Source organism: Stenotrophomonas sp. PS02301 (assembly GCF_029959485.1).
Classification (GTDB): Bacteria; Pseudomonadota; Gammaproteobacteria; order Xanthomonadales; family Xanthomonadaceae; genus Stenotrophomonas; species Stenotrophomonas maltophilia_Z.
Genome location: NZ_JASCOO010000002.1, coordinates 1 through 57,671, shown reverse-complemented (window position 1 = coordinate 57,671; position 57,671 = coordinate 1). Strand labels below are relative to the sequence as shown.

Annotated in this window: 49 protein-coding genes (1 of these 49 running past the window's edge); 26 read left to right on the top strand and 23 right to left on the bottom strand. The window is 65.6% G+C overall.

The genetic code is table 11. The features are described 5' to 3' along the window. The 4 genes in view from QMX81_RS00950 to QMX81_RS00935 are tightly spaced (each overlapping or abutting the next) and all read right to left on the bottom strand, a layout consistent with a single transcriptional unit that may run on beyond the window. Positions 1-472: the start of a hybrid sensor histidine kinase/response regulator gene (locus QMX81_RS00950; RefSeq protein ID WP_121037374.1), read on the bottom strand. The gene continues 647 nt to the left of window position 1, outside the view; only the first 472 of its 1,119 coding nucleotides appear in the window; the start codon lies at positions 470-472; its stop codon lies off the left edge, out of view. Continuing rightward, positions 469-1,053, bottom strand: coding sequence for a chemotaxis protein CheB (locus QMX81_RS00945; protein ID WP_282257514.1), 585 nt, complete (start codon positions 1,051-1,053; stop codon positions 469-471). Before QMX81_RS00945 ends, QMX81_RS00950 begins: the two co-directional genes overlap by 4 nt. Further along, positions 1,053-1,901: a CheR family methyltransferase gene (locus tag QMX81_RS00940; RefSeq protein WP_183073658.1), complete on the bottom strand. Its 849-nt coding sequence runs from the start codon at positions 1,899-1,901 to the stop codon at positions 1,053-1,055. The genes QMX81_RS00945 and QMX81_RS00940 overlap by 1 nt, the downstream gene beginning before the upstream one ends. After that, entirely contained in the window at positions 1,874-4,984 is a 3,111-nt protein-coding gene (locus QMX81_RS00935) for a response regulator (protein WP_121037380.1), read from the bottom strand. The genes QMX81_RS00940 and QMX81_RS00935 overlap by 28 nt, the downstream gene beginning before the upstream one ends. Before the next feature lie 154 nt (positions 4,985-5,138). Here QMX81_RS00935 and QMX81_RS00930 point away from each other — a divergent pair, with 154 nt between their 5' ends. The 4 genes from QMX81_RS00930 to QMX81_RS00915 all read left to right on the top strand — a co-directional run bounded on the left by QMX81_RS00930 (position 5,139) and on the right by QMX81_RS00915 (position 8,856). Continuing rightward, entirely contained in the window at positions 5,139-6,296 is a 1,158-nt protein-coding gene (locus QMX81_RS00930; protein WP_282257507.1) for an ATP-binding protein, read from the top strand. After that, positions 6,289-6,657, top strand: a complete 369-nt coding sequence (locus tag QMX81_RS00925; protein WP_121037386.1) for a response regulator — start codon at positions 6,289-6,291, stop codon at positions 6,655-6,657. The genes QMX81_RS00930 and QMX81_RS00925 overlap by 8 nt, the downstream gene beginning before the upstream one ends. Positions 6,658-6,797: 140 nt before the next feature. Continuing rightward, the gene (locus QMX81_RS00920; RefSeq protein WP_226956575.1) at positions 6,798-8,552 is read left to right on the top strand and encodes an EAL domain-containing protein; all 1,755 of its coding nucleotides are present in this window, start codon (positions 6,798-6,800) and stop codon (positions 8,550-8,552) included. A 64-nt stretch (positions 8,553-8,616) separates the two neighbouring features. Further along, a complete protein-coding gene (locus tag QMX81_RS00915; RefSeq protein ID WP_282257494.1) occupies positions 8,617-8,856 on the top strand; it encodes a DUF1653 domain-containing protein in 240 nt (79 codons plus the stop codon). A 29-nt stretch (positions 8,857-8,885) separates the two neighbouring features. On the opposite strand, the gene QMX81_RS00910 is transcribed toward QMX81_RS00915, so the two are convergent. Next, on the bottom strand, positions 8,886-9,881 hold the full coding sequence (locus QMX81_RS00910; RefSeq protein ID WP_282257493.1) for a GAF domain-containing protein: 996 nt from the start codon (positions 9,879-9,881) through the stop codon (positions 8,886-8,888). Between the two features lie 69 nt (positions 9,882-9,950). Between QMX81_RS00910 and QMX81_RS00905 the strand changes: the two genes are divergently transcribed. From QMX81_RS00905 to QMX81_RS00895, 3 genes are all read left to right on the top strand, one after another. Further along, on the top strand, positions 9,951-10,235 hold the full coding sequence (locus QMX81_RS00905) for a hypothetical protein (RefSeq protein WP_282257492.1): 285 nt from the start codon (positions 9,951-9,953) through the stop codon (positions 10,233-10,235). A 153-nt stretch (positions 10,236-10,388) separates the two neighbouring features. Continuing rightward, the gene (locus QMX81_RS00900; RefSeq protein WP_121037395.1) at positions 10,389-11,603 is read left to right on the top strand and encodes an MFS transporter; all 1,215 of its coding nucleotides are present in this window, start codon (positions 10,389-10,391) and stop codon (positions 11,601-11,603) included. A 145-nt stretch (positions 11,604-11,748) separates the two neighbouring features. Further along, positions 11,749-14,493: a UvrD-helicase domain-containing protein gene (locus QMX81_RS00895; protein ID WP_282257491.1), complete on the top strand. Its 2,745-nt coding sequence runs from the start codon at positions 11,749-11,751 to the stop codon at positions 14,491-14,493. A gap of 8 nt (positions 14,494-14,501) precedes the next feature. Here the strand turns inward: QMX81_RS00895 and QMX81_RS00890 are convergent, their stop codons facing one another. After that, entirely contained in the window at positions 14,502-15,395 is an 894-nt protein-coding gene (locus QMX81_RS00890; protein ID WP_152151215.1) for a LysR family transcriptional regulator, read from the bottom strand. Positions 15,396-15,519: 124 nt separating this feature from the next. Between QMX81_RS00890 and QMX81_RS00885 the strand changes: the two genes are divergently transcribed. Both QMX81_RS00885 and QMX81_RS00880 read left to right on the top strand, forming a co-directional pair. Continuing rightward, positions 15,520-16,548: an alpha/beta hydrolase gene (locus tag QMX81_RS00885; protein ID WP_282257490.1), complete on the top strand. Its 1,029-nt coding sequence runs from the start codon at positions 15,520-15,522 to the stop codon at positions 16,546-16,548. A 20-nt stretch (positions 16,549-16,568) separates the two neighbouring features. Further along, positions 16,569-17,759: an MFS transporter gene (locus QMX81_RS00880; RefSeq protein ID WP_282257489.1), complete on the top strand. Its 1,191-nt coding sequence runs from the start codon at positions 16,569-16,571 to the stop codon at positions 17,757-17,759. A 28-nt stretch (positions 17,760-17,787) separates the two neighbouring features. On the opposite strand, the gene QMX81_RS00875 is transcribed toward QMX81_RS00880, so the two are convergent. From QMX81_RS00875 to QMX81_RS00835, 9 genes are all read right to left on the bottom strand, one after another. Continuing rightward, entirely contained in the window at positions 17,788-18,576 is a 789-nt protein-coding gene (locus tag QMX81_RS00875; protein WP_282257488.1) for a CHAD domain-containing protein, read from the bottom strand. 55 nt (positions 18,577-18,631) lie between these two features. Next, positions 18,632-20,575, bottom strand: coding sequence for a response regulator (locus tag QMX81_RS00870; RefSeq protein WP_282257487.1), 1,944 nt, complete (start codon positions 20,573-20,575; stop codon positions 18,632-18,634). Further along, positions 20,562-21,422, bottom strand: coding sequence for an ATP-binding protein (locus QMX81_RS00865; RefSeq protein WP_121037414.1), 861 nt, complete (start codon positions 21,420-21,422; stop codon positions 20,562-20,564). Before QMX81_RS00865 ends, QMX81_RS00870 begins: the two co-directional genes overlap by 14 nt. Continuing rightward, positions 21,419-22,435 (bottom strand): ATP-binding protein, encoded by a 1,017-nt coding sequence (locus QMX81_RS00860; protein WP_282257483.1) that lies wholly within the window; start codon positions 22,433-22,435, stop codon positions 21,419-21,421. Before QMX81_RS00860 ends, QMX81_RS00865 begins: the two co-directional genes overlap by 4 nt. Next, on the bottom strand, positions 22,426-22,827 hold the full coding sequence (locus tag QMX81_RS00855) for an anti-sigma regulatory factor (RefSeq protein WP_121037420.1): 402 nt from the start codon (positions 22,825-22,827) through the stop codon (positions 22,426-22,428). The genes QMX81_RS00860 and QMX81_RS00855 overlap by 10 nt, the downstream gene beginning before the upstream one ends. Continuing rightward, complete coding sequence (locus tag QMX81_RS00850) at positions 22,824-23,195, bottom strand: STAS domain-containing protein (RefSeq protein ID WP_019184175.1); 372 nt, start codon at positions 23,193-23,195, stop codon at positions 22,824-22,826. Before QMX81_RS00850 ends, QMX81_RS00855 begins: the two co-directional genes overlap by 4 nt. 1 nt (position 23,196) lies before the next feature. Continuing rightward, the gene (locus QMX81_RS00845) at positions 23,197-24,057 is read right to left on the bottom strand and encodes an STAS domain-containing protein (protein WP_121037423.1); all 861 of its coding nucleotides are present in this window, start codon (positions 24,055-24,057) and stop codon (positions 23,197-23,199) included. Positions 24,058-24,411: 354 nt separating this feature from the next. Further along, on the bottom strand, positions 24,412-25,452 hold the full coding sequence (locus tag QMX81_RS00840; protein WP_121037426.1) for a hypothetical protein: 1,041 nt from the start codon (positions 25,450-25,452) through the stop codon (positions 24,412-24,414). Positions 25,453-25,567: 115 nt separating this feature from the next. Beyond that, positions 25,568-26,176: a hypothetical protein gene (locus QMX81_RS00835; protein WP_121037428.1), complete on the bottom strand. Its 609-nt coding sequence runs from the start codon at positions 26,174-26,176 to the stop codon at positions 25,568-25,570. A gap of 309 nt (positions 26,177-26,485) precedes the next feature. Between QMX81_RS00835 and QMX81_RS00830 the strand changes: the two genes are divergently transcribed. From QMX81_RS00830 to QMX81_RS00785, 10 genes are all read left to right on the top strand, one after another. Further along, positions 26,486-27,829, top strand: a complete 1,344-nt coding sequence (locus QMX81_RS00830) for a TlpA disulfide reductase family protein (RefSeq protein ID WP_152151203.1) — start codon at positions 26,486-26,488, stop codon at positions 27,827-27,829. Between the two features lie 116 nt (positions 27,830-27,945). Continuing rightward, positions 27,946-28,527 carry a YceI family protein gene (locus tag QMX81_RS00825; RefSeq protein ID WP_121037434.1) on the top strand — a complete coding sequence of 194 codons (582 nt, stop codon included), beginning with the start codon at positions 27,946-27,948 and terminating at the stop codon, positions 28,525-28,527. After that, positions 28,524-28,973 (top strand): protein-disulfide reductase DsbD domain-containing protein, encoded by a 450-nt coding sequence (locus QMX81_RS00820; protein ID WP_282257471.1) that lies wholly within the window; start codon positions 28,524-28,526, stop codon positions 28,971-28,973. Before QMX81_RS00825 ends, QMX81_RS00820 begins: the two co-directional genes overlap by 4 nt. Positions 28,974-28,986: 13 nt before the next feature. After that, entirely contained in the window at positions 28,987-29,988 is a 1,002-nt protein-coding gene (locus tag QMX81_RS00815) for a cytochrome c peroxidase (RefSeq protein WP_282257469.1), read from the top strand. Next, positions 29,985-30,521 (top strand): TlpA disulfide reductase family protein, encoded by a 537-nt coding sequence (locus QMX81_RS00810; protein ID WP_282257467.1) that lies wholly within the window; start codon positions 29,985-29,987, stop codon positions 30,519-30,521. Before QMX81_RS00815 ends, QMX81_RS00810 begins: the two co-directional genes overlap by 4 nt. A 141-nt stretch (positions 30,522-30,662) precedes the next feature. After that, on the top strand, positions 30,663-33,227 hold the full coding sequence (locus QMX81_RS00805; RefSeq protein ID WP_282257465.1) for a TonB-dependent receptor: 2,565 nt from the start codon (positions 30,663-30,665) through the stop codon (positions 33,225-33,227). 177 nt (positions 33,228-33,404) lie between these two features. Next, the gene (locus QMX81_RS00800; protein ID WP_282257463.1) at positions 33,405-35,642 is read left to right on the top strand and encodes an ATP-binding protein; all 2,238 of its coding nucleotides are present in this window, start codon (positions 33,405-33,407) and stop codon (positions 35,640-35,642) included. Continuing rightward, entirely contained in the window at positions 35,639-36,112 is a 474-nt protein-coding gene (locus QMX81_RS00795) for a response regulator (protein WP_282257462.1), read from the top strand. The genes QMX81_RS00800 and QMX81_RS00795 overlap by 4 nt, the downstream gene beginning before the upstream one ends. Next, positions 36,105-38,528, top strand: coding sequence for a hybrid sensor histidine kinase/response regulator (locus QMX81_RS00790; protein ID WP_282257461.1), 2,424 nt, complete (start codon positions 36,105-36,107; stop codon positions 38,526-38,528). The genes QMX81_RS00795 and QMX81_RS00790 overlap by 8 nt, the downstream gene beginning before the upstream one ends. Positions 38,529-38,672: 144 nt before the next feature. Next, positions 38,673-39,053 (top strand): response regulator, encoded by a 381-nt coding sequence (locus QMX81_RS00785; RefSeq protein ID WP_183073659.1) that lies wholly within the window; start codon positions 38,673-38,675, stop codon positions 39,051-39,053. 15 nt (positions 39,054-39,068) lie between these two features. Here QMX81_RS00785 and QMX81_RS00780 read toward each other — a convergent pair whose 3' ends face one another. Further along, the gene (locus tag QMX81_RS00780; RefSeq protein WP_282257458.1) at positions 39,069-41,948 is read right to left on the bottom strand and encodes a PAS domain-containing protein; all 2,880 of its coding nucleotides are present in this window, start codon (positions 41,946-41,948) and stop codon (positions 39,069-39,071) included. 282 nt (positions 41,949-42,230) lie between these two features. Between QMX81_RS00780 and QMX81_RS00775 the strand changes: the two genes are divergently transcribed. The 3 genes from QMX81_RS00775 (at position 42,231) to QMX81_RS00765 (ending at position 44,328) form a co-directional block, all read left to right on the top strand. Then, positions 42,231-43,190: a cation diffusion facilitator family transporter gene (locus QMX81_RS00775; protein WP_152151190.1), complete on the top strand. Its 960-nt coding sequence runs from the start codon at positions 42,231-42,233 to the stop codon at positions 43,188-43,190. Between the two features lie 75 nt (positions 43,191-43,265). After that, positions 43,266-44,009, top strand: a complete 744-nt coding sequence (locus QMX81_RS00770) for an SOS response-associated peptidase family protein (protein ID WP_282257453.1) — start codon at positions 43,266-43,268, stop codon at positions 44,007-44,009. 148 nt (positions 44,010-44,157) lie between these two features. After that, a complete protein-coding gene (locus QMX81_RS00765) occupies positions 44,158-44,328 on the top strand; it encodes a CsbD family protein (protein WP_019184192.1) in 171 nt (56 codons plus the stop codon). A 51-nt stretch (positions 44,329-44,379) separates the two neighbouring features. On the opposite strand, the gene QMX81_RS00760 is transcribed toward QMX81_RS00765, so the two are convergent. Continuing rightward, positions 44,380-45,066 carry a class I SAM-dependent methyltransferase gene (locus QMX81_RS00760; protein WP_282257443.1) on the bottom strand — a complete coding sequence of 229 codons (687 nt, stop codon included), beginning with the start codon at positions 45,064-45,066 and terminating at the stop codon, positions 44,380-44,382. 61 nt (positions 45,067-45,127) lie between these two features. After that, positions 45,128-46,045, bottom strand: coding sequence for an NAD(P)/FAD-dependent oxidoreductase (locus QMX81_RS00755; protein WP_282257441.1), 918 nt, complete (start codon positions 46,043-46,045; stop codon positions 45,128-45,130). A 163-nt stretch (positions 46,046-46,208) separates the two neighbouring features. On the opposite strand from QMX81_RS00755, the gene QMX81_RS00750 reads away from it, so the two are divergent. Continuing rightward, positions 46,209-47,138, top strand: coding sequence for a DUF6624 domain-containing protein (locus QMX81_RS00750; protein WP_121037470.1), 930 nt, complete (start codon positions 46,209-46,211; stop codon positions 47,136-47,138). A gap of 106 nt (positions 47,139-47,244) precedes the next feature. After that, positions 47,245-47,607, top strand: coding sequence for a hypothetical protein (locus tag QMX81_RS00745; protein WP_282257437.1), 363 nt, complete (start codon positions 47,245-47,247; stop codon positions 47,605-47,607). 5 nt (positions 47,608-47,612) lie between these two features. On the opposite strand, the gene QMX81_RS00740 is transcribed toward QMX81_RS00745, so the two are convergent. Together QMX81_RS00740 and QMX81_RS00735 are read right to left on the bottom strand one after the other, a co-directional pair. Next, positions 47,613-48,296: a thermonuclease family protein gene (locus QMX81_RS00740; RefSeq protein ID WP_282257617.1), complete on the bottom strand. Its 684-nt coding sequence runs from the start codon at positions 48,294-48,296 to the stop codon at positions 47,613-47,615. A gap of 138 nt (positions 48,297-48,434) precedes the next feature. Beyond that, positions 48,435-49,679, bottom strand: coding sequence for an MFS transporter (locus tag QMX81_RS00735; protein ID WP_282257436.1), 1,245 nt, complete (start codon positions 49,677-49,679; stop codon positions 48,435-48,437). A 58-nt stretch (positions 49,680-49,737) separates the two neighbouring features. On the opposite strand from QMX81_RS00735, the gene QMX81_RS00730 reads away from it, so the two are divergent. Beyond that, positions 49,738-50,754 carry an AraC family transcriptional regulator gene (locus QMX81_RS00730; RefSeq protein WP_282257435.1) on the top strand — a complete coding sequence of 339 codons (1,017 nt, stop codon included), beginning with the start codon at positions 49,738-49,740 and terminating at the stop codon, positions 50,752-50,754. Between the two features lie 890 nt (positions 50,755-51,644). Next, positions 51,645-52,850 (top strand): tyrosine-type recombinase/integrase, encoded by a 1,206-nt coding sequence (locus QMX81_RS00725; RefSeq protein WP_049400622.1) that lies wholly within the window; start codon positions 51,645-51,647, stop codon positions 52,848-52,850. Between the two features lie 723 nt (positions 52,851-53,573). Here the strand turns inward: QMX81_RS00725 and QMX81_RS00720 are convergent. From QMX81_RS00720 to QMX81_RS00710, 3 genes are all read right to left on the bottom strand, one after another. After that, positions 53,574-54,383: an abortive infection family protein gene (locus QMX81_RS00720; protein WP_049400623.1), complete on the bottom strand. Its 810-nt coding sequence runs from the start codon at positions 54,381-54,383 to the stop codon at positions 53,574-53,576. A 130-nt stretch (positions 54,384-54,513) separates the two neighbouring features. Further along, positions 54,514-56,259: an ATP-binding protein gene (locus QMX81_RS00715; protein ID WP_049400624.1), complete on the bottom strand. Its 1,746-nt coding sequence runs from the start codon at positions 56,257-56,259 to the stop codon at positions 54,514-54,516. After that, positions 56,256-57,515, bottom strand: a complete 1,260-nt coding sequence (locus QMX81_RS00710) for an SIR2 family protein (RefSeq protein ID WP_049400625.1) — start codon at positions 57,513-57,515, stop codon at positions 56,256-56,258. Before QMX81_RS00710 ends, QMX81_RS00715 begins: the two co-directional genes overlap by 4 nt. Positions 57,516-57,671 lie beyond the last annotated feature (156 nt).

Here is a 57,671-nt window from a genome sequence, read left to right as displayed (position 1 = left end):
CGTTGAGCTTGAGCGCATGCTCCAGCGCCTCGTTGCGCGTCTTCAGCAGCTGCTTCTGCTGGTAGAGCTCGATGAACACATTGACCTTGCTCATGATCACCTGCGGCTCAATCGGCTTGTGCAGGAAATCCACGGCGCCGGATTCGTAGCCCTTGAAGGCACGCACGGGGTCGTTCGGTGAGGCGGTCAGGAAGATGATGGGTACATCGCGACTGCGCTGCGAGCCACGCATCAGCTCGGCCAACGAGAACCCGTCGATCTCCGGCATGTGCACATCCAGCAGCGCGAGCGCGACCTCATGCTCCAGCAGCAGCTCGAGCGCCTCGGCGCCGGACAGCGCGCACAGGATCTCCAGGCCGGGGCGGCGCAGCAGCGCCTCCATCGCGACCAGGTTCTGCGGGATGTCATCGACAATCAGCAGCTTCACGCAATCGGTGGTGGCAGTCGACCCCGCGGGTTCGATCAGGTTCATCGGGTAAGACCTTTCATACGCGTGCAGATGGAGGTAAGCGGGAGCACGGCATCGGCACCGGCGTGCGCCAGGGCGGATGCGGGCATCATCGAGGAATATGCCTCCTCAGGGCATTGGATCCAGGCTTCGCCGCCGGCCTGGCGGACAGCGGCGACGCCATCACTGCCATCCGCGCTGGCGCCGGTCAGCAGGATCGCCAGCACGCCATCGCCGAACACATCGGCGGCGCTTTCAAACAGCGGATCGATGGCCGGACGCGAGAACAGCACCGGCGGGTCCACCGACAGCGCCAGCGTGGCACGGTCCTCGACCAGCAGATGGTAGTCCGGCGGCGCGAAGGTGACCGTACCCGGCTGCAGGGGCTGCTTGTCCTCGGCCTCGCGCACCGGCAGCGGGCAGCCGGCGTCGAGCAGGCCGGCAATGCGGCTCGGCCGATCACGTGGCAGATGCAGCACCACCAGCACGGGCAGCGCCAGTGTGGTCGGCAGCGATGACAGCAGCGCCTGCAGCGCGCTGACCCCACCGGCCGACGCGCCGATGACCACCAGATCGAACCGGCTGCGTTGTGACGCGCCGCTCATCAGGCCAGCTTCCGATACAGGCGCTGGTCGCGCGCGCAGGCCTCGAACAGGTCGGCATGCGCGCCGAACTGCAGCGATTCCTTGCTGCCCAGCCCGAGGAAGCCGCGATGGACCAGCGCCTCATGGAACAGGCCGATGGCACGGTCCTGCAGGGGCCGCTGGAAATAGATCAGCACGTTGCGGCAGGACACCAGGTGGACTTCGGAGAACACGGTATCGGTGGCCAGACTATGGTCGGCGAACACGATGTTGCGCTTCAGGCGGCGATCGAACACCACGCTGCCGTAGCCGCTGCTGTAGTAATCCGAGAGCGAGCCGGTGCCGCCGGCGGCCAGATAGTTGCGGCTGAACTGCGCCAGCCGGTCCAGCGCGAACGCCCCGGATTCGGCCGCCTGCAGTGCTTCGGGGTTGATGTCGGTGGCGTAGATGATCGCGCGGTCCAGCAGGCCTTCCTCATGCAGCAGGATCGCCAGCGACCACACCTCCTCGCCGGTACTGCACCCGGCGATCCACAGCTTGATCGACGGATAGGTGCGCAGCACCGGCACGGCGTGCTCACGCAGCACCCGGAAATACGGCGGGTCGCGGAACATCTCCGAGACCTGCACGGTGAAGTACTGCATCGCCTGGGCGAAGGTCTCCGGCTCGTGCAGCAGCCGGTGCTGCAGCGCCCCCATGGTCGGGCAGTCGAAGCGCGCCATGGCATGGCGCATGCGCCGCCGCAGCGATGCCAGCGCATAGTCACGGAAGTCGTAGTGGTAGCGCTGGTAGACCGCCTCCAGCAACAGCTTCAACTCCAGGTCGAACAGCTCCGTTTCATTCATCGGCGCGAGCACCACACCCGGCACAGCGAGACCAGCTTGTCCACATCGATCGGCTTGGCGATGTAGTCATTGGCACCGGCCTGCAGGCAGTGCTCGCGGTCGTCCGGCATCGCCTTGGCGGTCAGCGCGATGATCGGCAGGTCGCGCCAGCGGTTGTCGGCACGGATCTCGCGCATGGCGGTCAGCCCGTCCATCTCCGGCATCATGATGTCCATCAGCACCAGGTCGATTTCCGGGCGCAGCTTCTCCAGCGCCTCGCGGCCGTTGCGGGCGATATCCAGGGTCACGCCCAGCGGCTCGAGCACGCTGGACAGCGCGAAGATGTTGCGCACGTCGTCCTCGGCCAGCAGCACGGTGCGGCCATCCAGCACCGCATCGCGGCGGCGGGCCTCGCGCAGCAGGCGCTGCTGGTCGGTCGGCAGCGAGGCCTCGACACTGTGCAGGAACAGGGTCACCTCATCGAGCAGGCGCTCGGGCGAGCGCGCGCCCTTGATGATGATGCTCTTGGAATAGCGGCGCAGGCGCTGCTCTTCATCGCGGGTCAGCGCGCGGCCGGTATAGACGATCACCGGCGGGAACGCGACGGCGTCATTGCCGGCCATGCGTTCGAGCAGGTCATAACCGGTGCCGTCAGGCAGCGCCAGGTCGGTGACCATGCAATCGAAGGTGGAGCCGGCCAGTTCGGCCATCGCCTCGGTGATGGTGCCGACCGCCGTGATTTCCAGCTGGTCACGGCCGAGCAGCAGTTGCAGGTTGGAGCGCAGCTCGCTGTCGTCCTCGACGATCAGCAGGCGGCGCATGTCGCGCTGGCTGGTGGCCTCCAGCTGCTGGATCGCGCCGAGCAGGCGCTCGCGCGTGGCCGGCTTGATCACATAGCCGATCGCACCCAGCTCCATCGCCACCTGCGAACGTTCCAGCCCGGACACCACGTGCACCGGGATGTGGCGCGTGGCCGGGTCGCGCTTGAGGCGCTCCAGCACGCTCAGCCCGGAGACATCGGGCAGGCCGATATCGAGCAGGATGCCGTTGGGGCGCAACTCGGCAGCCAGACTCAGCGCTTCCTCGGCGGTGCCGGCGACCACGCAATCAAAGTCCAGTTCATGCGCCATCGAGACCAGCGCGCTGGCGAACGCCGTATCGTCCTCGACCACCAGGATCATGCGGCCCGCGCGGCTGCGGCGGCCCCGGTCATCCATCACCTTGGCCGCGGGTGCGGGTGCGGGGGTGGATTCGGCGTGGGCACGGCCCAGCGAAGCAGCGGCAGGCACGGCCGGTGCTGCCACGGCGGCGGGACGTACGTCGTGCACGACGTTGTGGGCGCTGCCGGTACCGCCACCGGCCAGCAGCGGCAGCTCCAGCGTGAAGCAACTGCCCCGGCCCGGCTCGCTGGAGACAGCGATGCTGCCGCCCATCCGGGCAGCCAGATCGCGCGAGATCGACAGTCCCAGCCCGGTGCCCCCATAACGGCGGCGGGTGCTGCCATCAGCCTGGCGGAAGGCTTCGAAGATGACCGCGGTCTGTTCGTCGGGAATGCCGATGCCGGTATCGGACACGGCGAACTGGATCCGCCCTGCCCCGGCACTGCGCACCTTCAACGACACGCTGCCGTGTTCGGTGAACTTGACCGCATTGGCCAGCAGATTCTTCAGGATCTGCTGCAGGCGCTGGCTGTCGGCCAGCAATTGGGCCGGCGCGTCCGGCGCGGCGCTGATCTCCAGGCTCAGGCCCTTCTGCACGGCCATCGGCTCGAAGGTTTCCTTCAGGCGCTGCAATACGCTGGACACCGCGAGGTTTTCTTCGACCAGCTCGACATGGCCAGCCTCGATCCGCGACAGGTCCAGAATGTCGTTGATCAGCGCCAGCAGGTCGTTGTTGGAGGAATGGATCGCCTGGGCGTACTTGACCTGCTCGGCGGTCAGCGTGCCGTCCTTGTTGTCGGCCAGCAGCTTGGCCAGGATCAGCGAGCTGTTGAGCGGGGTGCGCAGCTCGTGGGACATGTTGGCCAGGAATTCGGATTTGTAGCGCGAACTGGCCTCCAGTTCGGCGCTGTTCTGCACCAGCTGCGCCTGGGCCAGCAGCAGGGCCTGCTGGCGCGACTCCAGCTCATGGGTGCGCTCTTCGAGCTGCACATTGGTCTGTTCCAGCTCGGCCTGCTGCTGCTCCAGGTTGGCCTGGGAATGCAGCAGGCTGCGGCTCTGCTCTTCCAGCTCCTCATTGGCCACGCGCAGCTCTTCCTGCTGGGTCTGCAGCTCTTCGCTCTGGCGCTGGGTTTCCTCCAGCAGTTCCACCAGCTGCGCATTGAGCAGCGCCGCGCGCAGCGCGATGCCGATCGGCTCGGCGCACTGCAGCAGCAGCGCCATCTCCAGGCCACGCGCAGGCGAGACACCTGCCCGGCCCAGCTCGATCACGCCGATCACCACGCCATCGGCGGTGATCGGCCCCAGCAGGCGCTGGTGCACGGTAGTGCGGCCCAGGAGGGTATCGATATCCAGCGGGCTGTCACTGTCCTCCAGCCGGCGCGCGCGGCCTTCGCGGATGATCTCGCCCCATTGCCCGGTATGCGCCGGCAGCGTCTCCGGCAGCTGCGAAGGCAGCGCGGCACCACCGACCAGCACCAGCCGCTCGCCCTGCAGGCGATACATGGCGCCGACATCGGCATTGAGCTGCGCGCACAGCGCGCGCATGGCCGCATCGGCCAGTTCACGCGGGGTAGGATCGCCCTGCAGGCTGGTGCCCACCACGTTTTCGCCGGCCTGCAGCCACAGCGCATCGGCCGCTTCACGGCGCGCACTGATGGCCTTCATCACGGTCAGCGCCATCATCAGGAAAGCAACGCCGCCGATGCTGCGGTTGACGAAGGAGAACGCCGAGTTGCTGCTGGACGGGGCCACGTTGTAGCCCACCGCAAGCAGGATGCAGGACCCGATCGCCACCAGCAGAGGCACTTCCATCCGGCGCTGGAACAGCGTGATGCCGACCGCCATGAAGTAGGTCAACCAGACCGCGTAGCCCAGCGGCACCACCATCTCCGTGCCCAGCGTGGCGGCCATCAAGGCGGCCGACGCCAGCCAGATCCAACGGTCACGGGCGGTAGGCGCAGAATTCATACCGTGTTCCAGCTCAAAAGGGGCCTGATGGTACCCGAAGCGGTAAACGGGTGTTAAGCGCCAGAAGTCAGCGTGTTTGACGCACGTTCTTGACACTTTCTTCACATGGACGCCCCTACGGTTCGGTCCCTTATCGGGGGAGTCGATAACCGTCGTGGTCCAGGCCGTATCCAGCGTTGCACCGCTCGCCGACGAAAGCCGGCAGCTGAAGCTGTTGATCGACAACGTGAGCGATCACGCGATCTATCTGCTCGATACGCAGGGCAGTATCTGCAGCTGGAACCGTGGCTGCGAACGGGTCAAGGGCTATGCCGCCGAGGCCGTCATCGGCAGGCACGTCAGCCTGTTCTATACCCCCGAAGACCAGCAGCTGGGCGTCCCTGAGCAGGCGCTGGCGTACGCGCGGGACCATGGCCGCTTCGTCGGTGAAGGCTGGCGGGTGCGCTGCAACGGCGAGCGGTTCCGCGCCGGCGAGGTGATCGAACCTGTCCGCGAAGACGGCTGCCTGCTCGGTTTCGTCAAGGTCACCCAGGATGTCACCGAACGCTACCAGGCCCAGCGCCTGCTGCAGGATGCGCAGCGCGCGCACGTGCAGCAGCGCCAACTGGACAATGTGGGCCGGCTGACCCGCGGCCTGGCCCATGAATTCAACAACCTGCTGACCACCATCGGCAACGCCCTGGATCTGATCGCCCTGCGCCCCGGCGCCGACGGGCGTACCCAGGAGCTGGTGGACCTGGCCCATGCCGCCGCCGACCGCGGCTCGCTGCTGACCCGCCAACTCTTGGCCTTCTCCGCTGATCAGACGCTGGTGCGCGAGCCGATCGTGGTGCAGGACTTCCTGCTCGATGCCCTGCCCGTACTGCGCCGCGCCTGCCCGACGGGCATCGAGGTGCAGCTGGATCTGACCTCGGATCTGCCCCCGATCGTCACCGATGGCGTACAGTTGCACAGCGCCGTGTTGAATCTGGTGCTCAATAGCGGCGAAGCGATGCCCCAGGGCGGCACGGTCACGATCACGGCCGAGGTCGAACAGCGGCTGGCGCCGGATCTGTCCCAGCCCATGCGCCGCCACTATGTCGCCATCGCGGTGACCGATCAGGGCAATGGCATGCCCCCGGACATCGCCGAGCGCGCCAGCGAGCCGTTCTTCACCACCAAGGAAATCGGCAAAGGCAGCGGACTGGGGCTGAGCCAGGTGTTCGGCTTCGTTTCCCAGTGCGACGGCTTCGTCGACGTACAAACCGCCCCCGGACGCGGGACCACCGTCCGTCTGTTGTTACCTGTCATTGAGGAAGTCGAGCATGTCTGAGCCCCTACGCGTATTGATGGTCGAAGACCAGCAGGACCTGCGTGAACTGATCGGCCAGGCGCTGCAGGACTTCGGTATCGAAATCCACACCGCCGACGACGGCCCGGCCGCGCTGCGGCTGATGCAGGACCCGGGCGGGTTCGATGTGGTGTTCAGCGATATCAGCATGCCCAACGGCATGAGTGGTGTTGAGTTGAGCGAGCATGTGGCCGATGTACTGCCCAATGCGCGCATCATCCTGGCCTCCGGTTACGCCCGCTCGCAGCTGCCGCCGCTGCCCGAGCATGTCGAATTCCTGCCCAAACCGTATCGTCTTCGCCAGCTGGTGACGTTGCTGCAGTCACCGGTCGCGCCCTGCTGAGCGAGCGCAATGCCGCCAGCGTGAACGCTTCATCCGCGCCGCTCATGCTTCACATCGGTTCTGCATTCCACTGGGGATAGTCGTGGTGTAGTCGGAACAGGGCGCGGTAGATGCTGGACAGAAGTGATGATGTAGATCGGATGGCGCTGATCGAAGCGCTCAACGTGATGGACCCTGCGTTGGGTACTGCGCTGGACCCGATCACCGAACTGGCGGCGTTTACCTTCGGCGTTCCGATCGCGCTGGTGTCCATCTTCGATGCCGAGCACCAGCACATCATCTCGCGCGTCGGCCTGACGCTCACCCGCAACGAACGGCACGCATCGATCTGCGCCTGGGCGTTGGGCGCCAGCGACGTGCTGCAGGTGACGGACCTGCGCCTGGATTCGCGTTTTGCCGACAATGCCCTGGTGACCGGCCCGCAGCAGCTGCGCTTCTACGCCGGCGCCCCGCTGGTTACCAAGGCCGGCATCGCACTTGGCACACTGTGCATCATGGGCCGTGAGCCCCGTCAGTTGTCGGCCGAAGAACAGCTGCAGCTGCAGACGCTGTCACGGGTGGTGGTCGCGCAGATGGAGCTGAAGATGTCGCTGGGCCGGCGCGAGCAGATCAGCGGCCTGCCCAATCGGCAGCAGTTCCAGGCTGACCTCAATGCCCTGTCCCGCCGTGGCCAGGCGCATGCATTCACCGCCGTGCTGCTGGATGTATTCGATCTGCAAAGTGCCAACGAGGCCGGCCAGGCGCTGGGCATGAAGCCGGTGGAAACCTTGCTGCGCCAAGCGGCGCTGCGGGTGCAGGACGTGCTGCGCGATATCGCACAGGTCTATCACGTGGGGGTGACCCGCTTCGCCTTCCTGCTGCCGGACCACTCGCATCACCAGACCGAAGCACTGCTTGACCGCCTGCGCGTCCGCATGCGCCGGCCGCTGATGGCTGGCCGCATTCCGATGTCGCCGCAGTTCCATGCCGGTGTATGCGACTTCCTCCCCGTACCGGGCCAGACCGCGGATCTGGTCCGCAAATGCCTGGTCGCCATGCACCACGCCATCCAGACCGATGCCTGCCTGTGCTGGTACTCGCAGGAACGCGACGATGCCCTGCGCCGGCGTTACCGCTTGGCCTCCGACGCCGGGCGCGGGCTGGCCCAGCACCAGTTCAGCCTGGTGTACCAGCCACGCTTCGATCTGCTCGACGGGCTGCCGGTATCGGCCGAGGCGCTGCTGCGCTGGACCCACCCGATGCTCGGCCCGATCAGCCCCGGCGAATTCATCCCGGTGCTCGAGCGCACCGCGCTGATGCCCGCGATCAGCCGCTGGGTCATCGATCACGCCCTGGCCCAGGCCGCGCAATGGCAGGAGCGCGTGCCCGGCTTCAGCCTCTCCATCAATCTTTCCCCGCGCGACTTCGATGATCAGTGTGTATGGAGCGTGCTGTCCGAGCGACTGCACGCCTACGGGCTCGCCCCCGGCCTGATCGAGATCGAGATCACCGAAGGCCAATGGCTCAATCACCACCCCGCGGCGTTGCCGCAACTGCGCGACATGGCGGCGGCCGGCGTGCCCATCGCGATTGACGACTTCGGCAGCGGCTACAGCAATTTCGGCTACCTCAGCGAGGTGCCGATCAGCCACATCAAGATCGACCAGACGCTGGTCACCGGGCTGGCGCACTCACGCACCGCGCGGCTGAAAGTGGAGGCCATCATCAAGCTCGCGCGGCAGCTCGGGTATCGCACGGTGGCCGAAGGCGTGGAGAACGAAGCCGAACTCTCGCTGCTGCGGCTGTGGGGCTGCGACGAAGCACAGGGCTATCACCTCGCGCGCCCCATGCACCCTGACGCGGTGCTGCAGCTGGTCAGTGGCTGCCGCGCGGGTCCCTTGCCGGATGCCGGCTGAGACCCCGCGACGCGATCGGCAGCCCGGGCGATAATGGCCAGCCCGCCTGCCTCGCTGCCAGACCATGACCGATCTCACCCCGCTGCCCACCCTGCCGCTCGGCCATTACCGCCATTTCAAAGGCGGCAACTACGAGGTCATCGGTATCGTCCGCCATAGCGAAACGCTGGCGCCGATGGTGCTCTACCGGCCGCTGGATTCGCAGGTCGGCCTGTGGGTGCGCCCGTACGAGATGTTCGTGGCACAGGTGGAGGTGGAGGGGCAGTGGCGGGCGCGTTTTTCGCCGGTTGAAGCAAGCGACTGAAAGGCGACCGGTTCGCCCATTCCGTGCGATCAGCTCAACGCGGCCCCACGCCCATCCACCAGTTCACGCAACCGCGCCGTCACCGCGCGGAACTGCGCCGGCAGCGTCGCGGCATCCAGTGCATCGACCTGGCGCGACAGCAGCGCCAGCGCCTCGGCCATGCTGACCACCGCCTGCCCTGCCTCACCCTGCGCCTCCTGGACATCCAGGTGCGCGCCGATCACACCGGCCAGCACCTCGAAGGCTTTCACCGTAGCGCCATCGAGCCTGGAGGGATTCGGATCCAGCGCGCACAGGGTGCCGTGAAAACCGCCGTCGCGGCGGAACATCGGCACCGAAATGTAGCTTTCGAACCCGTACAGCGCCGGCGTGGGATGGCTCGAGAAGACCGGGTGGGTGCTGGCCTGATCGAACTGCACCAGATGGCGATGTTCGCGGATCTCATCGCAGATGGTGGTTTCCAGCACGAGGTCATCGCCGGGTCGCAAGCCAAAATCAAGACGATCCTGCACGGCGCAGGCGGTCCAGCGGTCTGCAGTGACGCGCGCCACCGCGACGAAGCGCATGCCGGTCATCGCACTGGCCAGTTCCAGCATGCCCGGCACCGCCGGCATGGCCATCAAAGCGGCCACGTCATCCAGGCGCGGATCCGTGGAATGGGCAAGCGATGCCGCCGGCGCCATGCCGGGACCATCATCGTCCAACGGGTTGTCCAGCGCGGCAAGCCGACGGTTGAGCACCTTCGCGTTGACCTCGTTGAACAGGCCGCGCACGGCGGCCGACAACGCCCTGGCATCGGCAATGGCACCGACGAAATGGATACCCTCCCCGACCAGGCGGATCTGCTCCACGCCGTGATCCACCCGCAGCAATGGCCACGCCAGACGGTGCAGCATGCGCATCCAGTCATTGCGTGGGGTGTCATCCAGCAGCGCGGTCACAATCACGCGCTGCGGCGCCCTGCCCGCTTGCGGACCGGGCAGATCAAAACCGATGAGGGCGGGAAAGCCCGGACGGGTGGACATCGCAACAACCTCTCTGGCGGCACCGCGCAGCCATCGAAGGGGTGGCTTTGGAGCGAAATTGTCGCATGAATGGGCGAGACCGGCCGTGATCGGCTGCCGATCCGGCCCGGAGGCGGACCGCTGACGCTATCATCCAACGGACGCCCCCTCCAACGACAAGGACGTTTCGATAGGGGCCTGCTTGGGCTGTTGTGGATCTTCGTTCCGTTCGCCATCTTCGGGATCAAGGGCCTGCTGCGGCAGCTCGTGGCGGAGCAGCGACGGACCAATGAGATTCTCAGCCGCGTCCACGGCGACCGTATTCCGCCACCCGCGCCCGAACCGCAACCGTTCAGGGTCGCGCCGTATCCGTGAATGGGAGCGATAAGCAGCGTCCGCCTGGGTTACACGGCGGCGTCGGCGGTGTGACCAGCGGGGGTGCGAATCCAGCGTTCCATGCGCCCCACTGATTAATGTTGCGCCGCAGCAGTACAATGCCGCGCTTCCCCGATCGACGCCGCCGCCTGCATGAGCTCCTCCTCCGTCCCTCTGGCCGCCCGGCTCTCGCCGCGCGAGCGCACTCTGATCCTGCTGGCCTTGTCGCTGGGCGGCTTCGCCATCGGCACCAGCGAGTTCGCCAGCATGGGGCTGATGCTGGAAATCAGCCGCGGACTGTCCATCAGCGAGACCCAGGTCGGCCACCTGATCAGTGCCTACGCCGTCGGCGTGGTGGTCGGCGCACCGGTGCTGGCCTTCGCCGGTGCCGGCTTCGCCCGCCGCAACCTGCTGCTGGCACTGATGGGGTTCTATGCCATCGGCAACCTGGCCAGCGCGCTGGCGCCGAACTACGGCACGATGCTGCTGGCCCGCTTCGTCGCCGGTCTGCCGCATGGCGCGTATTTCGGCGTAGCAATGCTGGTGGCTGCGGCGATCAGTCCCCCGGCCCAACGCGGCGCGGCGGTATCGAAGGTGCTGCTCGGCCTGTCCGTTGCCATCCTGGTCGGCAACCCATTGACCACGTGGCTCGGCCAGCAGCTCAGCTGGCGCACTGCGTTCGCGGTGGTCAGCGTGCTGGCGATTGCCACCGTGGTGATGATCGCGCGCTTCCTGCTGCCCGATCCGGATGAAGTCCGCACCTCGCCGATGCGCGAACTGCGCGCCTTCAACCGCACCCAGGTGTGGCTGGCGCTGGCGATCGGCTCGGTCGGTTTTGCCGGCATGTTCTGCGTGTTCACTTACCTCGCCCCGACCCTGGTGCAGGTCACCGGCCTGGCCGAATCGTGGATGCCGCTGGCCGTGGGCATCTTCGGTATCGGCGCGATCATCGGCAACGTAGCCGGTGGCTGGCTGGTGGACCGCTTCCAGTTCCGCGCTGCGGCGGTGGTGCTGGTGTGGTCGATCCTGGTGCTGCTCGCCTTCCCGCTGGCCGCGCAGTCGGTGTGGAGCGTGTTCCCGATGATCATCGCCGTCGGCACCATGGGCGCCCTGGCGGCCGTACTGCAGACCCGCCTGATGGATGTGGCCGGCGAAGCGCAGACGCTGGCGGCCGCCTCCAACCACGCGGCGTTCAACACCGCCAACGCACTGGGCCCGTGGTTCGGCGGCATGGCGATCGGCGCCGGCTTCAGCCCGGCGGTGACCGGTTACGTCGGCGCCGCCACCGCGCTGGGCGGCCTGCTGCTATGGGGCGTGGCGATGCTGGTGGACCGCCGCTCGCGCAGCGTGCCGGTGCTGCAGCAGTAAGCGCACCGCCAGCCCCGTCGGCCAATTCGAATCCCTGCCCAGGCAGGGATTTTTTTTATTTCCCCTATCATGGGCATCCGATCAAACCGCGCCACCCGTGCTGTTCCGGCCACGGCCGCAACGATGGCCGCACCTGGATACACCGATGACGTACGAATGGGCCCCGAGCGACTGGGGTCAACGCCTCACGCGATCACCGCACTGGCACCTGCGCCTGGAAGACGACCAGCTGGTCCTGACCGTTGACGGTCGCCCCTGCCCCGCGCCGCTGGAGGCACTGCAGGTGCACCCGCGTCTGCCCTGGGCACGGCTTACCCTGCAACGCGACGGGCATGCCCCGCTGACGCTTGGCGGCTTGAACACGGCTGCGGCTCGACAGTTGGCCTGCACCTTGGCCGAGCTGCGCGGTGAACAGCGCCAGCGCGACCATGTCGCTCTGTTCCAGCAGGCCCACGCCGCGATCCAGCGCTGGCTTGGCCAGGTGCAGACCGCCACCGAACGGGCCGACGAGGAAGCGCTGTGGCTGACCCACGAGCAACAGCAGGCGCTGCTGCAGGCGCGCCCCACCCTGCCACTCGAGGAAGAGGCGCTGTGGGCGGTGTTCGACAATGCCGCACTGCGCAGCCAACTCGACGGTGATCCCGCTGCGATCGAAGCAACCTTGATGCGGTGGCTGGCCGACTGGCCAGCGACGTGGGCGCGCCGCAATGAGGCGCATCAGGTGCGCGAGCGGATGGCCAGCCGTGCGCTGCTGGATCACGTGGAAAGCCGCCCGCTCACCGATGAGCAGGCCCGCGCGGTGATCTGCTTCGACAACCGCGTCCAGGTGGTGGCCGCAGCGGGTTCGGGCAAGACCTCGACGATGGTGGCCAAGGCGGCGTACGCGATCGAACGCGGGCTGGTCGCGCCCGAGCGCATCGTCATGCTCGCCTTCAACAAGGAGGCCGCCACGGAACTGCAGGCACGCGCCGATCGCGCGTTCCATCGCCTCGGCCTGGGCGAGGTCCGGGTGGAGGCGCGTACGTTCCACGCGCTGGGCCGGCACATCATCGCCCAGGCCACGGGGCGGATGCCGCAGGTGCCGGAGTGGGCCGTGGATGCCACGCAGGGCTTCCACCGGCTGGCCGAGATCATCGACCAGCTCAAGGATCGCTCCCTCCATTTCCGTACCCAGTGGGACCTGTTCCGGCCGGTGTTCGGCCGTGATCTGCCCGTTGCCGGCGGGCCGCTGGAGGCAGAGGAATGGGACAAGGATGGGCAGGTCTACGTGCGTACGCTTCAGGGCGAGCGCGTGCGCAGCATCGAAGAATGCGTGATCGCGGACTGGCTGTTCTACAACGGCGTGGATTACGCCTATGCCCGGCGGCACGCCTTCGATGCCGGCACGGACGAATACCGCCAGTACCGGCCGGATTTCTGCTACCCCGGCATTGCGCTGAACCACGACCACCTCGCCCCGGAGGGACACGGCCAATCGCCGGCGCCTCCAGCTGGCCATCAGCGCTCCCACGGCACCGACCGGATCGAGACCACCTCGCACGAACTGCGCACGGGCGAACTGTTCCTGCGGCTGGGCGATGCGCTGTCGCAGCGCGGTCTCGAACTCGACCCGAATCCCGACCGCGAACTGCCCGAGGGCGGCGCGACACCAATGCCGGATACCGACCTGATCGGCCTGGTCCGGACCTTCATCAGCCACGCCAAGAGCAACGGCCTGCACGTGCAGGACATGGTCGAGCGGCTGCGTCGGCTGCCCGAGGATCACTTCAAGCACCGTTACCGCCTGTTCCTCGAGCTGGTCATTCCGATCCTGGACGGCTGGGACGATGCGCTGGTCGCCGAGGGCGGCATCGACTTCGAGGACATGCTCAACCAGGCTGCCGAGCACCTGGAACAGGGCCGCTATGTCGCCCCGTTCGATCTGGTGATGGCCGACGAATTCCAGGATGCCTCGCGCGCCCGGGCGCGTCTGTGCCGCGCGCTGGTGCAGGCGCCTGGCAAGCATCTGTTCGCGGTCGGCGACGACTGGCAGTCGATCAACCGGTTTGCCGGCGCGGACGTCTCGGTGATGACCGGCTTCCTGGACTGGTTCGGCCCGGGCCAGGTGCTCAAGCTTGAACAGACGTTCCGCTGCCCGCAGGCGCTGTGCGATGTTTCCAGTGCGTTCGTGTCACGCAATCCAGCGCAGATACCCAAGCAGGTCCACTCGCTCACCCCGGCGTATGGCGCGGTGCTGCAGGCCTTCCAGGTGGCCTCGCGCGACCGGCTGGCCGGCGCGGTCGAGCAGTATCTGGCCCAGTTGCACCAGCAGTTGCTGACAGGTCAGGTGCCACCAGGCCATGACGGCAAGGTCACGGTATTCGTCCTCGGCCGCTACAACGCAGACCGCGCGATGCTGCCGACCACATGGCGGGCACGCCATGGGCAGCACATGGAGGTGAGCTTCCTCACCGTACACCGGTCCAAGGGCATGGAGGCGGACTACGTGATCCTGCCCGGCATGCTGGATCGCCGCTTCCCCAATGCCCGCGCGGATGACCCCGTACTGGCGCTGGCGATGCCGGACGGCGATGCGTACCCGCTGGGTGAGGAACGCCGGTTGTTTTACGTCGCGCTGACGCGCGCGCGCCGTTCGGTGGCGATGTTCACCGTGCAGGGCAAACGCTCGGCGTTCCTGACCGAACTGGTCAACGACGGCGCGGTACGCGTGACATCCATGGCCGGTGAAACGATCCACGAACAGGCCTGCCCTGCCTGCAAGGTGGGCGTGATCGTGCCGCGCACCGGGCCGTATGGCGCGTTCCAGTCCTGCTCGGCGTATCCACGCTGCGAATACAAGCCGCCGAAGACAGGGGGCCATGCCGGCTTGCGTACGGTCGCGGGGGCCTGAGCGATGCGCTACCGCTGCATGCGCAGCGCCTCGACCACCAGCGCGAAGGCGGGAGAATGCTGGCGGCGGCTGGGGTAATACAGGTGGTAGCCCGGGAACGGCGGGCACCAGTCCTCCAGCACGCGCACCAGGCGCCCCTGCGCCAGGTGGGGGGCGAACTCGTCTTCCGGCAGGAAGGCGATGCCCAGGCCGTCCAGCGCGGCCAGCACCATGTGCGGCGAGGTGTTGAAGGTCAGCTGTCCATCCACACGCACGTTGACCGCACGCCCCCGGCGTTCGAATTCCCAGGCATACAGCCCGCCACGGGTCGGGAACCGCATGTTGATGCAGCGGTGCGCCGTCAGTTCGGCCGGCACCGTGGGCACGGGCCGGGAGGCGAAATAGGCTGGAGAGGCCGCCGCCGCCATCCGCAGCGGCGGGCCGATCGGTACGGCGATCATGTCTTTGTCGATGCTCTCGCCCAGGCGCACGCCGGCATCGAAACGGTCGGCAACGATATCCCGGAGCCCATAGCTGACATCGAACTCGATGCCGATGTCCGGGTAGTCCTGCAGCAGCGGCGTCAGCCTCGGCAGCAGAAGGGTCTTCAACGGAAAATCGCCACTGGTCAGCCGCACCAGGCCCGCGGGTTTGTCGCGCAGCTCGGTCAGGGCATCCAGCTCAGCCTCGATCTCATCGAACCGGTTGCCGATCGCCGCCAGCAATCGCTCCCCGGCGGCGGTGGCTGACACGCTGCGCGTGGTGCGGGTGAGCAGGCGTATCTCAAGCCGTTCTTCCAGGGCCTTGAGGGCTTGGCTCAGTGCCGAGGGAGTCACCCCGAGCACACTGGCCGCCCGCGTGAAACTGCCCTCCCGGGCGACCGTGACGAAGGCGAGCAGATCATTGAGGTTGCGGCGTGCCATGGGCGCAGTCTGCCACGGCGGATTGATTAGTAAAGCTGCATACCCCCTTCTTCATTCGTTATCTAATCAACGCCCTGCCGCCCCGGCAGACTGGTCCGGCCTCCCCACCTCTCTCTGGACGCCGATGAACAAGACCCTGGCGCTGTTGGCGCTGCTGATCCTTCCCTTGCTTGCCTCAGGAGCCGACATGTCCCACGGCGCAGACAACTTCTACACCAGTGACCAGGTGACCGTGCAGAAGGTCACGTTCAAAAACCAGTACCGCATGCAGGTCGCCGGCAATCTGTTCGTGCCCAAGGCACTGGACCGTTCCACCCGGCACGCCGCGATTGTCGTCGGTCACCCGATGGGTGCGGTAAAGGAACAGAGCGCCAACCTCTATGCCACCCGCATGGCCGAGCAGGGCTTCATTACCTTGTCGCTGGATCTGTCGTTCTGGGGCGAAAGCGAAGGTGAACCGCGCAATGCAGTGTCGCCCGACATCTATGCCGAAGACTTCAGCGCCGCCGTCGATTTCCTGCGCGCGCAATCGTTCGTGGACAAAGACCGCATCGGTGCCATCGGCATCTGTGGCAGCGGCAGCTTTGTGATCAGTGCCGCCAAGATCGACCCGCGGATCCAGGCCATCGTCACGATCAGCATGTATGACATGGGCGGCGCCAACCGCAATGGATTGGGCCATGCCGTCACCGTGGAACAGCGCAAAGCCGCCATCGCCGCTGCCGTCGCCCATCGCGATGCCGAATTCGCCGGCCAGCCGCCCCGTTACACCAGCGGCTCGGTGCATCGGATCGATGCGGATTCCTCGCCGATCGAACGCGAGTTCTACGATTTCTACCGCACGCCGCGGGGTGAGTACACGCCGGCCGGTTCGTCGCCCGAGCTGACCACGCACCCTACCCTGACCAGCAACCTGAAATTCCTGAACTTCCATCCGTTCGCAGATATCGAGACGATCTCGCCGCGCCCGATGCTGTTCGTCACCGGTGAGACCGCCCATTCGCGGGAGTTCAGTGAAGAGGCCTTCCGCCTGGCCGGGCAGCCCAAGCAGCTTGTCGTGGTGCCGGGCGCCGGCCATGTGGACCTGTACGACCGGGTGGACCTGATCCCATTCGATACGTTGACGCAGTTCTTCCGCGCCAACCTGCATTGAACCGGCATCAGGACGTGCTCGTGCCCTCACCGCCGGTGAATGCCACCGCCCGCCAATGGGGCGGCGTGCTGGCGATGTCCCTCGGTGCGTTTGCCCTCGTGGCCGCCGAGTTCATGCCGGTGAGCCTGCTCACTCCGCTGGCGCGCGATCTGCACGTCAGCGAGGGGCAGGCCGGTCAGGCCATCGCCGTCTCCGGCGCCTTCGCACTGGTCACCAGCCTGATCATCGCGCCTCTCGCCGGCGGGGTCGATCGCAAGCGGCTGCTGCTCGCGCTTACCGTGACCATGATGCTGTCGGCGACGCTCGCCGCATTGGCCCCGGACTTCACCACCTTCATGGTCGGGCGCGCGTTGATCGGCATCGCGATCGGTGGCTTCTGGTCGATGTCGGCGGCCACTGCCATGCGCCTGATACCACCACACCAGGTGCCGCGCGCGCTGGCGCTGGTCAATGGCGGCAATGCCCTGGCCATGGTGGTGGCGGCACCGCTGGGAAGCTACTTCGGTGCCGTGGTCGGCTGGCGCGGCGCGTTCTTCCTGCTGGTGCCCGTGGCCTTTGCCGCCCTGCTGTGGAAGATGGCGACGCTGCCGCGCATGCAGGCAACCGGTGCGCCCGCCTCATGGAACGTGCTCGGGCTGCTCCGGCACCGCGTTGTGGCGCTGGGCATGCTCGCCACCTGTCTGTTCTTCATGGGGCAGTTCGCACTGTTCACCTACCTGCGGCCCTATCTGGAGACAGTGGGCGGCATCACCGTCTCGACGCTGTCGCTGATCCTGCTGATGATCGGCGGTGCCGGGGTGATCGGCACCGTGTTGATCGAGCCGTTCGTGAAGAACTGGCTGTATGCCACCTTGATCGTGCTTCCGTTGCTGATGGCGGCGTTGGCCCTGGCCCTGGCATTGGCGGACCCGGCACTGCCGCTGACGGCGATACTGCTTGGCCTGTGGGGTCTGTTCGGCACCTCGGCACCGGTTGCGTGGTGGACCTGGCTGGCCAGGACGCTGCCACGCGATGGAGAAGCCGCCGGTGGGCTGATGGTGGCCGTTGTACAGATGGCGATCGCGCTGGGCGCCACCCTGGGCGGCGTGCTGTTTGACGGGCTCGGCTATCGCGCCACGTTCATCGCCAGCGCCGGGGTGTTGATGGCTTCGATGTGGGTCGCGGTGCTTGCCCGGCACGCCAGTCACCGCGGTGCCGCACTGGCGACATGATCATTGTCGTAGCGCCGGCGGCCACCGCTCAGCCGCGCGCAGCGGCCAGTGCAGCATCGATCTGCGCAAGCAACCCACGCCGTTCCGGCACGCCCGGCATCACCCGCACCAGGTTGCGGACCATCCGCAGGTCCTGTTGCCTGCCAAGCTGATCACCCAGCGCATGCAGCGCGCGCGCCTGGTGGCCCGGTCCTGTCCGTTTGACCGAGGCCGCGAGCGCACTGTCCAGTGCGGGCATCGCCTCCAACTGCATCCGCAGGCGACGCACTCTGCGCCGCCAGCGATGCAGGTCCTGCGGATCTGCGGTGCGGGCGGCGCGCTTCTCCGCCTTGGCAGTACGGCGTTCGCTGCGGGCCAGACCCTTGCGGAGATCGCGCGCACTCAGCGCGTCCCATGGCTGCGCCTGGAGTTCACCGGCGATACGCAGCAGCGCCGCGTGACGACGTGCAAACGCCGGGTCGCGCGCCAGCGCCCGGGCGAGCAGTACGTCGCGCCGCGCCATCAACCGCCTGCACACCTCCGCCCACGGCGGGGCGGGCTGCTGCGCGGCGAGGTGCTGGCAGGTCTCCACCACCACATGGGCATCGCGCAAGGCCGACAACCCGTGGCCGAGCCGGCGCAGGGCCGCGTCGGTCCGGGCGGTCTCAAGGTCGCTGCTCTCCAGCACGGCGAGCAGCGCGCGAAGGCGGCGTATCGTCTTGCGCGCCCGATGCACGGCATCGTGGACATCGGGCTGGAGCGCCAGCGCAGCGGCGATGGCCCTGCACTCACGGTCTGCCAGTGCGCGGGCGGCAGGGCCGATGGCGGGTGGCGACATGGCGGTTTCCCCCGGAGGCGTCGGGGGATTGTACCCATGCCGGCGGTCCGCCAGCTCAGCCCGGGTTGAACATCTGCCGCACGCCCCGAAGCAGCTCGTTCACACTGAACGGCTTGGGCAGCAACGACATGCCCTGCCCCAGGAACTCATTACGGACGGCCGCACTCTCTGTGTAACCGGTGACGAACAGCACCGGCAAATGCGGGCGCAATACCCGTGCTGCGTCGGCAAGCTCACGGCCGTTCATGCCCGGCAGCCCCACATCGGACAGCAGCAGGTCCAGCTCGCGGTCCGAATGCAGTTCCAACAGGGCCTGCTGTGCGTTGATGGCCTCAACGACCTGATAACCGGCCTCCACCAGCATCTCCCGGACCATCATGCGTACCGAATCGGTATCGTCCACCAGCAGAATCCGCTCGGCACTGCCACGGGTCAGCTGTGCGGGTGCCAATGTGTCGTGGGCCGCAGACTGGAGCTGCCCCTCGGGCAGCAGCAGCTCGATCTCGGTGCCCTCGCCCCGTTCGCTGGCAATGCGCGCACTGCCGCCGGATTGGCGCGCGAACCCATAGGTCATCGACAGCCCCAGCCCGGTCCCCTCGCCCTGCGGCTTGGTGGTGAAGAAGGGCTCGAATACCTTGGTCAACAGCTCCGCGGGTATGCCGACGCCATTGTCGAGCACGGTGACGGTGATGTAGTGGCCAGGCGCAAGCTCATGGTCGCGCTCGATCTGGGCACGTCCGGCGCGGATGCGGATCAGCCCCTGGCCCGCCAGTGCATCGCGGGCGTTGATGACCAGGTTGAGGATCACGTTCTCGAACTGGTTCGGGTCGGCGACCGCGATCAGCGGTTCAACGCCCAGTTCCAGCTCGAGTTCGATGTTCTCACCGATCGATCGCTGCAGCATGTCTTCCAGCGAGCGCACCCGCGCCACGACATCGAAGGTCTGCGGATCGAGCGGCTGTTTGCGGGCAAACGCCAGCATGCGCTGGGTCAGCGCGGCGGCACGGTGTGCCGAGCCCGTCGCGATCTCGACATAGCGCGAAGCCTTGTCCCATTTACCGCTGGAGGCGGCGATCTCGATCATGTCCAGCCCGGAGATGATCGTGGTCAGCAGGTTGTTGAAATCGTGCGCGATGCCGCCGGTGAGCTGGCCCAGCGCGTCCATCTTCTGCGCCTGCATCAACTCGATCTCGGTGCGCTCGCGCTCGGCGATCTGGAAGGCAAGCTCAGAGGTTGCGCTCTCCAGTTCCTGGCGCTGCTCGTTGGCGCGCGCATGGTGTTCGGTGGTGTCTTCGATCAGCACCAGGCCCTGCCCTGCGGCCTGGTACGGGGTCACCCGCCACTCGGTCATGCGCACGGCACCGCCGACCCGAAGGCTGAAGGTTCCCTGCCACCGTTCGCCTTCGGCCAGCGCGACTTTCAACGCACTGAGCGGGACGACCTGATCCTGCAGCAGCTGATCGAGTTGACCTGGCCCTGCCTGCTGGCCCAGCAGACGGGTGAACGCATCGTTGGCATCGTGTGCGTTCAGTGACGCATCCAGTACCGCGATCGGGGCATTGATATGGCGGAAAATCTCGCGGAACCGCGCCTCGGTTTCGCGCAGCGCCTCTTCGGCCCGGCGGGCGCGAAGCAGGCTGCGCAGCGTGGCCAACAACACATCCGGATCGACCGGATGGATCAGATAGGCATCGGCGCCGGCGTTCAGGCCGGTGATCATGTCACCGGTAGCGATGGATGCGGCAGAGACGTGTACCACCGGCAGCAACTGCAGCCGCGCGTCCTCACGCAGCTGGCGCACCACATCGAAGCCGCTCATGTCCGGCAGGTTCACATCCAGCACCAGCGCGCCGAAATCATGTTCGGCCAGGCGTTTGAGTCCCTCACCGCCGGTGCCCGCTTCCTCGACATGGAACCCGTGGTGCTCAAGTACGCGGCGCACCGCGTAACGGGTCGCCACATTGTCATCCACCACCAGGATGCGATCAGGACTGGGCATGCGTGGCCTCCGTGGCCAGTGTCAGCGGCAGTACGACATAGAAGTCCGAGCCTTTGCCGATGTCACTCTCAACCCCGACATGCCCACCCAGCAGCTCGGCAAATCGCTTGCACAGGGACAAACCAAGGCCGGTTCCGCGCAGGCGCTTCTGCAGCGGTGTATCCACCTGCACGAAATCCTCGAACAGGGTCGACTGGAGTTCGGCGGGGATACCGATGCCGGTATCGCGCACGCTGAAGCGCACGGCGCTCTCACCTTCCAGCCGGGTGGATACCACCACCTGGCCATTGGGCGTGAACTTCAATGCGTTGGAAATGAAGTTGCGCAGGATCTGCGCCAGCTTCTTGTCGTCGGTATAGAGCAGCGGCATGACCGGGGGGTCTTCGAATACCAGGTCCACCTGATTGCCTTCCACCAGCGGGCGGAACATGCCACGCAGCGCGGAGAACAGGTCCATCAGGTCGAACCAGGCCGGCGAAATGGTGATCCGCCCCGCCTCGATCTTGGCCAGATCCAGCAGGTCGTCCACCATCTCGCGCAGTTCACTGGTCGAGGCGCTGATGAAGCGCACCTGCCGACGCTGCTCCTCGGTCAGCGGGCCATCCATGCCGTCCTCCAACAGGCGCGTCATGCTCAGGATCGAGCCCAGTGGCGTGCGGAACTCATGGCTCATGTACGACAGGAACCGGCTCTTCAGCTCGGACACCTCGCGCAGTTGCTCGGCCTGCTCGTCCAGCTCGGCATACAAGGCGAGCACCCCCTGATTGGTTTCATCCAACTCAGCGCGCAGCGCATCGGCTTCCAGGCGCAGCCGTTGCAGCTCCTGATCATCGGGTGAAGCGCTCAATGCAGATCTCCAAGACGCAGGGCAACAATGCCGGCGTCATCCCGGCCACGATCGAAATCACGCTGCAGCACCGCCACGATCAATGCCGGGTGGCGGTGCAGCAGACCGGGGTAGTCACGCAGGCTCCAGCGCGCCTGCAGGCCATCACTATGCATGACCAGCAGCGTGCCTGCCGCCGCGTGAAAATGGAATGGTTGTGCCTTGCGGTACTGCACGCCCACGATACCCGGGTGTGAGGCCAACCCACGCGAACCGGTGGGCTCGCACAGGCTCGCGGCGATATTGCCGATACCGGCAAACTCCACCTGCAGGGTGGCCACGTCCACGCAGGCAACGGCCGCTGCACCGCCCCGGGTGCCGGACATGCCCGCGTGCAGGACGCCGATCAACGCCGCTGCGCCGCCCGCGGCCGTGTGCGCGACTGCCTCCACGCCGGCCCGCGACGCATCGGCGGCGGGCAGTCCATGGCCGAGGCCATCGATCACGGTCACCGCCACGGTTGGTCCGTCGGCGCGGATATGCCATGCATCGCCGCACGCCAGCTCGTGCCGCATCGGAATGCGCAGCGCGCCGTAGGCCACATCGATATCGCGTGGCGCACGGCTGGCGTAGATCCGCGCCACCACCACCGCGCCCTTGGCATCGGACCAGGCATCCAGCACGGTGGCCTGGCGCTGGATCGCACCGAGCCCCAGCCCTTGGGTGCCCCCGGTCGAGTAGCCGTCCGGAAGACACTCGGCCAGGGAAAAGCCCGGACCGGTGTCCACGGTGCACAGCTCCACACCGTTGCCGCCGCGGCCACAGACCACGGACAGATACATGCGTCCGCCGCGCCCATGCTTGAGCACGTTGGTCGCCATCTCCGTGGCCACCAACGCCGCGCGGCCGGCGTCCATTTCGTCCAGGCCGACATGATCGGCCAGCGCCAGCGCTTCGCGCCGGGCCTGTCCGACCTGGGAGGTTTCTTCGACCAGCACGACCCGCGTTACCTGCCCGGCGAAGTTCAGCTCCATTTGGTGATCGTGATGCGGGTGCCTTGCCCCGGCGCACTCTCCAGTTCGAATTCATCCACCAGCCGGCGCGACCCGGACAGCCCCAGGCCCATGCCCGAGCCGGATGACCAGCCATCGGTAAGGGCCTGCGCGACATCAGGGATGCCGGGGCCGTTATCGGCGAAGACCAGCCGGACGCCTTTGCGCAGGCCTTTCTCCACGACCTCCCAGTCCATGGTTCCGCCGCCGCCGTAGATCACGGCGTTGCGGGCCAGCTCGCTGGCGGCCGTGACCAGCTTGGTCTGGTCGATCAGACGCAGCTTGCAGGCCACGCAGATCTGGCGCGCGGCCTGGCGGGCCAGTACGACATCCTGCTCGATGCGGATCGGCAGCGAACCACTGGACGCACTCATGAGGCAGCTTCGTCTTCGTCGGTACGCTGCAGCAGCTTCATGCCCCGCTCCACATTGAGCGCGGTGCGCACGCCACTGAGCGTAAGGCCCAGCTCCACCAGCGTGATCGCCACGGCCGGCTGCATGCCCACCACGACCGTGGTGGCATCCATGATCCGGGCCAGCGACGAAATGGTGGCGATCATGCGGCCGATGAACGAATCGACGATATCCAGTGCGGAAATGTCGATCAGCACACCGCGCGCGGAGGTGCTGCGGATCTTCTCGGTGAGGTCGTCCTGCAGCGTCAGCGCGAGCTGGTCATGCATGTCCACCTGGATCGTCACCAGCAGCAGATCGCCCATCTGCAGGATCGGGATGCGCTCCATCTCAGCGGGCGGTCCGGGTGACGGTCTGACCGGTGCGCTTGAGCGCCAGCGCCAGTGCGTCGGCCAGATTGGCCTTGGTCACGATGCCCTGCAGGTCCAGCCCGAGGTGCACGATGGTCTGGGCGATCTGCGGTCGCACGCCGCTGATGATCGCATCGGCGCCCATCAGGCGGATGGCAGTGACGGTCTTCAGCAGATGCTGGGCCACCAGCGTATCCACGGTCGGCACGCCGGTGATATCGATGATGGCGATTTCAGAACCGGTATCCACGATGCGCTGCAGCAGCGACTCCATCACCACCTGGGTGCGCTGCGAATCCAGCGTGCCGATCATCGGCAGCGCCAGCACACCGTCCCACAGCTTCACCACGGGCGTGGACAGCTCGAGCATTTCTTCCTGCTGGCGCTGAATCACGTCTTCGCGGGTTTTCTGGAACACGCTGACCGTGTGCAGCCCCAGCTGATCGATCAGCTCGGAGATCGCCCACAGCTGGTCGCCCAGCTGCGCCGGGTCATTGGCATACCCCTGCTGGATCACGTCGAACAGCGGTCGCTTGAGCGAGAAGATGAAGCTCGCGGTCTCCGACGAGTTGAATCCCTTCAGCACGCGCTCGCGGGAAAGTTCTTCCAGGAAGCGGCGGATGTCCTGCCACTCCACGCGTGCGATCGAGCTGACGTCGGTGGCCGACACCGCATCGAGGAACAGGCGCCAGAATTCGCGGACCTGGCTGTCCAGCTCGCGGGACGACAGCCGGCCGTCCTGCGCCTGGCTGGAACCGGCCAGATTGCCGGCCCATGCGGCCAGCAGGGGCTCCTGATGGCTGCGGATGAGATCGATCGTGCGCTGCTGCAAAGCCGCCATGGAAAGGGTCCTGAAAGAAGGGATACACCGGGTGGGCTGGCGACCCATCACCGATATGAATGGGGGTCGCAATCTTCAAAGCTTAAATGAATTCAGGAAGATTGGGCATGACGGCAGATGCCGATGGCGTGAAGGTTCCGTGCACCTCCCTGACTCATTCAGATTGTTGCGATAGGCGGTGCGCGTACCGCCCCTCCATGGGCAGCCCGCCATAACGCATCAGGCCGCCCTAAGGCGGCCTGATGGTGGAGCGGTCAGCGCAGCAGCGCGAACAGGAGCAGCAGCGGAATCGGAATGCCGAGCATCCACAGCAGAATGTACTTCATGGTGTTTCCTCCCTTGGGATGATCAGGTTCACAGGTCGCGGCGACGGCCGCCCCAGGTAGCACTCAGGCTGGCAATGAAGGCACCGATGAGCAGCGTGATGAACAGCCACAGCGCAGCGTAAGCGGTGGCCTTGCGGGCATCGTCCGCCGCCTGCTTGGCCTGCTGCTTGGCGTTGTCCAAGGCCGCACGCAGGCGGGTCTGCACATCGGTCACGCGGGCCTGGGCTTCGGCCTGACTCATGCCCGTCTGTGCCGCCACCAGCTGACCCAGGTACTGCGTATCGGCAGGGTCCATGGTGTCGGACTTGAGGCTGTTGACGATGATGCGGTTGACCTCGGTGCGCACCTCACGACTGTCCGGACGGCGGTCTGCACCCGGCATCGGGCGCGGCGGCGGCGGTGCGCCATTGACTGGCGGTGCCGACAGTGCCGCTGCATCGGCCGGGCCGGCCGGCGGCGCGGGCTGCGCCGCGGTCGGGTTGGCGCGGAACAGCGAATCCACCCAGTACTGCACGTCCCCCTGGTCACTGCCCATCGCGGCCGAGCCCGCACCCGCGGCGGCGATACCACCCGCAGTGGAGGCTGCCGCACCTGCGGTAGCACCAGCCACCTTGGCACCGGCACCGAGAATGCCGCCGATCGCAGAGGTCAGCAGCGCGGCCGTCAGCAGCGTGGCCACGGCCCACGACACGAAACCATGCGCGGTATCGCGGAAGTAGGTTTCATCGCCGTGTAGGTTGCTCCACTTCGTGCGCAGGCGACCGGCCAGATAGCCACCCAGACCGGAGGCTGCGATGGCGGTGAAGGTCAACCAGGCAATGCTGGACCAGCCAAACGTCTCGGCCGTCACGCCTTCAAACGACCACGGCGAGACGGACGACAGGCCCAGGCCCACGCCGAGAATCACCAGGATCAACGAAAGCGCGGCCGCCGCAATCGCACCGGCCAGGATCGCACCCCATGACACGGCGCTGTCGCGCGGAAGATCCACCACCGGCGGTGGGGTGACCACGGCCACAGTCGCCGCAGCGACGGGCTCGGGGTGGGCGTAATCGCCTCGGGTATTCATAGCGTATGGCACTCCTTTTCATGCGCTGCGGACGCAGCTCGCATCGGCAGGCTGCGCTTCAGCTCGTGAAATATGCGAGACGCTGAAAACAAGACGGTGTGGACACCAGGCCTGATCAGACCCGCCGACCGAGCAGCATGATCACACCGACCAGCCCACCCAGCGCACCGACAGCCGCCAGTTCGATGGACGGCTCACGCAGCCGCAATGCCATCACCATGCACAGCACGCCCAATCCGATGATCACCGCGCCGATGGCGGCCGCACGCGCGGAGCCATAGAAGTGCGTGCGGCGGATCGGCTCGCTGACCGCTGGCTGCTGGCGTTGCCAGGTCGCCAGCGCCTGGTCGAATTCGCGCAGCAAGCGATCACGGCTCTGCAGATCGGCCGCACTCACCATCAGTGTCGCCCGGCCCGGCCGCACCAGTTTCAGATAGTCATCGGTGCCCCAGCTGGACAGCTCATCGAAGGGCACCGCATCGCGCCGCGAGAACATCAAACCGTCGGGCAGGACCATCACTTCGTTGCGCGTCGGGAACCCCTGGAAGGCCAGCAGCGGTGGCAGCACCAGGCATAGCATCGCCACCAGGATGGCGACGCCCACCGGGCCGCGATTGAGCACGATGAACATGAAACTGCCCGCCGCCAACGCGAATGCGAGCGGCACTGCCAGCTGGTGCCAGCGGGTGTAGACCGAGACTTGGATACCTTCCCTTGGCGTCACGATGACCTCCCTCCTTTATCGGCCCGCGGCCGAACAGCTCAGGCCACCATGGTCTTCGATGTCGTGCACAGCGGCAAATCCGCTGATATCAAAACGGTTATCAGCCTGCCATCGTCGCGCCTGTGAATATGCTGATGAACATGCGTACCAAGCGGCGATGAACTTTTACGACATTCACGTGGCAATAATCCCATTACGCCAGGGATGGCACGTGACCGGCCAGGGATGGCCTTTCAGCGGATGCAGTGGAACGGGGGCTGCATCGCCGGCGACTTGGCGCGTCCAAGGGGATTATCTGGAAGCACTCTCATGACACTGGCATTATCCGGTCGCGTTGTCGCGACCCTGTTCCTGGCCTCAAGCCTGTCCTTCGCCGCATCGGCGGCGACCAAGGCACCCTTTCCTGCCGAAGGCGTCTGGCGCGGCGAATTCACCATCGATGGCGACCCCATCCCCTTCAATTTCGAAGTGAAGGGCAAGCGCGCGCAGGACGCGACCTTCACCCTGCTCAACGGCACGCGTACGGACAAATTCAAGGTCACCCCGCGCGATGACGGGACGTTCTCGGTGAGGATGAACACCTACGACGCCGTCCTGGAAGGCAAGGTCTCCGAGGATGGCAAACACCTCGTGGGCCAGTACAAGGACCTGGTGCCCAGCCGCAACGGGGCGCGCAACCTGGCCTTCACCGCCGAACAGGGCGCGGCATGGCGCTTCGTCAAGCCCGGCCAGGACGAGGCGCCGGCGGCGGACCTCAGCGGCAAGTGGGCCGTGCAGACCATCGACAAGGCTGCCCGCCAGGACAAGCGCAACCAGGTGGCCCTGCTCAAGCAGGAAGGAAACCGCCTCTCGGGCGTGTTCATGACCGTCGTCGGCGATACCCGCGAGCTGGAAGGCACCGTACAGGGCAACCGCTTCTATCTGTCCGGCTTCAGCGGGCCGAGCCCGTTGCTGATCCGCGGCACGATCGATGAAGACGGCAACATCCAGGGCGCGTTCGGCAGCGGCATTTACAACGTGGTCAAGTTCGAGGCCGAGAAGAGCGACAAGGTGGAGCTGCCCGATCCGTACAAGCTCACCTTCCTCAAGGATGGCCAGGACCGCATAGATTTCAGCTTCCCCGATCTGCAGGGCAAGCAGGTCACGCTGCAGGACGACAAGTACCGCGGCAAGGTGGTGATTGTTGAAGTGATCGGCACCTGGTGCCCCAACTGCACCGACCAGACCTACTTCCTGGCGCCGTGGTTCAAGCAGAACCATCACCGTGGGGTGGAAGCGGTGGCCGTTGCCTTCGAGCAGGAAGACAACTTCGATTATTTCCAGAAGACCCTGACCACCTTCAAGGATTATTTCGACATCCGTTACGACATCGTGTTCGGTGGTATCGCCGACAAGAAAGTCGCCACCGAAAAACTGAAGGGGCTCAATTACATGGCCGCCTTCCCGACCACGATCATCATCGGCCGCGACGGCAAGGTCCGCGAGATCTATACCGGCTACACCGGCACGGTCACCGGTGAGTATCACCGGGATTACGTGACCCGCTTCAACAGCCTGCTTGACGGACTGATCGCCGAACCGGATCCGTACGCGGCCAGCGCCGCTGCTCCCGCCGCCCCGGCGACGACCGCATCACTGGCGGTCGCCCCGTAACCCGCTGCAGCGGCCAGCGCGTCTGGCCGTTGCTCACCCGCTCCTGCGCTGCCTGCCCGGCACGGCCTCTTCGTGATGCCGCGGGCGACTGCGCGCCACTGCCCAGAGAACTTCACATGCGTACTCCCCTGATACTCGCACTGCTTGCCCTTTCCAGCGCACCCGCCGTGGCGACCGCCGCGCCGGTGACCTATCAGCTCGACCCCACCCACACCGATGTGCTGTTCACCTGGAACCACAACGGTTTCTCCTTCCCGACCGGCCGCGCGGCGATCAGCAGCGGCACGCTCATCTACGATGCGGCCAAGCCCGCTGCGTCGCAGGTGCAGGTGGAGCTGCCACTGGCCGAGCTGGCCACCCACGTCCCGAAACTGGACGAGATCGTCAAGGGCGACAAGCTGTTCGATGTGGCCAAGCACCCGCAGGCCAGCTTCCGCAGTACCTCGGTGGTGTCGCAAGGCACCGGCCGCCTGAAAATCACCGGTGAGCTGACGCTGCATGGGGTGACCCGCCCGGTCGTGCTTGAGGCCACGCTCAACAAAGTGGGCGAACACCCGAGCCGCAAGGTGCCCACGATCGGCTTCAACGCCACGGCCGTCATCCGCCGCAGTGAGTTCGGCCTGACCGGGTTCCTGCCCAACATCGCCGACGAGGTGCAGCTGCGCATCACCACCGAGGGCCAGGGGGCGAAGGAGTGAGTCGCAGCCTTGCCCCGTGGGTTGCCGCGTTGCTGCTCATCCCGTTCGGCGCGGCCGCCGCCGATACCCCGAAGGTCGCACTCGATCCGCGCTTGGAAGCGCGCACCGACGGCACCCGTGAGCTGGTGATCGACGCCCGCATCGAACCCGGCTGGATTCTGTATGCCTCGGATTTCGAGCAACCGCAGATCGGCCCACGGGCAGCGCGGGTGACCCTGGCCGGTGGCGAACAGGCGCAGGGACCGCTGCGCTCGGTCGCGCCGCGCGAAGGGCACGGCCGCAGTTTCGCCGGCGAGTATCGCTATACCTACTTCAGCGAACGCGGTCAGCTGCGCCTGCCGGTCGCCGCCGGCACCGGACCGGTGAACGGCACCCTGCGTGCCCAGGTGTGCTTCGAGGAGAGCGGGCTGTGCGAGCTGGTCCAGCAGGAGATCGCCGCGCGTTGAGCGCGGCACCGCCATGTCCCGCCCTGTCCGCTCCCTTGCCCTGCTGGCCGCGCTGATCGGCGTTGCGGTACTGGCGCCGGTGTTCTCCGCCGATGCCCCGACCTACGACGGTGATCTCTCCGACAACCCACGCGCCCAGCTGGGCCGCCAGTTGTTCTTCGATCCCATCCTGTCGCGCGACCGCACGGTGTCGTGCGCCAGCTGCCACCAGCCTGCCCGCGCATTCGCCGATGACCGTGCGCTCAGCCTGGGCGTGGAAGGCCGTGTGGGCACCCGCAACACCCCCAGCGTGATGAACAGTGCCGGGCGCACCCGTTTCTTCTGGGATGGCCGCAGCGAAACCCTGGAAGAGCAGGCCCTGGCGCCGATCGCCAACCCGCTGGAAATGGACCTGCCGGTGGATCAGGCAGTGGCCCGGCTGCTTGCAGACCCGGCGTGGGTCGCGCGCTTCCAGGCGACCTACAACGCCGCACCCAGCCCGCGCACGCTGGGCCGGGCGCTGGGCGCCTACCAGAAGACCCTCAATACCGTGGACAGTCCCTACGACCGTTATGCACTCGGCCAGGAAGACGCGATCAGCGACGCGGCCAAGCGCGGCCGCCTGCTGTTCATCACCAAGGCACAGTGCGTGAGCTGCCACGCCGGCGAGGATTTCACCTCGGACCGCTTCAAGAACATCGGCATCTACAACGGCCGCGAGTTCAATGACGAGGGCCGCGGCGGCATCACCGGCGATCCCACGCAGAAGGGCGAGTTCAAGGTGCCCGGCCTGCGCAACGTCGCACTGACCGCGCCGTACATGCACAACGGCATGTTCAAGACCCTGCGCGAGGTGATCGTGTACTACAACGACCCCGGCAAGGTGATCGCCGATTCGATCGGCCGCGATGCACAGCTGCGCGATCCGCTGCACCTGACCGAAGCGGAGATCGACGATATCGAACAGTTCCTGCACACCTTGACCGATGACCGCTTCGCGTCGCGTGCGACGTCTTCGATGGCCTCCCCTCCATGACCTCTCCTGCTTCGCATCTGCCGGCGCTGCTGGCCAGCGTACTGATGCTCGCGCTGCCCCTGGCATCGCACGCAGCCCCGCCAACACCCCCCGCATCCGCCGGCCAGGCCGCGCCCGCCCTGCACTGGACCGATCTGGACGGCGCCCCGGCGGCGCTGGCGCAATGGCGCGGCCGCCCGGTGCTGCTCAACTACTGGGCCAGCTGGTGTGGGCCCTGCCTGAAGGAGCTGCCGGACCTGCAGCATTTCTCGCAGGCGCAGGCACCGCTGCCGAACGGCGTGCAGGTGGTCGGCATCGCACTGGACGACATCGAGGCTGCCAACGCCCTGCGCGACCAGCTTCAGCTCACCTATCGGCAACTGGTGGAGAGCGACGGCCCGCCCGGCAGCGCCGCCACGTTCGGCAACCGCATCGGGACACTGCCCTTCTCGGTGTTGATCGATGCGCAGGGCACGGTCCTGCAGGTCCACAACGGACCGCTGCATCCGGCCGATCTCGAGCGCTGGGCCGCTGCCGCGAGGGGGGCGCCGTGATCCACGCCCGGCGCATCGCCGCCGCGGCCGAACGCTGTTGTCCGGGTGCGCTGCCTCACCGCGCCTGATCCGGCGCTACCGCCGTTGCCTGCCCGCCGCATGCCCCTGCGCATCGGCCTTTCTTCTCCCTGGGGATCCTCCATGCTGTCCACGCACCATCGCCTGCCGTTGGCCCTGGCCATCGTTTCCGCGCTCTCCCTGCCCCTTGCCGCCCACGCAGCGCCGGAGACGAATGCCAGTGCCATCACCGCTACCAGCACCGCCACGCTCGATACGGTCACCGTGACCGGCACCCGCGCCCAAGGCCGCACCGTGCGCGAAAGCGCGGCACCGATCGATGTGCTGTCGGCGGAAGACATCCGCGCGGCCAACGCGACCAGCCTGCTGGATGTGCTCAACACCACCGTGCCCAGCTTCAACCTGCCGCTGGAAACCGGCGATCTGAACAGCATGGTGCGCGCCGGACAGCTGCGTGGCCTCAACGCCAGCCACGTGCTGGTGCTGGTGGATGGCAAACGCCGCCACGCCACCGCACTGCTGGGCGCCGGTGGTTTCGGCGGCGCCGCACCGGCCGATCTCGCCCTGATCCCCACCGGTGCGATCGAGCGCATCGAAGTGCTGCGCGATGGCGCCTCGGCGATCTACGGCTCGGACGCCATCGCCGGGGTGATCAATATCGTCACCAACAAGGCGGCGCGTGGCGGCAACGTCTCCTACCGCGATGGCACCTACTTCGCCGGCGATGGCCGTTCGCGCGTGGTGCAGGCCGATGTCGGCTTCGGCATCGGCGATGGCGGCTATCTGCATCTGGCCGCACAGCTGGATGATCAGCACGCCACCGACTACACCAGCCCCGCACGCGATACCTTCCTGTATTACTTCCCGCGCAACTCGGCCGGCACGGCGATCCGGCCCGGTGGCAACCAGGCCAGCAACCCGACGCTACCCGCCGGTGCCACGCCGGATCCGCGCGAAGCCACCCGCGACAACAACGCCTGGCGCAACCGCGGCATCCGCGCGTTCCGCACCAAGACCGCCACCGCCAATGCCAGCCTGCCCCTGGCGGCGACGGTAGAGGCCTACGGGCTGCTGACGCTGGCCCAGCGCGATGCATGGGCACCGCAGAACTTCCGCCAGCCGCTTCGCAACGAAGTGGTGCGGGCCATCGATCCGGATGGCTTCGCACCCACCGAGCACATCGACGAGAACGATGCCGCGCTGACGCTGGGCGTCCGCGGCCAGGCCGGCGAGTGGGATTGGGACCTCAGCAGCGGCTACGGGCGCGATGCGATGGACATCAACCTGCACAACAGCATCAACCCCACTTATGGGCTGGACAGCCAGACCGACTTCTATATCGGCGACCTGCGCTACAGCGCTTGGACCCACAATCTGGATGTGCGCCGCCGGCTGCAGACCGCGTGGCTGGCCGCGCCACTGGAGCTCAGCTCGGGTGCGGAGTACCGCGACGAGCGCTACCGGATCGGCGCCGGCGACGTGCAGTCCTATACCCATGGCGGGCAGCGGGTGCTGGATGGTCCGTATGCCGGCACCGTACTGGGCATCGGCCTGGGCGGCTCGCAGGCCCTGCCCGGCTATCGGCCGGAAGATGCGGTGGATGTCAGCCGCAACAGCGGCGCGGTGTACGTCGGCGTCGCTGCCGACCTGGGCGCACGCTGGCGGGTGGACCTGGCCGGCCGGCATGAGCGTTACTCGGATTTCGGCAGCGAGACCACCGGTCGCCTGTCCACCCGCTTCGCTGTGCACCCCCGGCTTGCCCTGCGCGGCACGATCAGCAACGGCTTCCAGGCACCTTCCCTCGCTGCGCAGGCCTACCGCAACACCTCCAATGGCAATTTCTACACCGACCACATCCTGCAGGCCGGCTCGCCGCAGGCCATCGCCCTGGGCGCGCAGCCACTGCGCCCGGAAACCTCGCGCAGCCTCAGCCTGGGGATCGTGGCCGAGCCGTGGCAGGGCGCGTCGCTGACCGTGGATGCCTACCGCATCGATGTGGACGATCGCATTGCCTTGTCCACCACGTTCCGCGAGGGCCTGTATCCCGGCTCCGGTGCGCTGGTCACCTCGGTCGGGCTCGGTGCCCAGGACGGTGTGCGCTACTTCATCAATGCCGCCAACACCCGCACCGAAGGCGTGGAGGCCACCCTGGAAGGCCGCTGGGATCTTGGCCGCGCCGGTGCCCTGCGCTGGACCCTGGCCAGCAGCCATACCCGCGCGAAGATCACCGGCCTGGCCCCCACGCCCGCGGTGCTGGCCGCCTTCAATGTGCCGGTGTTCAGCACCGGATCGCAGAACGAGTTGCTTTACAAGGCGCCGAAGTCCCGGCAGGTGCTGGGCCTTGACTGGAGCTTGGGCCGCTACCGCGTCGGCCTGCGCCAGAGCCGCTACGGGGACATCCAACGCTATGGATCGCCGACCACGGTGGCCAGCAGTGGGCCTTATGCGGGCCAGGCCGAGATCGCCTACGACATCGGCGGCCTCTGGATCACCGATCTGCAACTGGGCGCCACCCTGCCCGGCGGCTGGGACGTGGCACTGAACGCCAACAACGTGTTCGACCGCAAGGTCACGAAACTGCCCGAGCCGCTGCTGGCGGCGAACGAGTACTACCGCTACGCCAATGGGGGTCCGATCGATGGCTCCGGTGGGCTCTGGTCAGCCACCCTCAGTTACCGCTGGGACTGATCCGCGCGCAGCGCAAGGAACACCGTCGCATCCTCACAAATCAGGACGATCGCCTATGCAAAAATAAGGGAACTGTGGCACACCGCGTCGCAGGTGACGGTGTGTGCTCCTGAAAGACCAGGTGCCGCCGTGCCCTTTGGGCGGTGTCCAGCACTGGTAAAGATCAGGAGTCAATGAATGTCCTCGAGGAATTCCGGCGCAAGCGCCTTGGATCTGTCCAGCTGTGCGCGTGAGCCGATCCGTACCCCCGGCGCGATCCAGCCCTACGGATTGATCCTGGTCCTCGACCACCCGACATTGACCGTCAACGCCCGCGCCGTCGCGCGGCCGGAACTCATCGAGACGCTCGGCGATCCGCTCGGGCAATCCCTTGACACCGTGCTCGGCGGCACGCTGGCCCACTGCAGGCCGCTGCTGGTGGCGCTGGAGCAAGGTGCTTCGCACTTCCTCGGCGCGCTTCCGGTCGGCATGGCCGGCCACCACCCTACGGTGGCGCACCGCATCGGGGATGACGTCATCATCGAGCTGGAAGCCCCGGTGCCGGGCGAGCCAGGCTCGCTGGAAGACCTCTATCCCTCGATCCGCCGCTTCATGGCCGCGATCGAGCGGGCGCCCACCACGCAGGCCCTAAGTGAGATCGCCGCGGTGCATATCCGCGAGCTGACCGGCTTCGACCGCACGATGATCTACCAGTTCGACCCGGACTGGAACGGCGCGGTCGTGGCCGAGGACCGCAACAGCGTGTTGCCCTCCTACCTGGATCTGCGCTTCCCGGAATCGAACATTCCCGCGCAGGCGCGTGAGCTGTACCGGCAGAACCGGATCCGGCTGATCGCTGACAGCCACTACACCCCGGTACCGCTGGTGCGCGTGCCCGCGATCGCCGAGGCGCCGCCCACCGACCTCGGCCCGGCCATGCTGCGCAGCGTCTCCCCGGTGCACCTGCAGTACATGCGCAACATGGGCACCGGTGCATCGATGTCGGTCTCGGTGCTGTGCGAGGGCGAACTGTGGGGCCTGATCTCCTGCCATAACCGGCGCGCGCGCCGGGTGCCGTACCACGTGCGCACGGCCTGCGAGTTCATTGGCCAGATCCTGTCGCTGCAGATTTCGCTGAAGCAGCGCGCGGTGCAGGTCGAAGAACGCATTGCACGCCGCGCCATCCAGGTGCGGCTGCTCGGCCGGATGGCCGGCGATACCGACTTCATGGCCGCGCTGGGCCGCGATCAACGCAGCCTGCTCGCGCTGACCCAATCGGCCGGTGCGGCGATCGTGCACCGTGGCGAATGCATCCTGCACGGCGACTGCCCGAGCCAGCGCCAGGTGATGCAGCTGGTCCAGTGGTTGACCGCCCAGCCTATCGAGGGCGACATCTTCTGCACCGACACGCTCCCGCAGCAATGGAAGCACGCCGAAGCCTTCGCCGGCGTCGCCAGTGGCGTGCTGGCCATCTCCATCTCGCAGATCCACGACAGCTTCGTGATCTGGTTCCGGCCGGAGGTGGTCCGCACCGTCCGCTGGGGCGGTGATCCGCGCAAGGAAGAAAGCGAGCAGCCGCTGTCGCCGCGCACCTCCTTCGAAGGCTGGAAGCAGACGGTGCGCGAGCAGTCGCTGCCCTGGAACGAGGTCGACCGTGATGCCGCGCTGGAACTGCGCACCGCGATCGTGGACATCGTGCTGCGCAAGGCCGAGGAGATGGCGGCGTTGAATGAACAGTTGCTCCGCAGCAACAAGGAGCTCGAAGCGTTCTCCTATTCGGTCAGTCATGACCTGCGCGCACCATTCCGCCACATCGTGGGCTACTCCGAACTGCTGTGGTCGTCGGCCGGCGAGCGATTGAACGATTCAGAAAAGAGATTCCTCGAGACCATCGTGGAGTCGGCAAAATCGGCAGGGACGCTGGTGGATGATCTGCTCAGCTTCTCGCAGATGGGCCGCTCCACGATGGGCCAGATCGCGATGGACATGACCGCCTTGGCCGACGACGTGCGCCACAAGCTGGACATGGAATACACCGGCCGTGCCATCGCCTGGGAGATCAGGACGCTGCCCAGGGTACTGGCCGACCCCGGCATGCTGCGGCTGGTCTGGCAGAACCTGCTGTCCAACGCGATCAAGTTCACCCGTGACACGCCCGAGCCACGCATCGAGGTGGGTCACCAACGCAATGACACGGAGGACATCTTCTTCGTGAAAGACAACGGTTGCGGTTTCGACATGCGCTATGTGGACAAGCTGTTCGGCGTGTTCCAGCGGCTGCATCACGTCGATGAGTACGAAGGCACCGGCATCGGCCTGGCCAACGTGCACCGCATCATCACCCGCCATGGCGGCCGCACCTGGGCCGAAGGCCAGGTCGGCGCCGGCGCCACCTTCTATTTCACCATTCCCTTTGCTGATGGAGACCACCTATGAGAGATCTGCGACCGATCCTGCTCGTAGAAGACAACCCGAAAGACGCCGAATTGACGATGGCGGCGCTTGCGCGCTGCCAGCTGCTCAACGACGTGACCCATGTGCGCGACGGCGTGGAAGCGCTGGAGTATCTCCGCTGCCAGGGTCCCTATGCAGGCGCCATGCACGGCGGCCCGGTGGTGGTGCTGCTGGATTTGAAACTGCCCAAGCTCAACGGCCTGGAAGTCCTCAAGGAAATCCGCAGCGACCGCGCCCTGAGCAGCACCCCGGTGGTGATGCTGACCTCCTCGCGGGAAGAACAGGATCTGATCCGCAGCTACGAACTGGGCGTCAACGCCTTCGTGGTCAAGCCGGTGGATTTCAAGGAGTTCCTCGAGGCGATCCAGGGGCTGGGCATGTTCTGGGGCATCACCAATCAGCCGCCACCGCACGGCACCCTGTTCGGTGGGAAGAGTACAAACGATGGCTGAGGCCGCCACAACAAAGACCATCAGGATCCTGATGGTCGAAGACAGTGCACTGGATGCAGAGCTGATCACCGCGCAGCTGCGCCGCGCCGGGCTCCCGTTCACGGCCGAACGCACCTGGTCGCACCAGGGCATGCTCGATGCCCTGACCACCGCCTCGTTCGATGTGATCCTGGCCGACCACGTGCTGCCAGGCTTCGATGGCGACGCTGCCCTCGCCCTGGCCAGCGAGATCGCCCCCGGGATTCCTTTCATCTTCGTTTCCGGCACGCTTACCGAAGAACTCGCCGTGCAGGCGCTCAAGCGCGGCGCGCGCGACTATGTAGTCAAATCGCGCCTGCAGCGCCTGCCCGATGCCGTGGTCCGGGGCATCCATGAAGCCCAGGAGCGCCGCCGGCTGCTGCGTATCGAGGCCGAACTGCACGACAGCCACCAGCGGCTGAAGCTGATCACCGATTCGCGGCCCGCGCTGATCGCCTACTTCGGCCATGACCACCGCTACCGTTTCGCCAACAACGCCTATATCGAGTGGCACGGCCGCACGCCCGACAGCCTGATCGGCCGGCACACCCGCGAGGTCGTCGGCGAGGACACGTTCAACAGCATCCAGCAACATCTCGACCGGGTGCTGCTCGGTGAGAAAGTCAGCTTCGACATGCTCTCCCTGCGCAGCAACGGTGCCGCCCGCCATGCCCAGGTGGACTGCGTACCCGAGCTGGCACCGGATGGGTCGGTGCTGGGCTACTACGCCCTGGCGCGCGATATCAGCGACCTCAAGCAAGCGCAGTCGTTGCTGAAGGCCAGTAACGAGTCCCTGGAGCGCCAGGTGGATGAGCGGACCTCGGCACTGCACCGGAGCGAAAGCCGGCTGCAGGCGCTGTTCGAATCCAGTTTCCAGCACCAGAACCTGCTGACCCTGGATGGCCACATCATCGACACCAATTCGGCCTCGCTGGCCGCCATCCTGGCGGACAAGCAGGACGTGCGTGGCAACCTGTACTGCGAATCGGCGTGGTTCGCCGACACGCCCGGCGTTCCCGGCGTTGTCTGCACGGCCATCCTGGAGGCTGCGGCGGGCACGGCGTCGCGCCACGAACTGGAACTGCGCCTGCCGACCGGCAAGCGCACGTTCGATTTCTCCTTCCGCCCCCTGTTCGACCATCAGGCACGGATCACCGCCGTCGTCTCCGAGGCCGTGGAAACCACCGCGCGGCGGCAGGCTGAAGAAGCGCTGCGGCACAGCCAGAAAATCGAGGCGGTGGGCCAGCTGACCGGTGGCATCGCGCATGATTTCAACAACATCCTGACCGTCATCGCCGGCAACATCGAGTACGCCAAGATGCTGACCGACCGGCTCGGCGACACGGCAGGCAATTCGTCACGCGCGCTCGACAACGCGATGAAGGGCGTCATGCGTGCGGCCAACGTCACCCAGCGCCTGCTCGCCTTCTCGCGTCGGCAGCCGCTGAAGAACCTGCCGGTGGATCTGAACGAAGAAATGCGCGGCATGCAGGACATGCTCAAACGGTCGCTGGGCGAGCTGGTGCAGATCGACATGGTGCACAGCCCGGATATCTGGTGCGTGGAGATCGATCCGAGCCAGCTGGAAGCCTCGATCCTCAACCTGGCGGTGAATGCACGCGATGCCATGCCCGAGGGCGGCCGCCTGACCATCGAGATGGACAACATCCACCTGGACAAGGATTACGCGGCGCAGCACCCGGACGTTCCGCCCGGCCAGTACGCCATGGTGCGCGTCCGCGACAGCGGCCAGGGCATGCCGCCGGAGGTCATGGCGCGGGTGTTCGAGCCCTTCTTCACCACCAAGGAGGTTGGCCGTGGCACCGGGTTGGGCCTGTCGATGGTGTATGGCTTCGCCAAGCAATCCGGCGGGCATGTTCTGCTCGATTCCACCGAGGGCAGCGGCACCACGATCACGCTGCTGTTCCCGCGCTCAGCCTCCGCCCTGCCGAGCGTGCGCCCGGCCGATGCACAGGCGCTGGACGCCTTCGAGGTCGAGGCGGAAACGACCGTGCTGGTCGCCGAGGACAACGACGATGTGCGCGCTTACACCGTCGATACCCTGCGCCAGCTGGGCTATCGCGTGCTCGAGGCGCATGACGGCCCCTCGGCGCTGCGGTTGCTGGATCGCACCGACGTCAGCGTGGACCTGCTGTTCTCCGACATCGTGATGCCGGGCATGTCCGGCTGGGCCCTGGCCAAGCAGGCACTGGTCCGCAAGCCCGGCCTGCGGGTGCTGTTCACCTCGGGTTATCCGCGCGATATCGACGCAAGCGGCACCGTTGGCCGCACCATCGCCCTGTTGGCCAAGCCCTTCACCCGCAGCGATCTGGCGCGGTCCATCCGCACTGCCCTGTTGGATGAAAGCCCCACCCAGAGCGGCAGCGCCTTGAACTGAGGCCATGCCAGGCGGTGCCGTGACGGGCACCCGCCCCCGGTCATGACATGGGGCTGGCACGCGATGCACGGCCGGCTAACACGCACCGGCGCTAAGGTGGAGATCCGCACCGGTGGCTGCACGCCACGAGGATCTCCGCCCGCAATGACTGCCGCACGAACCCACCCACGATGCCGCGTGCTTCTCGTCGAAGACGATGCGCCCATCCGGGAGATGACCAAGGACATCCTCAACGACGATGGCTTCGATGTCCTCGACGTCGGCGATGCCGAGGCCGCGCTGGGTTGCCTCAGGCACGACGGCCCGTTCGACCTGCTGGTGTCCGATGTCGGCCTGCCCGGCATGGACGGTCGCGATCTGGCCACGATCGCCACGACCCTGCACCCGGCCATGCCGATCCTGTTGGTGACCGGCTACGCGGGGCCCGCCGGGGCCCGGCCCGACTTCCGCGGCGAGGAGATCAAACTGCTGCGCAAGCCATTCACGCTCAAGCAACTGGTGACCTCGGTCAGGTCCCTGCTCTGACAGCAGCTGGCCTGGCTACGACGGGTTCCTGATCGCCAACAGCGCGCGGGCGCGTCGCTCCAGTTCGGCGGTCGTGAAGGGCTTGGTCAGCACTTCCATGCCGTCCTCCAGCTGGCCCGCGCCCACCGCTGCCGACGCCGCGTAGCCGGTGATGAACAACACCGGCAACGCGGGACGCACCTGGCGGCCGGCGTCAGCGACCTGACGGCCATTGAGCCCACCGGTCAGCCCCACATCGGTGATCAGCAGGTCGATCGTCTCGTCGGAGCGCAGCAGGTCGATGGCCTGGCCTCCTTCCGGTGCCTGCAACACCCTATAACCCGCGCCGCCAAGGACCTCGGTCAACAGCGCGCGGATCGCTTCCTCGTCTTCCACCACCAGAATGGTGCCGACGCTGGGCGCTGAACGCGCCGGCAGGTCCTGTGAGGGTTCTTGGGCGGCGTCCGCAGGGGTCTCGCCGACGAAGCGCGGCAGGTAGAGTTCCACCGTGGTGCCGTGGCCAACCTGGGAATCGATCCGCACCTGCCCGCCGGATTGGCGGGTGAAGCCATAGATCATCGACAGCCCCAGGCCGGTCCCCTGCCCGATCGGCTTGGTGGTGAAGAACGGCTCGAATACTTTTTCGATCACCGCCGCCTCCATGCCGGTCCCCGCGTCCTTGACGGCCAGCCGGACGTAATCGCCCGGCGGCGTATCCAGCGCCGCCGCGCCCTCGCCACGCAGGCTCACGTTGGCCGCGCTGATCAGCAGCGGGCCACCCTGAGGCATCGCGTCGCGGGCATTGATGCACAGATTCAGCAGCGCATTTTCCATCTGCGGCACATCCACCAGTACCGCCCAGGGATCGGACGCCAACTGCGTGGAGATCGCGATCGAAGGCCCCAGCGTGCGCGAAATGATATCCAGCATGCCGCGCACCATCGTATCAGCCACCACCGGCGTGGGCGCGAGCGTCTGCCGGCGGGAGAACGCCAGCAAGCGCTGGGTGAGCGCCGTGGCACGCGACGCGCTGGACTGCGCCATCTCCAGGTAGCGGCCGATGTCGTCATACCGCCCCTGATCGATCCGCAGCTCCAGCAGCTCCAGCCCCACCGAGATGGCGGTCAGCAGGTTGTTGAAGTCATGCGCCAGGCCACCGGTCAACTGACCCACGGCCTCCATCTTCTGACTCTGCCGCAGCCGCTCCTCGGCCACCTGCAACGCGGCGCTGCGGGTCTGCACGCGCTCTTCCAGGGTCAAGGTCAACTCGCGCAGCTGCTCTTCGGCCTGACGCCGCTCGGTCACATCCGAGGCGGTGCCGAACCACTCGGTGATCTCACCGGCGCTGTCCAGCAAGGGCACCGCACGCATCTGCACCCAACGCACACTGCCATCGGCCAGCAGGCTGCGGTGCTCCAGTTCCAGCGGCAGCCGCTGCGCCATCGCACGCGCAATGGCCTGCTCAAGCAGGGCACGATCATCGGGGTGTACGTAGCGTTCTCGCCAGTCGGTGACCGCAGGCAGGCTCTCGTCCGGTGCCACCGGCCCGGTCGCCAGGATCTGACGCATCTCGCGCCAGTCCGCGGTGACCGCATACAGCGACTGCGAGGAGGCGCTCACCAGCGCGCCGAGGCGGCGCTCGCTATGGGCCAGTGCATCGCTGGCGCGGCGCTCCTGGGTGCGGTCGCCCAGTACCTTGACGAAGCCCAGCACGGCGCCATCTTCATCGCGCAGCACGGTCATCGCCCCGCTGGCCCAGAAGCGCTCGCCGGACCTGCGCGCCAGCCAGCGCTCACCACTGACCCCACCCGAGGCCATCGAGACGCCCTGGTTGTGCCGCAACCGCTTGGCCTGGATATCGTCAGCGGTGTAGATCACCTCCACGTTCTGACCCAGCATCTCCGCCTCGGTCCAGCCGAAGATGTGCTCGGCCCCGGCATTCCACAGGGTCACCTTGCCCTGCAGGTCCGAGGCGACGATCGCGTAATCGCTGGCACTGTCGATGATCTGGCGATTGCGCGCCTCCACCTGCCGCATCGTGCGCTGCAGCTCGATGTGGGAGGTGACATCCAGGCCCTGAACGAATACGCCTGCCGTGCTGCCATCCTCACCGGCCACAGGCTGGAAGACGATATCCAGCATGCGCCGGGCCGAGGACGGATCGGACGGGAACGGCGCGTCGTACACCACCTCGCTGCCGATATACGGTGTGCCGGTGCGGTACACCTCATCCAACAGCGGCATGAAACCCTGGTCGACGATTTCCGGCAGCGCCTCCCGGATCGACTTGCCCAGCACATGGCGATTGCCGACCAGCCGTTGGTAACCCGGATTGGCCAGCTCGACCCGATGCTCAGGCCCGCTGAGGAAGGCCATGAACATCGGCGACTTGTCGAACAGCGCGATGAGCCGCTCGTTCTCCTTGGCCAGGCGCTGCTGGGCCACGATGATGCTGGTCACCTCGTTGGTCACGCAGAACGCGCCACCGACCCTGCCATCGTCGAGGAAGATCGGCGAAAACGAGAACGTCCACCAGGTCTCTTCAGGCACGCCCTGACGGCTCATCGCCACCGGCAGGTTCTCGTAGCGGGAGGATTCACCGGCAAAGGCGTTCTCGATCGGCGCGCGTACGGCATCCCAGGCATCGGCCCACAGCTCCCTCAACGGCGCGCCGAGCGCGCCCTCCAGGCGGGGCCCCAGAATCGGGCTGTAGGCATCGTTGAAGAAGAACGTCAGGTCATCGCCCCAGACCACGTACATGCTTTCGGGCGAGGCCAGGATCAGATTGACCGCATTGCGCAGCGCGCCCGGCCAGGTCTCGATCGGCCCCACCGGGGTCGCCTGCCAATCCAGTGCACGGACCTGCTCGGCCATCGGCCCGGTGCTGCCGGGAAAGCGCCCCGCCACTGCGCTCATGCGCACCGCTCCAGAACCACCGGGGCGCGCGTGCCGCGCAGCTGCGCGGCAGACCAGGGAAGGATGGACATCATCGGGGCACCGAACCTTGAACTGAAGGCATTGCAGGAGCTGGGGGAACGGCAGGCAGCGGGGGCCAGCCGGAAGGCGGAAAGCAATGTAAGCCAAGCGGGGCAAATCCATGTCAAGGCCGGCAGACGGTGCCAGCGCCTGGATCGATGTGCACGCGCCCGGGACGCACCGTTGGCGATGATGCGCGCACCTCCCCACCCCACCACTGCCATGGCCAAGCCAACGGGCTCCCGTCTCGTCATCTATGCCGCCCTCGCCGGCAACCTGGCCATTGCCATCGCCAAGTTCGTCGCCGCCGGCATCTCCGGCAGCTCGGCCATGCTCAGCGAGGGCGTCCACTCGCTGGTGGACACCATCAACGAGTTGCTGCTGTTGTACGGCCTGCGCCGTGCCGAGCAGAAGCCGGATACGCTCCATCCCTTCGGCTACGGGCGCGAGCTGTACTTCTGGAGTTTCATCGTGGCGCTGCTGGTGTTCGCCGCCGGTGCCGGTGTATCGGCCTATGAAGGCATCCAGCACATCCGCACCCCCGAGCCGGCCACCAACCACCTGATCAGTTACGTGGTGCTGGGCATCTCCTTTGTGTTCGAAGGCACCTCATGGTGGATCGCGCTGCGCGAATTCCGCGCCACCAAGGGGGCGATGGGTTACTTCGAGGCGTTCCGTCGCAGCAAGGACCCCTCCACCTTCACCGTGCTGCTGGAAGATAGCGCCGCCCTGCTCGGCTTGGGTTTTGCGCTGGTCGGCCTGCTTGCCGCGCAGTTGCTGGACATGCCGGTCCTGGATGGCGTGGCGTCGCTGTGCATCGCCGGCGTGCTGGCGGTCACCGCCTTCCTGCTCGCCCGCGAGACCAAGGGCCTGCTGGTCGGTGAGCCCGCGCACCCGGCCGTCGCCAAACGCATTCTTGCCGTCGCCACCCACGATGCGGACCTGCGCCGCGCCAATGGCGTGACCACGATGCAGATGGGCCCGGACCAGGTGGTCGCGATGCTGAGTGCGGAGTTCGAGGACGATCGCACCACCCCGCAGATCGAGGCCTGCATCACGCGCATTGAAAAGGCGGTGAAAGCCGAGTACCCCGAGCTGGTCGCGCTGTTCGTGAAACCGCAGACGCCGGAGGTGTTCCAGGCGCGGCGGGCAGCGTTGGGGGAACCCCATCCCGACACGTGACCCCCGTGCAACGCGTGCAACATCGCAGGCGCTGCGCACGATGCCGTCACGGATGACGTTGGATGCTCAGCTGCCATGCGCCGCTTCGCACAAGCCATCGCGGATAGCGAGTCACTCCCCGCCGGCCTTCCTGCTGAGTTGGCGCGGACGCTGGCGGCCGCGCCGGACCACTACAACATCGCCAAGGGTGGCGTGGCCACGGTGCTCGCGCGCGACCATGACGGCTCCATCGCCGTGGCCGACATGGTGTGGGGCCTGGTGCCGCGTTGGTCCAAGGAGCCGGCCACGCCGTATACCACGGTGACCGCACGGCTTGACCGCGCGCCACGCAGCCGCATCTACGCGCAGGCCTGGGCGCAGCGCCCGTGCGTGCTGCCCATGACCGGCTACTACAAATGGGACCGCGAGCGCCGCCCCCCCTGGCCCCTGTTCGTGCAGCGCAAGGATGGCCTTGCCCTGCTCGCAGCCGGCTTGTGGGAGCACTGGGAAAGCGACGACGGCCAGCAGCTGGACAGCTTCACCGTATTGACCGGCCCCAACAGTGCGATCCCTTCCCCACTCACACCGGACGGGCCGATCTTCATCGCGCCGGCCACCGCACTGGACTGGTTGAGGGCCACCCTCCAGACGCCTGCGGCATTGCGTGCCCGCGCCTCCACCCCGGCGCTGGAAGCCTATCCGGTCAGCCGCGCGTTTCGTGATCCATCGCGTGACGATTACACCCTGTTGGAGCCCGTCGATCCGGATACCGCCGCGGCCATCAACGAACCACAGCCATGGGATGGCGACGGATGGGATGAACGCGATGCGGATGAGTGACGTGCAGCGCACGTGAGCGTCAACCTTTCCGGCGCTTGAACGGATTCCGCGCCCGCGCGCAGATTTCACCTTCGCGCCACCGCGCTGCCGTCAGGGTGGAGATGCCCAGCAACACGGGCCCTCTCTCTAATCAATTGTGGAGTCAACCATGGACAAGAATCGCACTGAAGGCGCCAAGAACCAGGTCAAGGGCACCGTAAAGGAAGTCGTGGGCAAGGTCACCGGCGACAAGACGAAGGAAGTGGAAGGCAAGATCCAGAAGGGTGTTGGCGAAGTCCAAAGCGACGTGGGCAAGGCGCGCGACGACGCTCGCCGCTGAGTCTTGACCCCTCCGCTCTCTGACCCACATCGGGCAGAGAGCAGTGGGAGGCTAGCCGTGTGCATCGCCGGCGTACGCCACCCAACCTCTGAACGAAAGCGCGGTATAGAACAGACTCGGCCGCTCGAATCCTGCCTCCTCCAGCAGCTCGACTTCTTCCTCCGGCGACAGGGTGGGCAATCGGTTGGTGATCGTATCGGCTCGTACAGCGGCCGTCTCACCGCCCAGTCCACGCGCTGTCACGAACGCCGCCCAGCGCTGGAACCACCGGCGTTTCTCTGCCGGATCGCCCGGCACGCTATGGTGCGCGATGATCAGCGGTGCACCGGGCGCGAGCCGACGCCGTAGTGCACGCAGCGTGCGCAGGCGCTCTTCGGCCGAGAGAAAATGCAGCGTCAGCAAGCAGGTGGCGCCATCGAATGCGGTAGCTGGCGCACTGTCGATATAGCCTGCGATGAGTTCCACCCGGGCCGACAGCGTATCCCCGAGCACGCGCTTGGCGAGCCCCAGCATCTCGGCGGAAGGATCCACGCCGGTGAAGTGCCAGGCAGGACTCGCCTCGGCAAAGGCCTTCAACTCCATGCCACCGCCAGCCCCGAGCACCAATACCCGCCCGTGTGGCGGTACGTGTTCGGCCAGCAGAACGTGGGCCATCTGATGCAACGCCTGGACGCCGGGTACCTGGCGGACCAGGTTGTCGGTGTACTGGGCGACGGCATCGGGATCGGAGAAGGACATGCAGGCCACCTTGTTCACAGTGGCGCATAATGTAACATTAATAGTTACATTAAAGCTCGCATCACTTCAGCAACCCCATCAATGCGTGGTGCACCGCTACCCCCGCCAGCGCGCCCTCACCCACTGCCAGCGCGATGCTGCCCGCCATCCGGGCCGCATCGCCGCAGGCGAAGACACCCGGCACCGTGGTCTGCTTGGCCGAATCGGTGGTGATGCAGCCGCCGTCCTTCAGCTCACAGCCCAATTGCTCGGCCAGATCACTGGATAGCCGCGAGTGCGGCGAGATGAACAGCGCATCCACCGCCACGTGCCGCCCATCGGCGAGCACCACGGTGGCGGTGTCCTCCACGCGCTGCACCTGGGCCGACTCGATCACGACGCCGCACGCCTCCAGCCGTGCACGCTGCTCGGCACCGATGCTGGCAGATGCCTCGCTGCAGAACAGCGTGATCTGCCCCCAATCGCACAGCAGCAGCGCCTGGGCCGCACCGCCATCCTTCGCGCAGCCAATCACCCCGATGCGCCCCTCAAACACCTCGTAGCCGTGGCAGTACGGGCAATGAAAAACGCTTCGGCCCCAGCGCTCGCCGATGCCTTCGATGTCGGGCAGGTCGTCGGTTACCCCGTGGGCCAGGATCACTCGATCCGCCACGAATGTCTGGCCCGCTTCAACCCGGATCTTGAAGCGTCTGCCGTCATCGATCGGCTGCGCCGCCACCGCCGTACCGGTGAGCCAGGTCAGGGTGGGATAGCGCAGCAGCTCGTCGCGGGCCTGGGAGGCAATGTCCGCCGGCGGCAGGCCTTCCCTGCCGAGGAAGCCATGGGCGACGCGGGCATTGCGGCTGCGTGGCTTTCCCCCGTCGATGATCAGCACGTTGCGCCGGGCACGCACCAGCTGCAGCGCTGCGGACATGCCGGCGTAGCTGCCGCCGATGATGATCACGTCGTACTTTCCGTTCTCGGGCGCGGGAGTGGACATGGGGCTTCCAAGGCTGGGCTGAGGGCATCATGCGCCCGCCCATCGGCTACAGCCTGTGAGGCAGCAGGATTCGACGCGCATGCCCCTGGCGGCGGGATGAGGGCTTGAACTCCCTGGCAGGTAGCGGCTACGTTTCCTGTACGCCCTGCATGGAAGAACTGCGATGCGTTCAAGGTTGATACGCTCCTACCCGGCAACCCGGGCAGCAACGCTGACTGTCGCCCTGTTCGCAGCCGCCGCGGCAACCGCCGCTGAGCCGCCCAGCTTCTTCTCCGCGCTGGATCACTACGGCAACGAGGACTACGCCGCCTGCAGCACCACCCTGGGTGAGCTGTACCGCCAGGACCTCCCCTTCCCCGACGGCGGCGAACTCCTGTTGATCGAATGCACAGCCGCTGCGGGCGATCATGCTGCGGCGTTTGCATACGTTGATGCCCTGCTCGCGAGCGGTCGCCTTCCGCTGGGCGACCTGCGCACGAAACAACGGCCCGGGCTGGACGCACTGCGTGCCGATCCGGCGTGGCCGGCGGTGCTGCAGCGCGTGGTCGCCGAAGAGAAGAAGCGCGAGACGCTGCGCGATGCGCCCCTGCGACTTGAACTGTTGGCGCGTGAGGCCAAGGATCAGGCAGCACAACATGCCGCCATCGCGGCAGGCGGCGGAGATGCGTGGGGGCAGACCGCGCCGGTGAAGGAAGCCAATGCGACCTGGCTGAAGGGCATCATCGCCGAGAAGGGCTGGCCGGGTATCGCGCGCGTCGACCGCGATGGGGCCAAGGCCGCATGGGTGATCGTGCAGCATGCCGATCATGATCCCGCGTTCCAGGCGCAGGCACTGGCCTTGATGCAGAAAGCCGCTGAAGCCGGCGATGCCGATGCCGCTGACGTGGCGCTGCTTACGGATCGCGTGTTGCTGGCCCAGGGGAAGCCGCAGCGTTACGGAACGCAGTTCGGGGATGCTGCCGATGGCGCGATGGAACTGCGGCCCACCGAGGATATGGAAACGCTGGATGCACGGCGGCGTGCGGTGGGCTTGCAGCCGTTGGCGGCGTACAAGGCGATGCTGTCGGAGATGTATGGCAAGGCGGTCAGATAGGAGGCTGCCGTTTTCTGCGCTGGCGGGCGTGTGTCCCGATGCCGGTGCTGGTCATACACCGTCAACGCAACAGTGGCATCCTGCATGTTCGTGCGGGAGCCCAACAATGCGGATAACGGGAAATTCCATTGCAGCAAGTGCTGTCACGCTGAAGGTCGGCGTGGTGTTCTGGGCGCTGGTGGCCTGGCGGACGCCCGGCGGCGAGCCTTGGGACGCGCCTGCGTTCTGGACCGTCGTCTATCCCCTCGCACTGGCCATTGCCGCAGTGCTAGGCGCGTGTTTTCCCCGTAAGTCCTGGCTATGGGGACTGTTGCTCATGGTGCTGCAAGTGCCGGTGGTGGCCGTGATGTCAGGCGTTGGTCCGTTGTTGCTGGCCGGAGTGGTCTACGCACTGGTGCTGGCGTTGCCTGCGATGGCTATCGCGGCAGTGGCGGGCGCGCTGCGTCGCCGCCTGTATGGGAGGGTTTGAGACGCTCAGCGCTTCGCCGGCTGCCACCCTGCGCGCATGGCATCCGCAGGGCTGCAGAACATGCGCTCACCGTGGCTCAGGTCGATGCGCGTGCGCTCGTAGTCCCGCTGGCCGGGCACATGGTAGATCTTCCTGCCCTCGCGGGAGATGTTGCCCTTGATGCGGCACCCGCCCGACGACGACTGAGCGGCCACCGGGGCTTGTCGTGCCGTCTGGTCACGCTTGCTGCGCCGATAGTCAGCTGGCATCTGGAATGGCCCCTGCCAGAGGTTCCGCTGGTGCTGGCGCGCGTCGGCTTCGTCCGCGATGAATGCCGTGGCGTACTGGCGATACGCGACCGCCCAACCGGAGCGCACCATCCACCGATTGACCGACGCCCCCTGGACAAAGCACTCCGCCACCACCCGGCCGTAGCGGTCGGTGTCCTTGGGCTGGCAACGAACGGTCTTGTCCAGCAGATACTCATCCAGCACGGCGGCTGACCGCCGGCCACAGGGCCAGGGACGTCCGTCTTTGGCGGTGCATTGCTGGGCGCTTTCCGGCGCATCGATGCCCCAGAGGCGGATGCGCTGCTTCGCCACGGTGAGAGTGTCCCCATCCGTGACCGTCGCGCGGCCAACCAGCTCTGCTGCCATGCCAGGAACCGAAGCAAAAACCAACAACAACACCACCAGACCTTTCAACATCATCAACAACAACGTCCTCTAAGCGCATGCTCGTATGCGGGCGCCAGTTCAAACAGGGCTGAACATTTTAGCGGAGGTGGAGAAAGGACGCCGACCACATCGACGGCCCTTCAATTCGGACGTGTTTTCCTGGTGGGGTCGTCACATATGAAACGCCGGGCCTGCCGAGAACGTCGGCGAGTTCACCCTGACCCGCAACGCAATGAGCAGACTGGCGAGGAGCATCACCGCTGCAGCCACAGTGAGGACTGCGACGATGCCGCCCAATCCGAACACCAGGCCGCCCAAGGCAGCGCCCGCGGCGATGGAGGACTGCACCGCTGCAACCACCATCCCGCCCGCACTCTCGGCCTGATCGGGCACCGCACGTGCGACCCAGCTCGACCACGCCACCGGCACGCCACCGAAGGCCAGGCCCCAGAGCGCGACCAGGAGTGACAGCCCGCCAGCGCCCACCGGCAACAGGAGCATGCCCAGAGCAGCTACGCCAACCACGGCAGGCATGATCACCAACGTGACCTTCATACTGCGCTCCATGAGCCAGCCGGCCAGCAGTGTGCCGACAAAGTTCGCCACACCAAAGCCGAGCAGAATCAGCGCCAGGCCATCAGCGCTCATCTGCCCCAAGCTCTCCAACGCTGGGCGGATATAGGTAAAGAGCGAGTACTGACCGGTGTGTGCCAGAACGCAACCGAGCATTCCGACTGCAACACCCGGCCGGCGTAGGAGCCCCACCACCGACTCAGGGGTCGCCGCCTTGCGCGGCGCCATTCGGGGCAGCGTGAACCACTGGAACGCAAACGTGAGTCCCCCTACCGCCGTCGCCGCCCAGAAGGCGCTGCGCCAGCCCAGCAACCCGCCGAGGTAGCTCCCCAAAGGAACCGACACCACCGTGCCGACCGCAATCCCGCTGAAGATGATGGACAGCGCGCGAGGCACGCGCTGTGACGGCACCAACCGCATGGCCACGGCCGCTGCCATGCTCCAGAAACCGCCCAGCGCAATGCCCAGAAGCACGCGCATCAGCAGCAGGACCCCCATGCTGGATGACAACGCCACCAAGGCGTTGGAGAGGATCATCAGAGCCGTGAAACCCAGCAGCACCCGCCGCCTGTCTATCGAACGGGTCAGCCGCGGCACAAGCAGGCCAGCAAACAGCGCCACAACTGCGGTGACCGTCACCGCTTGGCCGGCCAGCGCCTCCGACACCCCGAGGTCCGCCGCCATCGGCGTCAACAGACTGGCCGGTAGATATTCCGCCGTGAGCAGCCCGAAGACCCCCATGGCCAGCGAAAACACGGCCACCCATGCCGATGAAGACGGCTCCGCGCTCCCCCTGTCCACAGAATCCCGCGCTTCCGCGGCATCCACTACGTCATTGCTCATCAAAGATCCCAGTGCATTCGTGCAGCCGAGAGTCTAGGGAGGCAGGGCAGGATGATCTATGATTGTCCAACCTATATTTTTGATCGAAGCCCCGGGCCGCTCAATGATCCACGCTCCACACCAGTCCCAGCCTTCCGACCTGATCAGCGAGCTGCTGACCGGCATGCGACTGCATGGCGTCCAATACCGACGCATCCAGACCGGGCCGACCTTTGGACTTGGATTTCCCCCGAAGCCAGGCCATGCCTACTTCCATTACCTGGCAGTGGGCAGTGCGATCCTTCGAGGCGCGGATGGCAGCCAACACCTTCTGTCCGCCGGGGATGTCGTGCTTCTTCCCCGCGGAGAAGGCCACGCACTGGTGTCGGGCGAGGACCATCCCGTCCAGTGCCTGGAAACGATAGAGGCCGCCCCACTGGGTGACACGGTGAGCGGGATAGACACGTGCCCGAGTACACATGCCGTGCCAAGCGCAGTGCTTTTCCACGGATGCATGCTGTTCGATCTCGGTGGCATGCAAGGGTTGAGCAAGTTGATGCCGGCCGTGATGTTGGCCGATGGCAACGCCGCTGCGTTCCCTGGGCTGTTGCCGATGGTCGACGCGATGAAGCGCGAGGTGTGCTCCGGACGTATTGGCTATGCAGGCATACTCGCCCGGCTGGCGGATGCCGTCGCCGCCATGATCGTGCGTGACTGGGTCGAGCGCGGTTGCGACGGAGCCGCCGGCCTGGTCATGGCCATGCGCGACCCTCGTTTGTCGCTGTCGTTGCTTGCTCTACACAGAGACCCTGGACGTGACTGGACCGTCGAAGCGCTGGCTGCAGAATCCAACATCTCGCGATCTGTCTTTGCGGACCGGTTCCAGACCGTCATAGGGACCGCGCCTCTGCGATACGTGACTGAGCTGCGTATGCAATTGGCGAGTCAATGGCTGAGCCAGCAAAGCCTATCCATCGAGATAGTGGCAGAGCGTCTTGGGTACGCGTCGCAGGCTGCCTTTAGTCGCGCGTACAAGCGGGTCATGGGGCACTCGCCTGGCGCGACTCGGCGGGGACATCGCTTGGCCTTGGCATAGCGGGCAGTTTGGGAGCAGTCGCTCAAGCCGCCTGAGCTTCGTGAACGGGCTGCAATTGGTTGGCGATCGCATCGGAACGCGCCACCGCTGGTCGAATGCGATCAGCGGTGGTGTGTCACGCCCCTTTCGGGGCGCTCCGTGCTGATAGCGATCGGTGGCCTGAGATTGTTGGGTGCATCCATGCACCCAACCCTTCCGCGCTGCGCGCTCCAGGGCCAGCCGTTCGGCTGTCCGGATTCGCTCCCGGCGAATCCGTCGAACCCGCGCGGCCTCGGCACCTTTTTCTCTCCGCCAGATACGCAAAACGCCCCTTTTGGGGCGCTCCGTGCTGATAGAGACCGGTGGCCAGGGATTGTTGGGTGCATCCATGCACCCAACCCTTCCGCGCTGCGCGCTACAGGGCCAGCCATTCGGCTGTCCGGATTCGCTCCCGGCGAATCCGTCGAACCCGCGCGGCCTCGGCACCCTTTTCTCTCCGCCAGATACGCAAAACGCCCCTTTCGGGGCGCTCCGTGCTGATAGCGATCGGTGGCCAGGGATTGTTGGGTGCATCCATGCACCCAACCCTTCCGCGCTACGCGCTCCAGGGCCAGCCATTCGGCTGTCCGGATTCGCTCCCGGCGAATCCGTCGAACCCGCGCGGCGTCGGCACCCTCTTCTCTCCACCAGATACGCAAAACGCCCCTTCCGGGGCGCTTTGCGTATCTGGCGGAGAGAGTGTCGTCCATGCATCGGTCCATAGCAGTCCGGGAAAGACTTCGATCCCGTCATTTATCCCGCTTCGTCAACACGTTACGCCCGCATGACATCCAGTACCATCCACGCACGTGCGTGCGCAGCGGCGTACAAATGGCATACTGAATGGCATACTGAAACCACCCAAGGGCCTCATGGCACTCCTCACAGATCTCAAAGCCAGAGGCATTGCCCCCGGTAGCCATCCGGTTCCCCACGGCGGCGTAACTGGTCTGACGCTGCTCCCCTCGAAGAAGCAAAAAGGCAGCGGCAAGTGGGTACTCCGCTACGTAAGCCCCGTTAGCGGCAAGCGACGCAATGCAGGGCTGGGCGCCTACCCCGAAGTCGGAATCGCCACGGCTGCAAAGATCGGCCGCGAGATGCGTGAGCAGATCGCAAATGGGCAAGACCCACTGACTGAGAAGGAGGCCCAGGAACAGAGACAGGCAGTCCCAACCTTCCAAGGGGCTGCGATCCAAGTACACGAAGAGCTGAGGCCCGGCTGGAAGAACGCCAAACATGCTCAGCAATGGATCAACACGTTGACTGAATACGCCTTCCCCAGGATCGGCGCTATCCAGATCGATCAGCTCACTCCGCGCCATGTGGCCGACGTACTAAGACCTATCTGGCTGGAGAAGGCGGAGACAGCCTCGAGGGTCAGACAGCGGATTCATGCTGTGATGGCATGGGGATGGGCCCATGGGTTCAACAACGCGAACCCCGTCGACGTAGTGGGCCATCTTCTTCCCGGACAGCCGAGCATAAGCATCCGACGGGAGCACCAGCCCGCCATGCCATGGCAATCACTGCCAGCGTTTGCGGCCTCAGAGCTTGACAGCGCTGCGGATCTGGACGTCACAAGGCGAGCGATGCTCTTTCTTATCCTCACTGCCGCCCGTTCCGGGGAGGTCCGCGGGATGACCTGGGATGAGGTGGATCTCCAGGGCGCAGTCTGGACAATTCCGGCAGGCCGGATGAAGGCGAAACAAGCACATCGAGTACCCCTCTCGAGGCAAGCGCTGCGCCTACTCCAGCAGCAGTTGGGGCAGCACCATCAGCTGCCCTTCCCGTCTGTTCGCGCGAGAACCGTAATGTCTGATATGACCCTAACAGCACTCTTGCGGCGGCTAGAGGCTCCCAGCGACTCAAATGGTCGAGTGGCCACCGCACACGGCTTTCGCTCCAGTTTTCGGGACTGGTGTAGCGAGCACGGCTATGCCAGAGATCTTGCAGAACGTGCACTGGCCCATACTGTTAAGAGCCAAGTGGAAGCGGCTTACCATCGCACCGACCTGCTGGAGCAGCGTCGACCAATGATGCAGGCATGGAGTGATTACGTACTACCTAACTATGGGTGAGGCAAGACCCCGGGGCCAACCTCCTTCCGGCATCTGTGTCTTACCGGGTCGTCGACCACAACCGCGACGGGCCTTACATGGCCGGCATCCCCGATCTTGGAGCAGCGCCGGCGACCGTTGCCATTCCGGAGAACGGAGGCAACTTTCGGTGAGGGACAGACAGCACTTGCCGCCCGACTGTGGACCAAGACGGCAAGCGCTGGAGATTTCGACGAAGCAACTTTCATCTAGATAAGCTGCTAGCAGTCTTCTATCAGAAGTGGGCGTCAGCCCCAAGTGCTAAAGCCAATGCACAAGGCTGGAGCTATCCAGGTGCCATCTACATGCGACTACGATAGGGTACACACCCCACTCCATCATCAACAAGCCGTCCAAACCCGCATGGTTAAAGGACTTGGCTGTGATCGACATGGGTCTATACCGTCGCTTTTACCGTCATAAACGCAGATCTTTTGCTGGCGCGGGAGATGGAGCGATTTGCGGGGGAGCGACGTTTTTGACTTCATCATCAATCCAACCAGAGGATACCGAAGAACACCCGGGCCTGTCATTACGAGGTGTCATTTCCCGCTCGAATCCCGCATATCCCGGCAGCGAGGCTCAGGCAACGCGGGTAACGTGACAAACTTCCTGCGGAACCAGTCTCCGTGTTGGCACCGACCGCACCAGGTTGCACACGGCGTCCGGCTGATCCATTGCGCGATGCCACTGGCCGGCTGCCGTTCAAACACGCCATATCGTGCCAAGCCAGCGTTCCATTACAAAAATCACAATGGTGTGCGATGCATGAACCGCCAAACGCGCTTCTGACACCACGATTTTGGGTGGCTCGACGCCGCGTCCATGTGCCGACCCAATGTGGGTCCGGTAAGCGCCGATGCCATCGACGATGGACGCAAGGCCTTGCAAGATTCTTTTTTGATCATCTTGCAGGGTGCGATCAATGTTCAGGCCAAGATGCTGCTGCACCACTTTCCAAAGCGGGCCGATGGTCTGAACGGTTGGCATGTCCAACTGGCGCGTCTCGATGTAGGTCTTGCACAGTGCTTCAATGATGGCACTGGATGCTGTGATCGCTGCGTGCGGATCGCGATCAACTTGCGAGATGGCACGTTCGAACTCTGCTTCGATAGACGAAAAGTCGCCAGCCTTGAAAAAATCTGCGAGTGACTTTGCAGCTGGGCTGGCTCCTGCCAGAGTGATGACCCCGTTCATCTGATAGGTCAACTGGTTCTTGGCCAAACTGCCTCGGATGCGCTCTTGTCCAGGTCCAATCTTCTGACTCCAGTCGTCGGGCTCCAGATCCATGAACTTCTGGATGACTTGGCCGAGCACTTGCATAGGATCGACGGTGGAATCATCGTTGCAGCGTCGAAGCCAACTGCTGCACTTCGTTTCGCAGTTTCCTTCGGGCACGCCTCCCGGGGCACCACTCTCCATGAACAGGGAGTTCAGTGTCGAATGGCTGTAGTAGTGCTCGGCGAGAACAGAAGAAACGGCGCCAATCACGGAGTTCGGAATCTTGGTGATCATGCTTCTTCCCTATTTCTGGTCACGACGATGACCGAGGCAGCAGTGGCCAGCCATCCGGTAGGCGGGCACGCTGAAGTGCTGCGCATCGTGTCGTCTGCCGGGCTTCCATCGCGATGCAGCGCCAATAGAACTAAACCTTCCAGTGGGTCTGGTAGTTGGGGCCGTCAGAAAGAGGCTTCGCGCTCGGCGGGAAGACTTGAATGGTCAACGGGATGGGGAAATCGGCGCCGATGATCGCAGCCTCGCCGGGCTTCAGATTGGGCAGAAACGACGATGCCGATCGGTCGATTTCGCCGCATGCGCGTTCGACAACCTCGCGGTCCCGATCGTTTGTGAGGCGATGCACCACCAGCGTTCCCATCTGACTCAGCACACCTTCCGTGATATCGCGCGGGCGCTGAGTTGAGAGACAGATGTTGAGCCCGTACTTCCGGCCCTCTTTGGCGATCAGCTCGAATGCATCCAGGCGAGCGACCGCGTCATCGGCTCCGATATGCCGCCCGAGGAAGTTGTGTGCTTCGTCGACGATGACGACAACCGGGCGACTCTTGAACGCGCCATTGCGCGCCATGTTGAGTAGATGCCGTCCGATCACATTCGCGATGATCTCGCGTGCCTTGAACTCAAACGCAACGCCGCTCAGGCATATCCGAAGCAGCCGATCCTCGTTGGAGACGAAGGATGAGATGCTTTCAGTCAAGGCGGCAGCCTTCGACTTGAAGACACAGTCGAAGGAAGATGAACTGAGAATGCCGTTAATGCGCGACATCAGGGATAGGCAGTACGACACCTCGCCTGAGTCGCCACCCCATTTGGTGGTGTCTTTCGACCCCCGGGCTGCACCGAATCCGTCGGGGTAAACGCATTCCTGCTCGATCTGAGAGACGAGCTTCCACACATCGAACGCTTGCCGTGGATCGTCGAGCTTCTCCGCAATGCCAGCCTTCGCCTCTTCGGTCAGGATCGGGACTTTGGACTGATCGATCTTCTTGATGATCCCGCCAGTAGCAACATGGGGTGCGAGGGTGGCGAGTCGAAGGCTGCGGATTGCCGCGCGCAGTTTCGGTCCTTGAACCTTGCCGGCGGGCTCAAACAGCGCGATGAAATCCGATTCAACGAAAGACGTTTGCGGCAAGGCGCAAGGGGTGGAAGACTTCGCAGTGTTGACCGGCGCGCCCAAGTGAAAGTTGGAGATGTGCTCTCCGTCGAATCCGCGATATTCCCCCGTCGCGTCCAGAAGGATGATCTTGCTCTTGTAGCGCAGGCATTCTTCAATGATCCGAGCGGTCGTCCAACTCTTGCCGCCGCCGGTGGCGCCCAGAATCGCGCAGTGCCGACCGAAAAGCTTCTCCGGCTTGACCGACACGTAGCTTTCAGGTGCGACATCGATCGAGCCCAGCTTGAGAAGGACGTGGCTGGCTTCGGTCTCCGCCACCTCCATGAACTTCGGCAAGTTAGCGATGAAACTGTGCGGCGCAGCGTAGACCCGATCGCCCAAGCGAGGATAGGAGTCAACGCCCGCCGAGATCCGAAGTGAGTCCATCGCAATGGAACCCAGCAGTTGGATCGTCCCGATGCCGTCCAGGTCCGGCACCCTGCCATGCGAGGTGTCGATCAGGCGCCGGTCGGCATCCGGCAAATGGATCTCGACCACCCGTCCGAGCAGGACATTGAGCTGTCCCTCGATCAGGACGAACTCTCCAACCTCACCTTTTCCGTACCGGCCGCCCAAAAAGTGGGAACCACTGGGCGAGCCCGCCTCGTTGAGGTTGAACTTCACCACCTGGGCGGAGACGGAGCACAGCTGGCCAACATACAACTCCGGTCGGAGCAATCCGCGCGGAAAAGCGTCGGCGACGTCCAACGCGGCACTCATGTCGGCTTGACCAGCGACTTGATGTCGCGCGTGAGCCGCTGCGCGGGCGTTAGAGATTTGAGATCCGGGATCATCTCGGCGAACTCGCTGAATGTGGCATTGATCAGCCAGACGTCCTCACCCTGTTTGGCGAGGCCGTAGAGCGCCTCCCAGAAACGATTCTTCTCCTTGGGCCGAGAGGTCAGGTCGTCCGCCGATGGATTGACAATGATCAACCGCAAATGCGGGTTGGTGCGGACCGCCGCGAGAATGGGCTCAGACAAGTGATCGTCATTGAAGCCGAAGCCCGAGACGATGAGGCAGGTATTCGGTTCACGCAGCGCCGCCAGGTACTGAGAGATCAGTTCCAGGTGCGGTTGTACATAGGACTGCTGGTACTTGCCTTTAGCGGGATAGATGAGACAGGCGGTCGCTGGCGCCGGGTCGGTTTTGATCTCGATGTCACCCGAACCGGATTGATCCCAGTTGACCGAACCATGCAGCTTGTACAGGTGAAACACGCCCTCCAGCGGGTTGCCGACCTCATCGCCTGTCGAAGGTCGGCGGACGATGTCGTATAAGAAAAACCGCGGATCAAACTGCCTAGGCTGCGTGAACGAGAAGCCGTCGAGCAAGACCAGCCCCTGCTTGCCAGCAGCACGCTCAAAGCAAAGATCGTAGTTCGTCGTGAACAACTTCATTCGCGAGTCGCGGACGCGGCGACGAGACAGACGGTGCAGGAACGTCCGATGGCTCGCCAACTTGGAATCGTCAGCGCCATCGAGAAAGGCGGAACACTTCTTCAGGATTACAGCCTTGGAGGCGGATACGAATTTCTCGACCTGCTCGCTCTTCTTGATCTGAAGGTATGCATCGCATCGCGAAAGCAGGGCCTCAATGTTCTCGTGTTCGACTGCAGTCTCATAGCCGATCTCGGCAATGACGGCTTTGGCCTGCTCGCTCGGCTTTCGTTCATCTGCTCCAGTGTCAGGATTCGCATTCACGCAGTGATCCCACAGCGTCCACATCGAGGGGCCGTTGATCTCTCCCAGAGATGTCCCGCTTCCCGCGAGCGCGACCACATGCTGCATCTGAAGCGAGGACAGCAATACCGCTTTCAGCTCTTCGCGAGCGGCGACTGCCTCTGATAGCGTCTGCTGCCTCTTCGCATCGTCGGCCTCGCCAGCCACGTCCGGCCTAAGCGCCTTCCAAGTGCCGGCTTCCGGACTGAAGAAAAGTTGTTGGCCGAAGGTGGTGGTTGGCTGTGGCGTCGTCATGTCGTCCCTATGGATGTATTTGGATACTTCCGGATACCCCGATCGCCCCGGACTTTCTGCTGGAATAGTAACAAAACGCTCGCACATTCTGGGGGGGGGGGGGGGGGGGGGGGGGGGGGGGGGGGGGGGGGGGGGGGGGGGGGGGGGGGGGGGGGG

Excerpts from the sequence above, each read along its gene's own strand:
- QMX81_RS00945 (WP_282257514.1), bottom strand. The coding sequence starts at position 1,053 with ATGAGCGGCGCGTCACAACGCAGCCGGTTCGATCTGGTGGTCATCGGC.
- QMX81_RS00935 (WP_121037380.1), bottom strand. The coding sequence starts at position 4,984 with ATGAATTCTGCGCCTACCGCCCGTGACCGTTGGATCTGGCTGGCGTCG.
- QMX81_RS00925 (WP_121037386.1), top strand. The coding sequence starts at position 6,289 with ATGTCTGAGCCCCTACGCGTATTGATGGTCGAAGACCAGCAGGACCTG.
- QMX81_RS00920 (WP_226956575.1), top strand. The coding sequence starts at position 6,798 with ATGGCGCTGATCGAAGCGCTCAACGTGATGGACCCTGCGTTGGGTACT.
- QMX81_RS00915 (WP_282257494.1), top strand. The coding sequence starts at position 8,617 with ATGACCGATCTCACCCCGCTGCCCACCCTGCCGCTCGGCCATTACCGC.
- QMX81_RS00910 (WP_282257493.1), bottom strand. The coding sequence starts at position 9,881 with ATGTCCACCCGTCCGGGCTTTCCCGCCCTCATCGGTTTTGATCTGCCC.
- QMX81_RS00905 (WP_282257492.1), top strand. The coding sequence starts at position 9,951 with ATGGGCGAGACCGGCCGTGATCGGCTGCCGATCCGGCCCGGAGGCGGA.
- QMX81_RS00900 (WP_121037395.1), top strand. The coding sequence starts at position 10,389 with ATGAGCTCCTCCTCCGTCCCTCTGGCCGCCCGGCTCTCGCCGCGCGAG.
- QMX81_RS00895 (WP_282257491.1), top strand. The coding sequence starts at position 11,749 with ATGACGTACGAATGGGCCCCGAGCGACTGGGGTCAACGCCTCACGCGA.
- QMX81_RS00890 (WP_152151215.1), bottom strand. The coding sequence starts at position 15,395 with ATGGCACGCCGCAACCTCAATGATCTGCTCGCCTTCGTCACGGTCGCC.
- QMX81_RS00885 (WP_282257490.1), top strand. The coding sequence starts at position 15,520 with ATGAACAAGACCCTGGCGCTGTTGGCGCTGCTGATCCTTCCCTTGCTT.
- QMX81_RS00875 (WP_282257488.1), bottom strand. The coding sequence starts at position 18,576 with ATGTCGCCACCCGCCATCGGCCCTGCCGCCCGCGCACTGGCAGACCGT.
- QMX81_RS00870 (WP_282257487.1), bottom strand. The coding sequence starts at position 20,575 with ATGCCCAGTCCTGATCGCATCCTGGTGGTGGATGACAATGTGGCGACC.
- QMX81_RS00860 (WP_282257483.1), bottom strand. The coding sequence starts at position 22,435 with ATGGAGCTGAACTTCGCCGGGCAGGTAACGCGGGTCGTGCTGGTCGAA.
- QMX81_RS00855 (WP_121037420.1), bottom strand. The coding sequence starts at position 22,827 with ATGAGTGCGTCCAGTGGTTCGCTGCCGATCCGCATCGAGCAGGATGTC.
- QMX81_RS00850 (WP_019184175.1), bottom strand. The coding sequence starts at position 23,195 with ATGGAGCGCATCCCGATCCTGCAGATGGGCGATCTGCTGCTGGTGACG.
- QMX81_RS00845 (WP_121037423.1), bottom strand. The coding sequence starts at position 24,057 with ATGGCGGCTTTGCAGCAGCGCACGATCGATCTCATCCGCAGCCATCAG.
- QMX81_RS00840 (WP_121037426.1), bottom strand. The coding sequence starts at position 25,452 with ATGAATACCCGAGGCGATTACGCCCACCCCGAGCCCGTCGCTGCGGCG.
- QMX81_RS00830 (WP_152151203.1), top strand. The coding sequence starts at position 26,486 with ATGACACTGGCATTATCCGGTCGCGTTGTCGCGACCCTGTTCCTGGCC.
- QMX81_RS00825 (WP_121037434.1), top strand. The coding sequence starts at position 27,946 with ATGCGTACTCCCCTGATACTCGCACTGCTTGCCCTTTCCAGCGCACCC.
- QMX81_RS00815 (WP_282257469.1), top strand. The coding sequence starts at position 28,987 with ATGTCCCGCCCTGTCCGCTCCCTTGCCCTGCTGGCCGCGCTGATCGGC.
- QMX81_RS00810 (WP_282257467.1), top strand. The coding sequence starts at position 29,985 with ATGACCTCTCCTGCTTCGCATCTGCCGGCGCTGCTGGCCAGCGTACTG.
- QMX81_RS00805 (WP_282257465.1), top strand. The coding sequence starts at position 30,663 with ATGCTGTCCACGCACCATCGCCTGCCGTTGGCCCTGGCCATCGTTTCC.
- QMX81_RS00800 (WP_282257463.1), top strand. The coding sequence starts at position 33,405 with ATGTCCTCGAGGAATTCCGGCGCAAGCGCCTTGGATCTGTCCAGCTGT.
- QMX81_RS00795 (WP_282257462.1), top strand. The coding sequence starts at position 35,639 with ATGAGAGATCTGCGACCGATCCTGCTCGTAGAAGACAACCCGAAAGAC.
- QMX81_RS00790 (WP_282257461.1), top strand. The coding sequence starts at position 36,105 with ATGGCTGAGGCCGCCACAACAAAGACCATCAGGATCCTGATGGTCGAA.
- QMX81_RS00785 (WP_183073659.1), top strand. The coding sequence starts at position 38,673 with ATGACTGCCGCACGAACCCACCCACGATGCCGCGTGCTTCTCGTCGAA.
- QMX81_RS00780 (WP_282257458.1), bottom strand. The coding sequence starts at position 41,948 with ATGAGCGCAGTGGCGGGGCGCTTTCCCGGCAGCACCGGGCCGATGGCC.
- QMX81_RS00775 (WP_152151190.1), top strand. The coding sequence starts at position 42,231 with ATGGCCAAGCCAACGGGCTCCCGTCTCGTCATCTATGCCGCCCTCGCC.
- QMX81_RS00770 (WP_282257453.1), top strand. The coding sequence starts at position 43,266 with ATGCGCCGCTTCGCACAAGCCATCGCGGATAGCGAGTCACTCCCCGCC.
- QMX81_RS00765 (WP_019184192.1), top strand. The coding sequence starts at position 44,158 with ATGGACAAGAATCGCACTGAAGGCGCCAAGAACCAGGTCAAGGGCACC.
- QMX81_RS00760 (WP_282257443.1), bottom strand. The coding sequence starts at position 45,066 with ATGTCCTTCTCCGATCCCGATGCCGTCGCCCAGTACACCGACAACCTG.
- QMX81_RS00755 (WP_282257441.1), bottom strand. The coding sequence starts at position 46,045 with ATGTCCACTCCCGCGCCCGAGAACGGAAAGTACGACGTGATCATCATC.
- QMX81_RS00750 (WP_121037470.1), top strand. The coding sequence starts at position 46,209 with ATGCGTTCAAGGTTGATACGCTCCTACCCGGCAACCCGGGCAGCAACG.
- QMX81_RS00745 (WP_282257437.1), top strand. The coding sequence starts at position 47,245 with ATGCGGATAACGGGAAATTCCATTGCAGCAAGTGCTGTCACGCTGAAG.
- QMX81_RS00740 (WP_282257617.1), bottom strand. The coding sequence starts at position 48,296 with ATGATGTTGAAAGGTCTGGTGGTGTTGTTGTTGGTTTTTGCTTCGGTT.
- QMX81_RS00735 (WP_282257436.1), bottom strand. The coding sequence starts at position 49,679 with ATGAGCAATGACGTAGTGGATGCCGCGGAAGCGCGGGATTCTGTGGAC.
- QMX81_RS00730 (WP_282257435.1), top strand. The coding sequence starts at position 49,738 with ATGATTGTCCAACCTATATTTTTGATCGAAGCCCCGGGCCGCTCAATG.
- QMX81_RS00725 (WP_049400622.1), top strand. The coding sequence starts at position 51,645 with ATGGCACTCCTCACAGATCTCAAAGCCAGAGGCATTGCCCCCGGTAGC.
- QMX81_RS00720 (WP_049400623.1), bottom strand. The coding sequence starts at position 54,383 with ATGATCACCAAGATTCCGAACTCCGTGATTGGCGCCGTTTCTTCTGTT.
- QMX81_RS00715 (WP_049400624.1), bottom strand. The coding sequence starts at position 56,259 with ATGAGTGCCGCGTTGGACGTCGCCGACGCTTTTCCGCGCGGATTGCTC.
- QMX81_RS00710 (WP_049400625.1), bottom strand. The coding sequence starts at position 57,515 with ATGACGACGCCACAGCCAACCACCACCTTCGGCCAACAACTTTTCTTC.